Below are 42871 nucleotides of genomic sequence, written 5' to 3'. Positions count from 1 at the left end.
CTTTTCCGCGTTGCGCCCACATTCTTGTGGACCACCGGGGGGGTCCGGGCCCCGCGGGGGGGCTCGTCGGGGTCGACGAGCACCGCGGCCTGATCGGGCGTGGTCATGTCCTACTCGCGGTCTTCCGCCGTCTTGCCGCGACGGCTGAACGCGATGCCGCCGCCGACGAGGACCAGCACGACGACCGCGCCGATGACGATCCACAGCACGGTGTTGCCGGAGCCGCCGCTGCTCGCGGTGTTCTCGGCGCCGACCGGGGTGGCGCCGTAGACGCCCCAGTAGCCGGACTGCTCGAGGATGGCGCCCTTGGGCTGCGGCTGGGTGGTGAAGCCGGCGAACTTGTCGGAGCGGTAGGCCTCGAGCGCGTTCTGGTAGTCGAGCACGATCGTCGGGAACTGGCTGTAGAGCCGGGCCTGGGCCTGCTTGACGTAGTCGGCGCGCTTGGCGTCGTCGGTCTCGGTCAGCTGCTTCTTGTAGAGGTCGTCGTACTGGGCGTCGCAGAAGAACGTGTCGGTGCTGCCGCCCTTGCCGTCCGGGCTGGGGCGGGCGGCGCAGGTGTGCAGCGACAGCGCGTAGTCCGGGTCGGGACTGGTGCCGTAGCCGCCGATGGCCAGGTCGTACTTGCCGGTCTCGGTGCGGTCGGACAGCTCGTCGTCGGAGACGAGGTCCTGCTTGACGGTGATGCCGATGTCCTTGAGCCAGCCGGTGATGTACTGGGCGACGCCCTGGTCGTAGCTGCGGTTGGCGTGCCCGGTCAGGCGCAGTTCCAGCTTGGCGCCGCCGGGGGCGGTCCGGACGCCGTCCGGGCCCTTGGCGTAGCCGGCCTGGTCGAGGGTGGTGTTCGCGGCGGCGAGGTCGAACTTGACCTTTTCGGTGTCGCTCGGGTCCCAGTGGTAGGCGGTGTAGAGCGGGGGCACGATGCCGCCGCCGACCTGGCCGAGGCCCTTGAGCACCTTGTCGACCAGCGCCTGGGTGTCGACGGCCTGGGTGATGGCCTTGCGGACCTTGAGGTCCTTCAGCACCGGGTTGCCGTCCCCGATCGGGTTGTTCGCGTTGTCGGTGACGCCGAAGTTGATCGACAGCTCGTCGTAGCGGCGGCCGGGGGCGGCGTTGGTGGTGATGCCCTGCTGGCCCTGCAGCGCCGCGTACTGGTTGGGGTTGAGCCGGTTGATGACGTCGACTTCGCCCTGCTTGAGCGCGTTGACCGCGGCTTCGGTGTCCTTGAACTGCAGCAGCTGCAGTTCGTCGATCTTGGGGGCGCCGCGCCAGTAGTCCTTGTTGGCCTTGAGCTTGACGTACTCGTTCGGCTTGTACTCGGTGACCTGGAACGGGCCGTCGGAGACGCCGGCGATCTTGAGGTCGTCGGTGGTGGGGGCCTTGAGGTCGGTGACCGGTTCCCAGATGTGCTGGGGCACGATCGGCACGTCGAGCAGGTTCATGTTGACCTGCACGGTCTTCGTCTTGACGACGAGGGTGGTGTCGTCGGGGGCGGTGACCGTCTCGAAGTTGGCCACGTAGTTGCCGTTGGCCGTGCGGGCGTTCTCGTCGCTGAGCATGCGGGTGAAGGTGAACGCCGCGTCCTTGGCGGTCACCGGCTTGCCGTCGCTCCACTTGACGCCGCTGCGGATCTTGAACGTCCAGGTCAGCTTGTCCGCCGACGGGGTCCACGACTCGGCGAGCGCGGGTGACGCCTCGGCCTTCTCCGCGTTCGGGATGGTGAGGAACTCGTAGGTGAACCGGCCGATCTGCGTGGACGCCGACAGCACCGCGGTGAACGGGTTGAGGTGGTCGATGCCGGTGGTCAGCGCGACCCGCAGCACCTTGCCCTGCTGGGCCTGGGCGGGCACGGCGAGCGGGATCGCTGCCAGTGTCGCGGCCGCGACGACCGCGCCCACCCGGGCGAACCGTCCGGTCCTGCGTTGGAACTGCACCAAAAACCACCCCATCATTCGCTGTGAGCCTCCCCAAGGACGAGAAGTAACCACATATCGGGACAACCGCGCAATATGTTGCCGCCTCGGCAGGTGCCCGATCGTTATCGATCGATTTTCGTGACGGAGGGTAATCGGAGCTTTCGCGCCCCGGCCGGTGGGCGCTGGCTAGAGTGCCCGGCATGCGCATCATGGTCTCGGCGGACATGGAGGGCGCCACCGGCGTCACCTGGACCGACGACGTCGTGCCCGGTTCGCCGCAGTGGGACCGCTTCCGGCGGCTGTTCACCGGCGACGTCAACGCCGTGCTGGCCGGCCTGTTCGCCGCCGGGGCCGACGACGTGCTGGTCAACGAGGCCCATTCGTCGCAGCGGAACCTGCTGCTGGAGGACCTGGACCCGCGGGCGCGGATGCTGACCGGGCGGCACAAGCCGCTGTCGATGATGCAGGGCATCGATTCCGGTGTGGACGGTGTGGTCTTCCTCGGCTACCACGCCGGCGCCGGTTTCGACGGCGTCCTTTCCCACACCTACCTCGAGAACCAGATCACCGGGGTCTGGCTGGACGACGTCCCGGCGAGCGAGGGGCGGCTGAACGCGGGCGTGGCCGCTGAGTACGGCGTCCCTGTCCTGCTCGTTTCGGGTGACGACAAAACGTGTGACGACGCCCGTGATTACGCTCCGGAGGCGGAGCTGGTCCAGGTGAAGGAGTGCGTGAGCCGGTACGCGGCGATCTGCCTGCCGCCGGCGCGCACGGCGGAGCTGCTGACCGGCGCGGCGGCCGACGCGATGGCGCGGGCGGGCCGGGAGGAACGGCGGGTCGGCGCGCACCGGATCGAGGTGGAGTTCGACGCGAGCCACCTCGCGCAGGCGGCGGCGGTGATCCCGACGGTGGAGCAGATCGGGACGCGGCGGATCGGCTTCGACGCGGCCGACATGACCGGGGCGATGCAGTGCTTCAAGGTCGTCACGGCGATCGCGGCGGGGGCGGTGCAGGGCATCTATGGCTGACGTGGCTGACGTCGTCGAGCTGTGCGCGGACCTGATCCGGTTCGACACGACCAACCGCGGCGGGAACGACGCCGAGGGCGAGCGCCCGGCCGCGGAGTACGTGGCGGCGTTCCTCGACGGCCTGGGGATCCCGGCGCGGATCATCGAGGCGGCGCCCGGGCGGGCCAGCGTCATCGCGCGCGTACCGGGCACGGACCCGGCGCTGCCGGCGCTGCTGGTGCAGGGGCACCTGGACGTCGTCCCGGCGGACGCCGCGGACTGGTCGGTGCCGCCGTTCGCCGGTGAGGTGCGCGACGGGTACCTGTGGGGCCGCGGCGCGACCGACATGAAGGACTTCGTGGCGATGGTGCTGGCCGCCCTCGCCGGCGGGGCGCGGCCACGGCGTGAGCTGGTGCTCGCGTTCGTCGCCGACGAGGAGGACCGCGGGGACTGGGGTGCGCACTGGCTGGTCGCCCGGCACCCGGAACTGTTCGACGGCTGCGTGGCGGCGATCGGCGAGTCGGGCGGCTACACCTACCACGTGCCCGCCGCCGACGGCCGGGACGTGCACCTGTACCCGGTCGGCACGGCCGAGCGCGGGACGGCGCACCTGCGCCTGACCGCGCGGGGCCGGGCCGGGCACGGCTCGCGCCCGAACGACGAGAACGCCGTCACCCGGCTGGTGGGGGCGCTGCACCGGATCGCCGCGCACCGCTGGCCGGTGTCGCTGACCCCGGCGGTCCGGGCGTTCCTGGAGCGGACCGGCGCGGCGCTGGGCGTCCCGGTCGACCTGTCCTCTTCGGACGGCGTGGACGCCTCGGTCGCAGCGCTGGGCCCGGCGGGCGCGCTGGTGGTCCCGACGATCCGGACCAGCACCACCCCGACGATGCTCGACGCGGGCTACAAGGTGAACGTCATTCCCTCGACGGCGACCGCGCAGATCGACGTGCGGGTGCTGCCGGGCACCGAGGAGTCGTTGTTCGCCGCGCTGGACGAGCTGCTCGGCGAGGGTGTGACGCGCGAGTTCGTCGCGCACCAGCCGCCGGTGGAGGCGCCGGTGGACTCCCCGTGGTTCGACGCGATGGCCGCGGCGCTGCGTGCGGAAGATCCGGAAGCGGTCGTGGTGCCGTACTGCCTGGGCGGCGGGACGGACGCGAAGGCGTTCACCCGGCTGGGGATCGACTGCTACGGGTTCGCGCCGCTGTGGCTGCCGAAGGGGTTCCCGTACCGGGCGATGGCGCACGGGGTGGATGAGCGGGTGCCGGTGGCGGGTCTGCACTTCGGCACCCGGGTGCTGTCCCGGTTCCTCGAGAACTGCTGATCACGGCAGCACGACGAGCTTTCCGGCGGCTTCGTCGTTCTCCATGTACCGGTGGGCGGCGGCGATGGCGTCGAGGGGGAAGACGCGGTCGAGGTGGGGGTGGTAGCCGCCGGCCTCGACGTCGTCGACGATCCGTTGCAGCACGTCGGTGGCGCCTTGGTGGTCGTTGCTGTGGAAGGCCGTCAGTTTGGTGCCGGACGGGATCTTCGCGATCGGTTCGAAGTCCGGGATGAGCCACCCGCTGAGCGAGCCGGCCACGCACACCGTTCCGCCCCGGCGGACCAGGTGCAGGGAGTCCACGGCCGTGCGGGCGCCGACGAGGTCGAGGACCCAGTCCGGGCCCTCGGGCCACAGCTCGGACAGGCCGGTCAGCGGGCCGCCGTCGTCGATGAGCACGTGGCCGGTCAGTGCGGCGGCTTTCTCCGGTCGCCGGGTGGTGGCGGCGACCGCCACGCCGTGGGCGGTCGCGATGGCGGCGGCGGCCAGCCCGACCGAGGACGTGCCGCCGCGGATCAGCAGCCGTCCGGTGCTGCCCGGCCCGATGCTGAGCGCGTCGAGTGCGCCCTGCGCGGTCAGGTACGTCTCGGGGAGCGCGGCGAGGACGTCCCAGGGCAGGGTGGTGGCGACCGGCATCAGCAGCGGGTTCGGCAGCAGGGCGTATTCCGCGTAGCCGCCGTCGAAGGCCCGGCCCATCTCCCCCATCATCGCCGCGACCGTGGTGCCGTCGGGGATCCGCGGGTCGGTGGAGGCGGCGACGGTCCCCACGCATTCGATCCCGAGCACCCGCGGGAACCGCACGTCCGGGGAATGGCCCTGGCGAGTCCGCAGCTCCGACCGGTTCAGGCCGGCGCCGCGCACCTGCACCAGGCTCCAGCCCGCCCGGACCGCCGGGACCGGCAGCTCCCGGATTTCCAGCACTTCCGGGCCACCCGCCCGGACGCAGACCGCGGCTCGCATCGTCTTGGTGTTCATGCGTCCACTGTCACCGGGGCACGGGGTGGCCTGCCACCGGTAGAATGCCAGTTCATGCCCATTGGCCGCCAAACCGCGCCGAACTCCCGGATCTGGCCGTCCGGCGGGGCGCACCTGTGGCCGCCGGGCGAAACCGTCCCGGCGGAGGCCCACACGCGGGGACACCTGGTCTACGCGGCCCGCGGTGTCCTGTCCCTGCGCACCGAGCGGGGCACGTGGATCGTCCCGGCCAACCGGGTCGCCTGGACGCCGGCCGGGTACACCCACCGGCACCGCGCGCACGGCCACACCGACATGCGGATCGTGTTCCTGCCGCCCTCGGTGGCCCGGCTCGTCCCGGACCACCCGGCCGTGTTCACCGCTTCGGACCTCGCCCGCGAGGTGCTGCTCGCCCTGACGGGCCCGCGCGAGTACGACCGCGCCGCGAGCGCCCGCCTTCGCCGGGTCCTCGTCGACGAACTGCGCGCGGCCCCCGAGCAGCCGCTCCAGCTGCCGGAACCGCGGGACGACCGGCTGCGCGCGCTGGCGCGGGTGCTGGACGAGAAGCCGGGGGACACCACGTCACTGGCGGAGCTCGGGGCGCGGGTCGGCGCCAGTGCACGCACGCTCAGCCGGTTGTTCCGCACCGAACTCGGCATGACGTTCTACGCGTGGCGCACCCAGCTGCGCGTCCACCACGCGCTGGTCCTGCTCGCCGACGGCCACGACACCACCCACGTCGCCCACGCCTGCGGGTGGGCGAACCCGAGTCACTTCATCGCGGCCTTCACGGCCGTCGTCGGCAGCACGCCCGGCCGCCACCGGATCACCGCGTGAAGGTGGCCCAGTAGCGGGCGCCCGCGCGAATGGTCTGCAGGCTCACCAGCCGGACGCCGTCCTGGGCGACCGATTCGACTTCCGGGCGGCTGAACGGCCACGGCGGGCTCTGCCAGTTCGCCATGTCCATGTTCTCCTCCGCGACCTCGGACACGATCGCCGTGCCACCCGGGGCGAGGAACGAGGCCAGGGACGTCAAGGCCGCGGGCCGGAAGTCGCGGGGCATCGCCTGGATGTTCATGATCTCCACGACCAGGTCGAACGCGTGGTGCCACTCCCCCGGCGGGTTCAGCAGGTCGGCCACCACGTAGTCCACTGTGGACTCCGGGAAGCGCGCGCGGGCCGCCGCCACCGCGGTCGGGGCGACGTCGAACCCGGTCACCGTCCAGCCGTGGGCCGACAGCAGTTCCGAGTCGTCGCCCAGCGCGCTGCCCACCACCAGGGCCCGGCGGCCCGCGCCGGGCCGCACCCAGGCGGCCAGGTCGGCGTTCGGCTTGCCCCGGGTCCACGGGACCTCCGCTTCGCCGCGCTCGGCGGCGGTGTAGAGCTGGTCGAACCACCCGGTCGGGTCGTTGCGGGCGAGGGAGGCGCGGGCGAGTACCCGGTCGGCGGGGTCCGGTGTCGTCGTCGTCATGGTCGTGACCTTAGTGACGACACCGGACCCCGCGTGACCGGTTTTACCGGGCCACCGGCCCCGGGATCGCGTACAGCCCGTTGCCGGCCCAGTCGACGACGTCCCGGACCGGCGAGGTGGGCGGCGCCGGGCGGAAGCTGGCCGCGTCGTCGACGCTGCCGGTGCCGTCGTAGACCGCCCGCTGCGGGTAGGCGAACACCGGGCGGGTGCGGGTGACGTTACCGGCGGCGTCACGGCCGGTCGCGGTCACCCGCGTGGGTGCGGTGCCGCGTTCGACCCAGGCGACCAGCTCCCGCAGCGGGTCGAACTCGGTGAGCGTCGTGCCGCCGCCGCAGTGGTAGAGCGACGGAACCATGAACAGTCGCGCCCAGTCCTGCGAACGGCCGTGGGTGAGCCGCTGGTAGTAGTCGAGCGTGCCGGTCGGCGGGATGGCTTCGTCGGCCCAGCCGTGCCAGAGCACGAGTTTGCCGCCGCGGTCGCGGAACGCCGACAGGTCGAGGTTCAGCGCGTCGTAGCGGACGCCGACCGGGGTGAGCCGGTCGAACTCGGCTTTGGTGAAGGCGAAGGTGTCGACGGTCGAGGCCGGCGCGCCGATCGGGTAGCCGAGGTAGCGCAGGTAGTTGTCGGCGAGGTTGCGGGCGAAGGGGAAGCCACCGGTCTCGGGGGTGCCGATGATCCAGCCGGCCCAGGACAGCTCGGACCCGGGCTGCTGGCCACCGGGGTAGAGCAGCGTGCCGTGGGCGTCGGTGGGCGGCGAGTACAGCTTGCGAGCCGCCGCGGCCTGGGCCGGGGTGAGGCAGGACGGCGTGTCCGCGCCGGTGCAGGTCAGCTTCGCCGGATCGAAGTGGCAGGCGCGCGGGTCGTCGAGCTGGCCGTCGGTGAGCCCGTCGAGGCGGTCACAGGCGGCCAGGACGGCGGCGTGCAGGGCGGGCAGCTTGGCGGCGGTGAGGATCGGGCTGCCGTCCGCGGCGGTGTTCACCCGCGCCAGCCACGTCTGGTACACCCCGAGCAGCGGGCCCCAGTAGTTCGCGGGAGCGCCGGCGTCGATGCCGTCGAAGTCCGCCGGGTAGCGCTGGGCGAGCAGGAGGGCTTCGCGGCCGCCGTCGGAGCAGCCGGTGAAGTAGGACTTCTTCGGCGGGGCGCCGTAGAACGCCTGGATGATCGCCTTGGAGGCGCGCGAGACGACGTGGGGTGCGCGGAACTCGAAGTCGTTGCGGGCGGCCTGGTCGTTCGCGCCCCAGCTGCCGTCGTCGACGACGGCGGGGGTGTGCCCGACGTGCCCGTCGTCAGTGGCGGCGACCGCGACGTCGCCACCGTGGGGCAGGCCGCAGTCGGCGAAGGCGGGCGGGTTGACCAGGCCGCAGAAGCCGCCGCAGCCGTACTGCAGGTAGCGCCCGGCGTAGGTCTTGGTGGGCAGCCGCAGCTCGAACCGCACGGCGGGTTCGACGTAGCCCTGCACGCCGCAGTATTCGGGGTCGGTCCCGGTGGCCGCGACGACGGCCGCCGAGGCCACGTGGGTGGGTGCGCCCGGGAGGGTGAACCCGCGGACCAGGTCGGCGCAGGCGGTCACCGGCCGGACGGCCGGTCCGGTCGCCGCGGTGGCGGCGCCGGGGGTGAACGTGGTGGTCGCGAGCGTGAGTGTGACGATGACGGTGAAGATCCTGAACGGCCTCATCGGGCCCCCGTTTCCGCATGGTCTTTCCGCGTTGTCCAGTTCTGGCCAGGTTTGCCGGGCGGTCTTGACATCGATGTCACCCGCGCGTTTCCCTTCGTTGGCGCCGCCGGTCCCCGCCTGCGCGGCGCTGCTCAGTCCGCCCTCCAGAGCTTGGAGCAACGATGCCCCGAAGCGCCAGACCGCCGGTCGTTTTCCTGGTGACCGCCGCCGTGGTCGCCGCCGGCCTGGTCGCCATCCCCGCCGCCTCGTCCGCCGCCGAAGACGCCCTTCCCCCCGACTTCTCCTCGTCCTTCGAGGCGGGTGACGTCCAGCCGACGTGGACCGACACGGTCGACACCGACGCGGCGGGCAAGCCGCGCGCCTCCGGCGTGAACGGCGCGAACGGCACCGCCATCCCCGGCGACATCCGCGGCAAGGTGACCGAAACCAGCGCGAGCAGCGAGAACACCGGCGGCGGCGAGGTGGTGTCGAACCTCGTCGACGGGACCACGGACACGAAGTGGCTGTCGTGGGACCCGACCGCGTGGGCGCAGATCACGGTGTCGGAGCCGACGTCGATCACGCACTACGCGCTGTCTTCGGCCAACGACTTCGACAACCGTGACCCCCGGGACTGGACGCTGCAGGGCTCGAACGACGCGAGCACCTGGACCGACGTGGACCAGCAGACCGACCAGGCGTTCACCGCCCGGTTCCAGCAGAAGGACTACCGGCTGGCCGCACCGAGCGCGCCGTACAAGTTCTTCCGGCTGAACATCACCCGCAACAACGGCGGGCCGATCCTGCAGCTGTCGGAGCTGCTGCTGGCCAACGACGAGCCGGCACCGCCGCCGCTGCCGAACATGCGCAGCTTCACCGACTCCGGCCCGACCAGCGGGTACACGAACAAGAACCGCGTCGGCTTCACCGGGCTCAAGGCGTTCCGCTACTCCGGCAGCCAGACCGCGGCCGGGCACGGCTGGTCCTACAACAAGGTCTTCGACGTCGACGTCCCGGTCGTGGCCTCCACCGAGCTGTCGTACAAGGTGCAGCCGCAGTTCATCACCGGTGACCTGAAGTACCAGAGCACGAACGTCGCGATCGACCTGGTCTTCACCGACGGCACCCGGCTGCGCGACCTCGGCGCGACCGACCAGTACGGCTTCCCCCTCACCCCGGAGGGTCAGGGCAAGAGCAAGGTGCTCTACACCAACCAGTGGAACCTGGTGCGCTCGGCGATCGGCACGGTCGCCAAGGGCAAGACGATCGACCGGATCCTGGTCGGCTACGACAACCCGGACGGCCCGGGCTCGCTGCAGGGCTGGCTGGACGACGTGAAGATCTCCGCCACGCCGACCCCGCCGGCCAGCACCCGCCCGACCGACAACGTGCTCACCACCCGGGGCACGATGGCCAACGGCACGTTCTCCCGCGGCAACAACTTCCCGGCCACGGCGCTGCCGCACGGGTTCAACTTCTGGACACCGGTGACCGACGCCGGGTCCGACAGCTGGCTGTACAACTACAGCACCCAGAACAACGCCGACAACCTCCCCGCGCTGCAGGCGTTCAGCGTGAGCCACGAGCCGAGCCCGTGGATGGGTGACCGGCAGAGCTTCCAGGTGATGCCGTCCGCGGCGGCCGGGGTGCCGGACGCCAACCGCGACAAGCGCGCGCTGGCCTTCAAGCACAGCGACGAAACCGCGCGGGCGCACTACTACGGGGTGCAGTTCCAAAACGGGATCAAGACCGAAATCGCCCCGGCCGACCACGCGGCGGTCATGCGGTTCTCGTTCCCGGGTGCGGACTCCAGCCTGATCTTCGACAACGTCAACAACGCCGGCGGGCTGACGCTCGACCCGGCGGCGGGCACGCTGAGCGGCTTCACCGACGCCAAGAGCGGCCTGTCGGCCGGCGCAGGCCGGATGTTCGTCTACGCCACCTTCGACAAGCCGGTCTCCGCGGGCGGCAAGCTCACCGGGCAGGGCCGCGACAACGTCACCGGCTACCTGCGGTTCGCCGCCGGCGCCGACAAGACGGTGACCATGCGGATCGCGACGTCGCTGATCAGCGTGGACCAGGCGAAGAAGAACCTCGGGCAGGAGATCGCGCCGGAGGCGACCTTCGACACCGTCCGCGACGCCGCCCAGCGGACGTGGGACGACCAGCTGAAGGTGATCGAGGTCGAGGGCGCGTCGAAGGACCAGCTCACGACGCTGTACTCGAACCTGTACCGGCTGTTCCTCTACCCGAACTCCGGGTTCGAGAACACCGGCACGGCCGGCAAACCGGCCTACAAGTACGCGAGCTTCGTCTCGCCGAAGGCCGGTGCGGACACCCCGACGCAGACCGGGTCGAAGATCGTCGACGGCCAGACCTACGTCAACAACGGGTTCTGGGACACCTACCGCACGACCTGGCCGGCGTACTCGCTGCTCACCCCGGACATGGCCGGGAAGATGGTCGACGGGTTCGTGCAGCAGTACCGCGACGGCGGCTGGATCTCGCGGTGGTCCTCGCCGGGCTACGCCGACCTGATGACCGGCACCAGTGCCGACGTCGCGTTCGCCGACGCCTACCTCAAGGGCGTGAAGAACTTCGACGTCAAGTCGTTCTACGACGCGGCGCTGAAGGACGCGACGGTGACCCCGCCGAACAACGCCGTCGGCCGCAAGGGCGTCGACCAGGGCATGTTCCTCGGGTACGCGCCGAACAGCGCCGACCACGGGTTCTCGTGGTCGATCGAGGGGTACGTCAACGACTTCGGCATCGCGAACCTGTCGAAGAAGCTCTACGACGAGGCACCGGCGAGCGACCCGCGCAAGCAGGAGTACCAGGCGAACTACGAGTACTTCACCAGCCGGGCCCAGCAGTACGTGAACCTGTTCGACCCGAGCGTCGGGTTCTTCCAGGGCCGCGACGCCGCGGGCAAGTTCAGCCGCTCGCCGCAGGACTACGACCCGCGGGTGTGGGGCATCGACTACACCGAAACCGACGGCTGGGGCATGGCGTTCTCCGTGCCCCAGGACGGGCAGGGCCTGGCGAACCTCTACGGCGGCAAGGCGGGGCTGGCGAAGAAGCTGGACGCCTTCTTCGCCGACCAGGAGACCGCGAACTTCCCGGGCTCCTACGGCGGGGTGATCCACGAGATGCGGGAGGCCAGGGACGTGCGGATGGGCCAGCTCGGCCACTCCAACCAGGCCTCCCACCACACGCTCTACATGTACGACTACGCGGGCCAGCCGTCGAAGACGCAGGAGAAGGTCCGCGAGGCGCTCTCGCGGCTCTACACCGGCAGCGAAATCGGCCAGGGCTACGCGGGCGACGAGGACAACGGCGAGCAGTCGGCGTGGTGGACCTTCAGCGCGCTGGGCTTCTACCCGCTGCAGATGGGCAGCCCGAACTACGCGATCGGGTCGCCGCTGTTCAAGAAGGCGACGATCCACCTGGCGGGTGGCAAGGACCTGGTGATCAACGCCCCGAAGAACAGCGCGAAGAACGTCTACGTCCAGGGCGTGAAGGTCAACGGCAAGGCGTACTCCTCGACGTCGCTGTCCCACGACCTGATCGCTCGCGGCGGGGTCATCGACTTCGACATGGGCCCGAACCCGTCGAAGTGGGGCACCGGCCCGAACGACGCGCCGAAGTCGATCACCCAGGGCGACGCCGTCCCGGCGCCGCTGCACGACGAGACCGGGCCCGGCCGGGGCACGCTGTCCACTTCGGACGGTTCCGACGCCGCGGCGCTGGTCGACAACACCTCCCGCAGCCAGGCCGCCGTGACCGGCGCCGTGCAGTACCAGCTGAACTCGACCGACGAGGCCGTCACGCACTACACGCTGACGTCCCAGACCGGCGCGGGCGACCCGAAGAGCTGGGTGCTGAAGGGCTCCTACGACGGCAAGACCTGGGCGGTGGCCGACCGGCAGACCGACCAGGCGTTCACCTGGCGGCAGCAGACCCGCGCGTTCAAGGTGACCGACCCGGCGCACTACGCCTACTACCGGCTCGAAGTGACCGCGACCAGCACCGGCGCCCCCGCGCAGCTGGCCGAATTCGAGCTGCTGGGCAAGCCGGACGCGGCCTGCACCCGCACGGTGACGGGTGTCCGGTCCGGTCCGCTGTCGATCACCTCGGGCACGGTGTGCCTGCAGGACGCCACGGTGTCCGGCCCCGTCACGGTGGCGCCGGGTGCCTCGCTGGTGGTGCGCGGCGGTTCGGTGAACGGGCCGCTGGCGGCCACCGGCGCCGCCCAGGTGGTGCTCAACCGCACGAAGGTGACCGGCCCGGTGGCGATCACCGGAGTGACCGGACCGGTGTCGATCGAGCTGACCGACATCGGCGGCCCGGTCGCGCTGACCGGCAACCACGGACCGGTGCTGACGTCGAGCACGGTCGGCGGCCCGCTGGCGTGCGCGGTCAACTCACCGGCTCCGACGGACCACGACCTGCCGAACACGGTGCGTGGCCCGGTCGTCGGGCAGTGCACGAAGATGTAGATCTGCGATAAGCCCGTGAAGGCCACCCCGATGCATTCGGGGTGGCCTTCACGCTTTCGGGCGCGGCGGCGGTCGGTGGCCCGCGTGCCAGGCGTCCTGGTAGGTGACCTCGAACCGCAGCCGGCCGTCGGCCTCGGGCTCCTCCGCGCGGACCGCCACCGCCGTGCTCAACAGGTCCTCGCGGCGAGCCGGGCGGACCCGGACCCGCGCGGCTGGGTGCCGCCGGGGTGGCCCCGGCCACCACGATGCCCGGGGTGAGCCGGCTGGCGATCCCGGGTCGGCTGGTCGAGCTGGAGGGCACCGCCGCCGCCTAGACCGGCCACTGCTGCCCGCCCCGCTGCGGGCAGCAGTGTTTCAGCACGCTGCGCCGTTCGGTGGCGGTTACGGTGGGCGCATGTCCGACGCCGTGTTCTTCTCGTCCTTCGAATCCGGTGACCCGCAGCCGGTGGACCCCGGCCTGCACGTCGGCGACGGCCCGGACCGCTCCCCCACGGCCAAGACCGGTGTGGGCTTCACCGGCCTGCGTGCCCTGCGCTACACCGCCCGGCCCCACGCCGTCCTGTTCGAGCTCGACGCGCCCGTCACCGGGCGCACCGAGCTGTCCTATGTGGTGTTCCCGCAGTCCGATGGCGACATCCCCGCCTACCACGCCACCCGGGTCGGCCTCGACGTCGAATTCGCCGACGGCACCTCCGCCGGGTTCGCCCCGGAAGACGACAAGACGCTGTGGGTGGACCAGTGGAACCGCGTCCGCCGCCCGCTGGGGGCGTTCGCCGGGCACCGGATCAGCCGGATCGTCCTGCGCATCGACGCGCCCGGAGAGATCACCGGCTGGCTCGACGACGTCCGCATCGCCGAACGCCCCGAGCCGCCGCGCGACCCCGTCGACTGCGTCCGCACCACCCGCGGCACGCACTCCAGCAGCGACTTTTCCCGCGGCAACACCTTCCCGGCGACAGCCGTTCCGCACGGGTTCAACTTCTGGACCCCCGTCACCGACGCCGGCGCGACCAACTGGCTCTACTCCTACCACCGCCACAACGACGCACAGAACCGTCCCGCGCTGCAGGCGTTCGTACTGTCCCACCAGCCGAGCCCGTGGATGGGCGACCGGCACACCTTCCACGTCATGCCCGGCACCGGCCCGGTCGAGTCCGACCGCCGCAAGCGCGCCCTGGCCTTCACCCACGAAGACGAGACGGACTCGCCGCACCACTACGGCGTCCGGTTCGCCAACGGGATGACCGCCGACCTCGCGCCGACGTCGCACGCGGCGATCATGCGGTTCACGTTCCCCGACAAACACGGCTGGCTGCTGTTCGACAACGTCCGCAACCGCGGCCGCCTCCGCCTGAACCCCGACACCGGCGTGATCACCGGCTACACCCGCGTCCGCAGCCGGCTTTCGGCCGGGGCGCGCCGGATGTTCGTCTACGCCGTGACCGACGCCCCCGCCACCCGCGGGGCCAAGGTCCGCTTCCCGCCGTGGCGGCGGGTCTCAGGCTACTTCGAGTTCGACGGCCCCGACGTCACGCTGCGGATCGCGACGTCGCTGATCAGCCTGGCCCAGGCCAAGCGCAACCTGGAGCTGGAGATCCCCGCCGGGACGACGGTCGAGGAGGTGAAGGCGCAGGCGAGACGGCTGTGGCAGGAGGAGCTCGGCCGCGTCGAGGTCGAAGGCGCCACCGAGGACCAGCGCACGACGCTGTACTCGAACCTCTACCGGCTGTTCCTGTACCCGAACATCGCGCACGAGAACACGCCCCGGGGGATCCGCCACGCCAGCCCGGTCGTGCGCCGGCGGTGGCCGAGCACCCGCCGTCGGACCGGAGCGGAGGTCGTCGACGGCGAAATGTACGTCAACAACGGCTTCTGGGACACCTACCGCACCACCTGGCCCGCGTACGCGCTGCTGACGCCGGAACGCTGCGGCCGGATGATCGACGGCTTCGTCCAGCAGTACCGCGAAGGCGGCTGGATCTCCCGCTGGTCCTCACCCGGCTACGCCGACCTGATGACCGGCACCAGCTCGGACGTCGCCTTCGCCGACGCCTACCTCAAGGGCGTCCGCGATTTCGACGTCGAGGCCGCCTTCGACGCCGCGCTGAAGAACGCCACCGTCACCCCGCCCCGCCGCTCGGTCGGGCGCAAGGGCCTCGAGCAGTCGATCTTCCTCGGCTACACCCCGGTGTCCGTCCACGAAGGACTGTCCTGGGCGCTGGAGGGGTGCATCAACGACTTCGGCCTGGCCAACCTCTCGACCGCACTCTCCCGCGAAAGCGACGGGCCGCGAGCCCGGATGTACGCCGACTACGCCGCCTACTTCCGCGAGCGTGCGAAGCACTACGTCCACCACTTCGACCCGAAGATCGGCTTCTTCCAGGGCCGTCACCGCGACGGCCGCCGCAAGTTCGTCCCCGAAGGCTACGACCCGGCCGCCTGGGGCGGCGACTTCGTCGAGACCAACGCCTGGAACACCGCCTTCACCGCGCCCCACGACGGACCCGGCCTCGCCGCCCTCCACGGCGGCACCGCGGGCCTCGAAGCCAAGCTCGACACCTTCTTCGCCACCCCGGAGACCGGCCGCCGCCCCGGCGCCTACGGCGGCCTCATCCACGAGATGACCGAGGCCCGCGACGTCCGCATGGGCCAGTACGGCCACTCCAACCAGCCCTCCCACCACATCCCCTACGTCTACAACCACGCCGGCGCACCCGCGAAGACCCAAGCCGTCGTACGGGAAGTGCTGCGGCGGCTCTACCTCGGCAGCGACCTCGGCCAGGGCTACCCCGGCGACGAGGACAACGGCGAAATGTCCGCCTGGTACGTCTTCAGCGCCCTCGGCTTCTACCCGCTGGCCGTCGGCAGCCCGCGCTACGCCATCGGCTCGCCGCTGTTCGAGAAGGCGACCGTGCACCTCGGCGAAGGCCGGAAACTGGTCGTCCACGCCCCGGGCAACACCGACGACACCGTCTACGTCCGCGGGCTCACCGTGAACGGCGAGCCGCACGAAAGCACGTCGATCGGCCACGCCACCCTCGCCGGCGGCGCCGAGCTGGTCTTCGACCTGACGACCGAACCCACCGGCTGGGGCGCCCCGCCACCACTCCCCGAGCACCCGGACCCGGTCACCGACCTGACCGGCACCGCGACCAGTTCCGACGGCACCAAGATCGGCGCGCTCTTCGACGACACCACCCGCACCCAGGTCACCTTCCGCAGCGCCACCCCGGCGATCGAATTCAACGTCACCGGCGAACCCCGCGAAGTCACCCTGTACACCCTGACCTCCGGCGACCGCCGCGGCGACCCGAGCGCGTGGGTCCTGGAAGGCTCCGACGACGGCGCCGCCTGGACCACCCTGGACGAACGCGACGGCGAACTGTTCCGCTGGCGCCGCCAGACCCGCCCGTTCGCCCTCGCCACCCCGGCCGCCCACGCCCGCTACCGGCTGCGGATCACCGCCACCCGCGGCCGCCGCGTCACCCTCGCCCAGTGGGAGCTGCTCGCCCGATGAACCACCTCCGCACCGCTGCCCTCGACCGGTTCGCGGCGGCCGACCCCGGCCTGGTCCGGCTGCGCCTGGCCGGCTCCGCCGTGCTCGGCATCATCCTCGCCGTGGCCGCGCTCCTGCCCGCGCACCTGCCCCTCACCGTGATGCTCGTCGGCGCCATCGCCGCGATGATGACCGCGTTCACCGTCAACGACCCCACCCCCGGCGGCCAGGCCGTCACCCTCGCGCTGGCCTTCCTCACCGGCGGCGCGTCGATCACCGTCGCCAGCCTCGGCTCGACCCTGGCCCCGCTCGACAGCGTCCTGTTCGTCCTGCTGATCTTCGTCGCCGTCTACGCCCAGCGCTTCGGCGCCCGCGGCACCGCACTCGGCTCCATCGCCTTCTTCCTGTTCTTCTTCCCGATGTTCCTGCAGGCCCACGTCAGCCAGGTCCCGCAGCTGCTGATCGCGCTCGGCGTCGGCGTCCTCGCCAACGCCGTCGTCCGGTTCGTCCTGCTGCGGCACAATCCCGAAGCCGAGTTCCTCCGGGTCCGCCGAGCCTTCCGCGCCCGCCTCGGCGCCGTCGTCCGCGCCACCGAAGCCCTCCTGGCGGTCAACGGCAGCGAGCGCACCCGCAAACAGCTGCGCTCGGCCATCAGCCGGCTCCACGAATGCGTCCTGCTCATCGAGGACGCCGCCCCCGACGTCGTCGACGCCCGCGCCGCCGACCGCCTGCGCCGCCGCGCCATCGAGGTCGAACTCGCCGTCGGCTGGCTCGCCATCACCGTCCAGCGCACCTGCTCCGACGAACTCACCGCCGAGGTCCGCGACGACCTCATCGCCCGGCTCGCCCGCTTCCGCGCCCTCATGGAACGCGACCCACGCGAGCTGCCCCTGATCAGCGAGACCGGCGAATACAGCCGGATGCTCGTCGAAGGCAGCCGCATCGGCGAGCACGCCGCCCCCGGCGACGGCGTCCGCAAGGCACTGGCCGAGCTGGCACTGGCCGACGACCGCGCCCAGCGCGCCGCCACCCCGGAGTCCACGGCGGACCCGCTCGACTCCACGGAAGACGAGCCGACGCCGAAGTTCGCCTACGACAACCGGACCCGCAGCGCCATCCAGGCCGTCGTCGGCGGCGGGCTCGCCGTGCTCGGCGGCGAACTCGTCTCCCACCAGCGCTGGTACTGGGCCGTCCTCACCGTGTTCGTGGTGTTCATCGGCGCCTCCAGCGCCGGTGCCACCTTCGTCAAGGGCGTCCGGCGCCTCGGCGGCACCCTGATCGGCATCGTCGGCGGTGTCCTGCTCGCGCTCCTGGTCGGCGGCAACACCGCGGCCACCCTCGGCCTGATCCTGGTGTGCGTGTTCGGCATGGTCTACACCGCACGGGTCTCCCAGGTGGTGATGGCCTTCTTCGTCACCAGCATGCTCGGCCTGCTCTACAGCCTGCTCGGCACGTTCAGCCTCCAGGTGCTCTGGATCCGCGTCGCCGAAACCGCCGTCGGCGCCGCCGCCGGCATCCTCGCCGCGGTCGTCATCGTCCCGGTCCGCACCCGCTCGGTCATGCTCGACGACATCGCCGCGGTGCTCGACGACCTCGAAGAGTTCCTCGAACACACCCGCGGCCTCCTCGCCGGCGAGGAGAACGTCAACATCATCGAGCTCTCCCGCGACCTCGACCGCAGCGTCGAACAGGTCCGCACCACCATCGAACCGCTGACCCACCCGGTCAACTTCCGCAGCGCCCGCCGCGACTACGGCTGGCACGTGCTCACCACCCTCGAAACCATCGCCTTCCGAGCACGCCACGTCGCCGCCCGCGCCCAGCCCGGCCAGCTCGCCGGCCCCGACACCGACCGGCTGCGGCTGTTCACCGGACGGCTGCTGGCCAACATCGACGTCCTCCGCAAAGCGCTGAACGCCCCGGGTGGCCCCACACCCGGCACGCTCGTGCGCGACGACGGCACCCCCGTCTCCGACCGCGTCCAAGCCGCCGAGACCCGCGCCGTCCTCTCCAGCCTCAGCCACCTCGACGAGGCCCTCGTCTCCCTCGGCCGCGTCTTCGGCGTCGAAGCCACCGACCCCCGGGTCCCGGCGAAGCCGTGACCGGCCGGAGCGGCGCGGCTTTCCGGCCGCGCCGCCCCTCTCCACCTCCGGTCACCCGGAGCCGATCACGGACAGGTCAGCCACGCGAAGTGGTACGTCGTGGTGATGCTGCCGTCGGTCGAGTCCATCGTGACGTAGCTCGTCGTCTTCTTCGGATCCGACGTCCCGGCCGCGGACCGCAATTCCGTGTTGACGTTCAGGTTGCGTTCCTCACCACACGGCTTGAACGCGATCGCGCCCACCTCAGTCGAATCGGTGAAATGCCAGTCGTCCTCGAACGGCCCGGTCAGCGGGTGTTGCACGTACGCCGTCGGAGAATTGCCCTGGAAATAATAGTTCGCTCTTTCCAGGCCGGTCGCACCACGTTCCAGGTGCGCGAATCCACGGTAGTCGGCCTGCGCGATTCCGTAGGTGAACCCCTGCGGCACGTGCACCCGCAGGCCGATCTGGCAGTTCTTCCGGGCGTCCAGCGGCCCGGCACCGACGCCGACCAACGCCGTGTAGGCGCTGTAGGTCACGGTGAACGCCGTATTGTCCTGCGAGACAGCAACCGCGGACGTGCCGGTCGGACACCCGGTGCCGATGGCGTTGACGACGTCGATGACGATTTTGTCGGGCGGCGGAGGGTTGTTCCACGAATGCGGGGTGACCACTGAGGACAGCGCCATTACGGCAGCAACGACCGCAGACAGCATTGGAATCCTTCCCAATACATTCAAATTGGGTACGGGGGCCGGACCATGGTAGCGGAAGGATCATGGAAGCAAACCCCGCTGAACGGAGCAACGCGGCGTAGCCGTCCCACCACGCGGCATTGCTCACGTTCCGATAATTTTCGGCCGCCACATTCCGGTGACCGTGAAAAAAGGGACAGGGAAAACGATTTCGCGCCCCCGGTCCCCCGGCCGGCGGCGACGATCACCCCCGCGACGTCCGGCTCCGCCCCACCAGCCCGGCGGCGCGGCCCAGCGTTCCCGCCCCCGGCGTGGCCGCACTCCGCCTGCTCATCGGGTGCCGCCCGGCCCCTTCAGCGCGGCCGGTGACACCCACGATCGTGTGGTTCGGTTCGACGCTGATCGCCGCGATCCTCAGGCACCGAACGGCGGCGGACCGCCGATCGGGCTCAGGTGCAGGCCGGCCAGCCGCCAGCGGCCGCCCTCGCGAACGAGCACGTGCGTGCCGCGGAACCGGCCGTTCGCCGGGTTCCCCTGGAACGTGGCCACCTGCTCGTGCACGCCGATCGCGATCGCGGTGCCGCCGAAGTCGCGGACCTCGACATCGGACCAGGTCAGCTTCTCGGTGACCAGCCCGCCGCCGCCGTAGCGCGCCAGCCACTGGTCACGGTCCAGCACGAAGCCCAGCGGCCCGACCAGGCGGAACCCGTCGGCGGCCAGACCGGCCAGCACCTCGGTGTCGCCGCGTTCCTCCGCCGCGGCCCACGTCCGGCCGAACTCGCGGACCTGCTCTTCGGTGCTCATCGCGTTCCCCTTCCGGTCGACGTCTCAACGTTAGAAGCCTAACCATTAGATGTCAAACGCTTAGGGTACTCAGCAACTGAGCTAAAGTCCGACCGTGCCACCACCCACCACCGCCCCCATCGGCGTCGTCCTCGCCCGCACCGCCAAAACCGCCGGCCGCGCCTTCGACCAGGCCCTCGCCGCCGCGGGCGGCTCCCAGCCCATCTGGCAGATCCTCATCTCCCTCAAAACCAGACCCGCCGCCAACCAGCGCGAACTCGCCGACGCCGTCGGCATCCAGGGCGCCACCCTCACCCACCACCTCAACGGCATGGAAACCACCGGACTCGTCACCCGCCGCCGCGACCCCGCCAACCGCCGCGTCCACCTCGTCGAACTCACCGAAGACGGCGAGAAGCTCTTCCACCGCCTCGCCACCGCCGCCATCGCCCACGACCAGCGCATGCGAAAAGACCTCAGCGAGACCGAGATCGCCCAGCTCGCCGACCTGCTCACCCGCCTCGCCCACAACGTCACCGACACCTCGTGAGTGGTAAGTCGGGTTCTAACCCGACTTACCACTCACGAGCGTGACCGGACGCACCCGACCAGCGACGCCGAGGAGGGATAGGCTCCACAGCACTAGCCAAAGTCGTCTCAAGCTGGAGAACCGCAATGACCCAAGCCCCTGTCAACGTGACCGTCACCGGCGCCGCCGGCCAGATCGGCTACGCGCTGCTGTTCCGCATCGCGTCCGGTCAGCTCCTCGGCCAGGACGTCCCGGTGAAGCTGCGGCTCCTCGAGATCCCGCAGGCGGTCAAGGCGGCCGAGGGCACCGCGATGGAACTCGAAGACGGCGCATTCCCGCTCCTGGCCGGCACCGACATCTTCGACGACCCCAAGCAGGCCTTCGAAGGCACCAACATCGCCCTCCTCGTCGGCGCCCGCCCCCGCAGCAAGGGCATGGAGCGCGGCGACCTCCTCGAAGCCAACGGCGGCATCTTCAAGCCCCAGGGCGAAGCCATTAACGCCGGCGCCGCCGACGACATCAAGGTCCTCGTCGTCGGCAACCCCGCCAACACCAACGCCCTCATCGCCCGCTCGCACGCCCCCGACGTCCCGGCCGAGCGCTTCACCGCGATGACCCGCCTCGACCACAACCGCGCCCTCGCGCAGCTCGCCAAGAAGCTCGGCGTCCCGGTGACCGAGCTCAAGAAGGTCGCCATCTGGGGCAACCACTCCGCCACCCAGTACCCCTCGGTCCAGCACGCCGAATTCGGCGGCAAGAGCATCGCCGACGCCGTCGACCAGGCCTGGCTGGAGAACGACTTCATCCCCACCGTCGCCAAGCGCGGCGCGGCGATCATCGAAGCCCGCGGCCTCTCCTCCGCCGCCTCGGCCGCCTCCGCCGCCATCGACCACGTCCACACCTGGGTCAACGGCACCCCCGACGGCGACTGGACCTCCGCCGCCGTCGCCTCCGACGGCTCCTACGGCGTCCCCGAGGGCCTCATCTCGTCCTTCCCGGTCACCGCGAAGAACGGCAAGTACGAGATCGTCCAGGGCCTCGAGATCGACGACTTCTCCCGCGCCCGCATCGACGCCTCCGTCGCGGAACTCGTCGAAGAGCGCGACACCGTGCAGAAGCTCGGCCTCATCTGAGCCGCACCCACGAAAAAGGCGCCGCCGTCACCCCGTGACGGCGGCGCCTTTCCGCGCACCCGAACCGTCAGGCAGCAACGATGCTCGTACGGGTCCGCAACAGAGCCTCGGCGCTCAAACCTCCCCGCAGACCACCGACCTCACCGGTGAGGTCGTCCCCGCTGTCGGTGTAGCCACCGGCCACTCCGGCCCCGTAAGCGGCGGCGGTCGCGGCGATGAACCCCAACGCGTACCCGGCGGCCTTGCCGAAAGCCCGCGCACCGGCGTGCGCGGTCACCTTGGCGGCCGTGGCCGCGGCGGCGGCCGCACAGCTCACCAGCAGCGGCACCACGGGCGTCTCGACCTCCAAGACGACGAGCTTTCCGGACTGTGCCCCGGCGGTCTGTTCGATCCTGTTCATCAACTGTCCCTCGACGTAGTACCGGCTTGATCACGCCCGAGGCTAACTTCGCCCCACCGGCCACACATCCACCGAACTAACGAGACACAAAGCGGATCTCGCCCGCAGCGAACACCGCACGCCCACAGCGAAATCCCCACCTGCCGACGATCACCGGCCCTACCGTCGCCCCATGACCCTTCTCGCCGTACCCGAGCTCCACACCCCCGCCCAGGCCCCCAACGACTCGGTCTACGACCAGCTTCTGCGCGACCGCATCGTCTTCCTCGGCTCCGAAGTCAACGACGACGTCGCGAACCGGATCATCGCCCAGCTGCTCCTGCTGGCCGCCGACGACCCCGCGAAGGACATCACCTTCTACATCAACTCACCCGGCGGCTCGGTGACCGCCGGCATGGCCGTCTACGACACCATGCAGCACGTCAAACCCGACGTCTCCACGTGGGGCCTCGGCTTCGTCGCCTCCATGGGCCAGTTCCTGCTCTCCTCCGGCACCCCCGGGAAGCGCCACCTGCTCCCGAACACGCGGATCGTCATGCACCAGCCCTCGGCCGGCATCAGCGGCGCCGCCACCGACATCGCCATCCAGGCCGAAGTCTTCGGCAAGATGAAACGCCGCATCGCCGAAATCACCGCGCGCCAGACCGGCCAGAGCGTCGACCGGATCACGGCCGACGCGGACCGCGACCGCTGGTTCGACGCCGACGAAGCCCTCTCGTACGGCTTCGTCGACCACATCGTCGCCGGCGCCTGATCGAAGCCCGGGCCTTCGATGCCTTTCTTTGTACGAAAGGTGCCTGGGGCAAGTTTTTAGAAAACTGCCCCGAAGTATAGGTCGTTATACACTTGATGAGTTCGAGCGATCTGCCGGGCTCAGCTGCTGGCTCAGACTCCGTCGAGGCCGCGGCGGATCAGCAGGGGCTCGATCTCGGGGTCGCGGCCGCGGAAGGCGCGGAACGCGTCCATGGGATCGATGCTCCCTCCCCTGCCGAGCAGGGTGCGGCGGAAGTGGTCGCCGTTTTCGCGGGTGAGGCCGCCGTTCTCGCGGAACCACTGCACGGTGTCGGCGTCGAGGACTTCGCTCCAGATGTAGGAGTAGTACCCGGCGCTGTAGCCGCCGCTGAAGATGTGGGCGAAGTACGTCGTGCGGTAGCGCGGCGGGATCGCGGCGACCGCGACGCCGGCCTTCACGAGCGCCTCGGCCTCGAACGGCTGGACCTCCCCCACGTGGTCGTCGACGCCGAGGCCGTGCCAGGCCTGGTCGAGCAGGGACGCCGCGAGGTATTCGGTGGTGGAAAAGCCTTCGCCGTACTGCTGGGCGGCGAACAGCTTCTCGACCTGTTCCTGCGGCAGCGCCTCCCCCGTCTCGTGGTGCTTGGCGTAGTGGGCCAGGACTTCCGGCCACAGCATCCACATCTCGTTGACCTGGGAGGGGTACTCGACGAAGTCACGCGGGACGTTGGTGCCGGAGAACGTCGGGTAGCGGACCGACGAGACGAGCGCGTGGAGGGCGTGGCCGAACTCGTGGAACGCGGTGACGACCTCGTCGAAGGTGAGCAGGGTCGGCTCCCCCGCCGGCGGCTTGTTCACGTTGAGCACGTTGACCACGACCGTCTTGCGGCCGAGCAGCTCGGACTGGTCGACGAAGGTGTTCATCCAGGCGCCGCCGCGCTTGGCGTCGCGGGTGTACAGGTCGAGCAGGTACAGGCCGAGCGGGGTGCCGTCGGTGTCGAAGACCTCGAAGGTCCGGACCTCCGGGTGGTACTTCGGCAGGTCGTCCCGTTCGGTGAACGTCAGGCCGTACAGCTGGGTCGCGGCGAAGAAGACGCCGTCGAGGTACACGCGGCCGGCCTCGAAGTAGGGGCGCAGTGCCTCGGTGTCGACGTCGAAGCGCTCGCGGCGGACCTGGGCGGCGTAGTACGGCCAGTCCGACGGCCGCAGCTGCGCGCCCGGCACGTCGGCCTCCAGCAGCTGCTGGAGTTCCGCGGCTTCGGCGCGGGCGTTCGCGACCGCGGCGGGGGCCAGCCGCTCCAGCAGCCCGGCGGCGGCTTCGGCCGTCTTCGCCGTCTCGTCCGCGATGACGTACGCGGCGTGGCTGGGGTAGCCGAGCAGGGCGGCCCGTTCCGCGCGCAGCCGCACGATGTCGGCGACGACGGCGTTGTTGTCGCAGGAGTTGCCGCGGTTGCCCCGTGCCATCGACGCGGTGTGGATGCGCTCGCGGACGGCACGGTTCCGCAGCGTCTCCAGCGGCGAAGCCTGACTGGTCGGCAGGCTCAGCGGGAGCACGTACTTGCCGTCCTCGCCCCGGGCGGAAGCCGCTTCGGCCGCGGTGGCGATCGCGCCTTCGCCGAAGCCGGCCAGCTCGGCGCGGTCGGTGATGACGACGGCGAGGTCGTTGGTGTCCTTGAGCAGGTTCTGCTGGAACGTCGTCTGCAGGGTGGACAGCTGCGCGTTGAGCTCCCGCAGCCGGGCCTGCTCCGCCTCGCCGAGCCCGGCGCCCGCCCGGCTGAAGTCGAGGTGCCGCCGTTCCAGCAGCCGCCGCGACTCCTCGTCCAGGCCGAGTTCGCCGCGCTGCGCGTGGAGGGCGTCGATCCGGGCGAACAGCTGCGGGTTCAGGTGGACCGCGTCGTGGTGGGCGGCCAGCCTCGGCGCGAACTCCGCCTGGATCGCCTGGATCTCGTCGGTGCTGTTGGAGCCGGACAGGTTGTAGAACACGCTCGCCACGCGGCCCAGCAGCTCGCCGGCGCGCTCGAGGGCCACGATGGTGTTCTCGAACGTCGGCTCGGCGTCCTGCGCCGCGATCTGCTCGATCTCCGCGGCGTGCTCGGCCAGCCCGGCCTCGAAGGCGGGCCGGTAGTGCTCGTCGGAGATCCGGTCGAAGGGCGGCAGGGCGTAGGGCAGCTCGCTGGGTGCGGCGAACGGATTGTCCGGCGAAATCATCGGGCAGGCTCCTGGTCGGGGAAAACACTCGGTCCCGCCACCCTACGGGGTCCCCCGGTGTGCATGTCAGCGCTTTCCGGAGGTGGCCGGGGTCACGCGCCCGTGGTACCGCCCACGACGGCGTCGCTGCTCCCGGCGGCCTTCTTGCCCCGCTTCGGCTTCGGTTCCGGTGGCACGATGCCGCGCAGGTCGCCGGCGTTGTCGTTGACCCGCATGACGAAGGGCCGCGTCTCGGTGTAGCGCACGACCGAAAGGGACGCCGGGTCGACGACGATCCGCTGGAACGCGTCGAGGTGCTGGCCGAGCGCGTCGGCCAGGATGGACTTGATGACGTCGCCGTGGCTGCACAGCAGCCAGACGGCGTGGTCGCCGTGCTCGGCGGTGATCCGCCGGTCGTGGGCGCGGACGGCGGCCACCGACCGCGCCTGCATCGCCGCGAGCCCCTCGCCGCCGGGGAAGACCGCCGCCGAGGCGTGCGCCTGCACCACGCGCCAGAGCGGTTCCTTCGCCAGGTGCTTGAGCTCCTTGCCGGTCCAGTCGCCGTAGTCCACTTCGGACAGCCCGGGCTCGACGACCTTTTCGAGCCCGCGGGCGGCGGCCAGCGGGCCGACCGTCTGCTTGCACCGCAGCATCGGCGAGACGACCAGCCCGGCCAGCGGCACCCCGTCGAGGCGGTCGACCAGCTTGTCCGCCTGGGCGCGGCCGGTGTCGTCGAGGTTGACCTTCGGGGCCCGCCCGGCCAGGACGCCGGAGCCGTTGGCCGTCGACTTGCCGTGCCTCAGCAGAATGACCGTACTCACGGGCCCCACCCTACGTGGGGACCGATCAAGCGGTCCCCACGCGGGCGGCGTCAGTGGCCGACCGGCCCGGCGTTGGGGTCGAGCGCGCCGGTGAAGATCAGCACGAACAGCAGCACGCCGAGGGCCAGCCGGTACACCACGAACGGCACGAAGCTGCGCTTCTTGATGTAGGCCATCAGCCAGGCGATCACGATGTAGCCGACGCCGAAGGCGACCAGCGTGGCCAGCAGCGTCGGGCCCCACTGAGCGGGCACGTCGCCCGAGCCGATGTCCTTGAGCTTGTACACCCCCGAGCCGAACACCGCCGGCAGCGCCAGCAGGAACGAGTACTCGGCCGCTTCGGCGCGGGTGTAGCCGAGCAGCAGGCCCGCGCTGGTGGTGCCGCCGGAGCGGGACACACCCGGGATCAGGGCCAGCGCCTGCGCGAAGCCGAAGCCCAGGCCGTGCGGCACGGTCAGGTCGTCGAGCGTGCGCTCCTGCTTCCCGATCCGGTCGGCGACCAGCAGGATCAGGCCGAACACGATGAGCACGCTCGCGGTGATCCGCAGGTCGCGGAACGCGCTGTCGATCTGGTCCTGCAGCAGCAGCCCGAGCACCACGATCGGCAGCGAGCCGATGATGATCAGCCAGCCCAGCCGGGCGTCCGGGTCGCGGCGCCACTCCGGCTTGTACAGCGAGAAGAACCAGGCGCGCAGGATCTTCCCGATCTTCGGGCCGAAGTAGATGATCACCGCCAGCTCGGTGCCGATCTGGGTGACCGCGGTGAACGCCGCGCCCGGGTCGTCCCAGCCGGCCAGCGCCGCGACGATCCGCAGGTGCGCGCTCGAGGAGACCGGGAGGAACTCGGTCAGGCCCTGGACCAGGCCCAGCACCAGTGCTTCGAACCAGCCCACGTCAGCCCACCCCCGCCAGCTCGAGTGCCTCGACGGCGGTGCGCAGGGCCCGGGCGGGCTCCGGCGTGTACGGCGACACCGACAGGGTCGTCACGCCGGCTTCGGCGTATTCCTTCATCTTCTCCGCGATCCGTTCCTTCGGACCCAGCAGCGACGTCGCGTCGAGGAACTCCGGCGGCACCGCCGCCATCGCCCCCACCCGGTCGCCGGCCAGGTACTTCTCCTGCACTTCGGCGGCCTCGGCCGCGAATCCCATCCGGCACGCCAGCCGGTTGTAGAAGTTCTTCTCCTTGCTCCCCATCCCGCCCAGGTAGAGGGCCGCGTAGCCGCGGACGGCGTCCGCACAGGTCCGCCAGTCGTCGCCGGGCACGAGCGGCACGGACGGGACGACGTCGAAGCCGTCCAGCGTGCGGCCGGCCCGCTCGGCCCCGGCGCGGACGTGGGCCAGCTGCTCCCCCGCGTGGGACGGCGAGAAGAACACCGGCAGCCAGCCGTCGGCGATCTCCCCGGCCAGCTCCAGGTTCTTCGGGCCGATCGCGGCCAGGTAGAGCGGGATGTGCTTGCGGGCCGGGCGGACGGTCAGCCGCAGCGCCTTCCCGGGGCCGTCCGGCAGCGGCAGCGTGAAGTGCTCGCCCTCGAACTTCAGCCGCTCACGGCGCAGCGCCGAGCGCACGATCCCGGCGTACTCCCGGGTGCGGTTCACCGGCGAGGTGAAGCGGACGCCGTGCCAGCCCTCGGACACCTGCGGGCCGGACACGCCGAGACCGAGCCGGAACCGGCCGCCGGACAGCGTGTCGAGCGTTGCGGCGGTCATCGCGGTCATCGCCGGGGTGCGGGCCGGGATCTGCAGCACGGCGGCCCCGACGTCGATCCGCGACGTCTGCGCCGCGATCCACGAGAGGACGGTGACCGCGTCCGAGCCGTAGGCCTCCGCGGCCCACACGACCGCGTAGCCGAGTTCGTCCGCCTGTTTCGCCAGGGCCAGGTTCGCGGGGTCGTTCCCCGCTCCCCAGTAGCCGAGATTCAGTCCGAGTCGCACGGGGCCAGACCCTAACGGGGGGCCAAGATCGCGACACGACTCACCTTGGTCTCCTCGGGAGGGAGCCGCCCACTAGGCTCGGCGGTCGTGGAAAAGCGACTGCTCGGCCGCTCGGGACTGCGCGTCTCCCGGATGGCGCTCGGCACCATGACCTGGGGTGGCGACACGGACGCGGAGGAGGCGGCCAGCCAGCTGGTCGCCTTCGTCGACGCCGGCGGCACCCTGGTCGACACGGCCGACATCTACGGCGAGGGCGAGAGCGAGCGGGTCCTCGGCTCCCTGCTGGGCGACCTCGTGCCCCGCGACGACGTCGTCCTCGCGACGAAGGCGGTCGCCCGGCGCACCGACGGCCCGTTCGGCGGCGGCGCCTCCCGCGGCGCCCTGCTCACCGCGCTCGACGGCTCGCTCAAACGGCTCGGCACGGACCACATCGACCTCTGGCAGCTGCACGCCTGGGACGACTGCGTGCCCCTCGCCGAAACGCTTTCCGCCCTCGAATACGCCGTGACCAGCGGAAAGGTCCGCTACGTCGGCGTCTCCAACTACGCGGGCTGGCAGCTGGCCACGGCCGCCGCCGGTGCGCCGGCGCTCGCGCCGATCGTCTCCACCCAGGTCGAGTACTCGCTGCTGGAACGCGGAGTCGACCGCGAGGTCGTGCCCGCGGCCGGGCACCACGGCGTCGGGCTGCTGCCCTGGGCCCCCCTCGGCCGGGGCGTGCTGACCGGCAAGTACCGCACCGGGACGCCGGCCGACTCTCGCGGCGCGAACAGCGCGTACGCCGGTTACGTCGAGCACCACCGCACCGACCGCGCCGCCCGGATCGTGCAGGCCGTCGCGACCGCGGCCGACGGGCTGGGCACGTCGCCGCTCGCGGTCGCGCTGGCCTGGGTCCGCGACCGGCCCGGCGTCGTCGCCCCGGTGGTCGGTGCCCGCGACACCGGCCAGCTCACCGGGTCGCTGGCGGCGGAGGGGATCACCCTCCCGCCCGCCATCCGATCCGCCCTCGACGACGTCAGCGCGATCGAGGTCGGCTACCCCGAACGCTGGCCGCGATGAGCGTCAGGTGTCTGTTCGGTGACACGCACGTGACGGCACGAGGATCAAGGAGCATGCTGGTGAAGACCGTCCGCCGGACATCTGGAGGCAGCAACGTGCGTCGGCTCGCCGCCGTGTCGTGGATCGTGCTCCCGCTCGCCGGTGTCCTGGTGCTCTCGGGCTGCTCGTCGGCCAAGTCGACCTCCGACGACCTGCAGATCGTGGCGAACCCGGTGGCGGCGCGCCCGGCCGTCTCCCCCGCGGTGACCGTGAAACCCGCCGGTCAGGTGCTCGGTACCGGAGCGGTGTCGGCCGTCGCCGTGGACGCGAAGACCTCGACCCTCGTCGTGGCGGTTTCCGAGCCGCCGTCACTGCGCCTCTACGACCTGAATGCGCTCGCTTCACCCCCGGTGAATATGCCGTTATACAGCAAGGCGGAGAAGCTGTCCGTCGCGCCGGGGCGGGTGGAGATCGCGGAGCCGGGGGCGGGCGTGGTCCAGCAGCTGACGTTGCCGGACCGGAAGCTGACCGAGACGAAGACGGGCGGGCAGCCGGCGTCGAGCATCGCGTACGGGGCGGATCGGCTGGTGGCGATGGGGGCGGCGAAGGACATCCAGGTGCTGCCGGCGGCGGGTCCGGCGCGGACGATCGGCGGCCAGCTCTACAGCGCTGACGACGTCGTCGACACCGGGGACGGCGTGGTGGTGCTGGACCGGCTGCGGACGGCGGTGTTCTCGGTGGACGTCGCCGCGGGGAAGGTCGACGAAGGTCTGCGTGCCGGGGACGGTGCCGCGAACGCCGTGGCCGATTCGTACGGGCGGGTGCTGGTGACGGACGCGCGGGCGGGGGCGCTGCTGGCGTTCTCGGCCGGTCCGCTGATCCTGCGGCAGCGGTACCCGGTGCCGGGCGGGGCGTACGGGCTCGCTTACGACGCGGCGCGGAGCCTGGCGTGGGTGACGCTGACCGGGCGCAACGAAGTGGCCGGGTTCGACGTCCGCGGCGGCGAGCCCGTGGAGAAGTACCGGTTCCCCACCGTGCGCCAGCCGGATTCGGTGGGGGTGGACGAGAAGAGCGGCCGGGTGATCGTCGGCTCGGCGGCCGGAGAAGGGACCCAGGTGATCCAGCCATGACAGCGGTCAGCGAGGCGGTGGTCGAAGGGGATTGGGAGTATCGCCGTCTGCACCTCCCGCCGGGCGTGTCCCGGCGTGCGGCGGCGACCCAGCTCTCCATCCACGCGGAGTTCGCGGGCTGGGAACTGCGCACCGTCCGGCTTTACGCCGACGGCACGCGCCGGATCTGGTTGCGCCGCAAGAAGACGGCCCAGAGCCTTCCCGGCGCGCTGCCGACTTAGCCCCGGCGGCTCCGTCACCTTTTCCCGGCGTCGAGGACCTCCGTGGGGAGGCCCAGGTTCTCGACGATCCGTTCCACCGCATCGCCCAGCCGTACGAAGTCCTCGCCCAGGGGTTCGACGACCAGCCGGCGGACCGTCGCGACGTGCCCGGGCGCCGAAGCCGCCAGGTGTGCGCGGCCGGCGTCGGTCAGCGTCGCCGTCGTGAACCGCCGTCCTTGGCCGGTGCGGACTTCCCGGGTCACCCACCCCCGGGCTTCGAGGCGCGCCACCGCGTGCGAAATCCGCGGTAGTGACCCGTTGGCCATCTCCGCGATCTCGCTCATCCGCAGGCTCTCCCCCGGCACCACCGACAGCCGGGCCAGGATCATGTAGCCCAGCAGCGTCAGGTCGGCGTCCCGCAGCAGCTGGCTCTCCAGCGCGCCCGGCAACGTGAGCAGGACCTTCGCCAGGTTGATCCACGCCCGGTGTTCGTCATCGCCGAGCCAGCGAACGGGCTCCTCTGCACTCACGGCCTTGACTTTAACACGCAACCCAACCTACCGTCTGGGTTTAACAAGCAACCCAGGAGGACCGATGACCACCATCTCCCGGCCGACCGCGACCACGGCCCTGCGCCTCGGCTTCGCACTGCTGGCGGCCGCCGCGATCAACACCGTCATCGCCCTCGGGGCGCTGGCCCTCGACGACGGCGGGATCGGCATGGGCCTGTCCCCCGCCTCCTACCTGCCCGCCACCGCCGCCGGACTGCTCCTGGGCACCCTGGGCTGGTTCGTCATCGCCCGCCGGGCCCCGAAGGCGCTGCGAGTCGTCGTCCCGGCGGCCCTCGTCCTCACCTGGATCCCCGACCTGCTGCTGTTCGGCGCGGGCGCCACCGCCGCCAACGTCTTCGGGCTGATGCTCATGCACCTGGTCGTCACCACGGCGGTCGTCACCGCGCTCCGGCCGACCCTCGCGCCGGTCGCCGGCCACGTCCAGCCGGTCCGGACGGCCGACTGACCAGCCGAACACCCGGTTCAGCCATTCGCCCCAGGCCTTTTCCTCGGCCGCGGAGTCCGTTCCCGGTCCGAAGACGTGGTGGGACGCGACCATCGGCCCGCGGAAGCCGCGGATGAACCGGAGCATCGCGTCCGCGGTCCGCACGCCGACGGTCTGGTCGTTCACGGCGTAGACGACGCCTTCCCGGCCGTCCGGTCCGATCCGGGCCCGGTCGCCCTCGGCGGGCCGCGGGGGCAGGCCGAGGGCCGTGCCCAGCCGGGCCCACGCCTCGGCCCAGTCCGTCACCGGCGGGCCGAACGCGGTGACCGGCGCCGCCGTGCGGCCAGGGAAGTGCGTCACGTACTCGACGAGGGTGCGGAAGAACAGCTCCCCACCCGTGGTCATCGCCTCGAATTCGTCGTCCCAGTCGTCGCCGGGCAGGAAGCCGCTGGTGACGCACCGGATCACCGTGCTGCCGCCGTCGCGGCCCTCGACGAGGAACTCGTAGGCGATCCGCCGCCCGTCCGGGGCGGTTTCACTGCCGTAGACGAGCTTTTCGAGCGGCTCCCACTCGCGGATCCGGTACTCCGGCTCGTAGCCGCCGAAGGCGCCGCGGACCGTGCCGCCGGTGCCGCCGTCGACCTCGTTGCGGCCCATGAACCACGAGTCGATGCCGGGGCCCGTCGCGATGGCGGCCCAGACCTGCTCGGGCGTCGCCCCGACCTCGGCGACGTCGGTCAGCTCGAACTCGTACCCCACGTCAAGACTCCTCCGGAACGCTCGGGTGCACGGCAACGACCACGCGGTGCGGACGGCCCTTCTCGGCCGTCTCGTCGTGGTACTTGCCCACCAGCGCGGTGACCGCGGCCGTGAGCTCCTCGGCGAACGCGGCCCGGTCGGCGGCGGAGGCGAACCGCACCTCGCCGTCGAGCGCGAACGTCGCAACGCGCTGTTGGGCCTTCGCCGCGCCGGTGATCAGCAGGCCGACGTCACGCACCAGCCGTCCGGCGACGGCGAGGAGCCACCGCGCCGAGAGCCGGTCGGGCGAGCGGGCCGGGTCCGGCTGCACAGCGGCCAGCGCCGACGGCGAGATGACGTACGACGCCGCCGTCGCCCGCATCATGCGCTCAGTGACGTTGCCCTTGCGGCGTTCCTCGACCAGCTCGACCAGGCCGTGCTTCTCCAGCGCCCGCAGGTGGTAGTTGACCTTCTGGCGCGGCAGGCCGACGCGCGCGGCGAGCATCGTCGCCGAAGCCGGCTCGGCCAGTTCGGCCAGCAGCCGGGCCCGGACCGGGTCCAGCGACACCTCGGCCGCCGCCGCGTCCTCGATCACCGCCACGGGAAACATGGGCCCAGCATTCAACCGAACAGAGAAGTTGTCAAGAACTCGCTTCTTGTCGGCCCAGCCGCTCGGCCAGCAGATCCTGGAAGTGCGGGCACGTCATCAGGTCATCGTGCGGGCAGTCGCCCTCCAGGAGCTCGAGCGCGGCCTGCGCCCGGGCGATCCGGGTCCGCAGCCGCTCGCGCTGCCGGGCCGCCATCGCCGCCCGGTCCGCCGCGGACCGCGCGGTCAGCATCGTCCGGATGTCCGCGAGCTCGAACCCGGCTTCCTTCGCGACCAGGATGGCGGCCACCCGGTCCAGATCCGCCTCGGTGTAGCGACGCCGTGGCCCCACCCGGGCCGGGGCCAGCAGCCCTTCCGCCTCCCAGTAGCGCAGCACGTGAGCGGGCAGCCCGAACCGGGCCGCCACTTCGCCGATTGACTTCATTCCGGCATTAAGTCGCAGGATGGCCCCCATGTCCACGTTGCTCACGCTCCTCGACGCCCTCGACGACCGCCCGCAGGCCGGCGAACTGCGAGAACGCACGTACCAAGCACTCGGCGACGCCGTGGTCGACGTCGGCTGCGGCAGCGGACGCGCCGTCGGCGAACTGGCCGCACGCGGGATACGGGCCCTCGGTGTCGACGCCGATCCCGCGATGGTCGAGGTCGCCGCCGGGCGCTGGCCCGCCGGGGAGTTCCGCGTCGCCGACGCCACCGCCCTGCCCCTCGACGACGGCTCGGTCACCGGCTACCGCGCCGACAAGGTCCTGCACGTCGTTTCCGAGCCCGGGCTCGCGATCGCCGAGGGCCGCCGCGTGCTGGCGCCGGGCGGCCGCGCGGTGCTCACCGGCCAGGACTGGGACACCGTCGTGATCGACTCCGACGATCCCGTGCGCACCCGGTCGATCGTCCACACGCGCGCCGACGGCATGCCGCACCCGCGGATCGCGCGGCGCTACCGGAACCTCTTGCTGGACAACGGGTTCACCGACGTCACCGTCGAGGTCCACACGCTCGTGTGGACCGACGCCGGGGCCTTGCCGGTGCTCGCCAACCTCGGTGGCGACGGCGCCTGGCTGGCCGAGCAGGACATCCGGGCCCGCGAAGACCGGCTGTTCGTCGCGGTGCCGATGTTCCTCGCCGCCGGCACCCGCGCCGGGTGAGTTCAGCTCCGCAGGCTCGCGTTGACCAGCGCGACGATCCGCGGCAGCACCTGGGCGGCGGCCTCCAGCGGCACGACGTGCCCGACACCGGGCAGCACCACGGCGGTGCCGTCGTCGAGGCCGCCCACCCACTGTTCGACGTCGGACGCGCGGACGATCCGATCCCGCTCCCCCACGATCGCCGTCACCGGCAGGCCGCCGACCTGCGCCAAGGCCGCGTCGCGGGCGTAGGCGTCCATGGCCGGGCGGAACAGCGAAACGGTGTGGGGCCAGTTGCCGCGGATCATCTTCACGGTGAGCTCGACCAGGTCGGGGTCCGGGTCGTCGCCGAAGAGCCACCAGCGCAGGCCCGCGCTGACCGCCCGGCTGGTGCGCTCGCGCACGACGCCGAACAGCTTCGAGCCGAGCACCGCTTCGAGGTCGCGGACCAGTTTCCCCAGCGCGTTCGGCCAGGCCGCCGACACCTCGGCGGCCAGCGTCCCCGACGACGTCGCCAGCAGCACCAGCCCGGCCACCCGCGCGGCGAACAGCTCCGGGTGCCGCTGGGACAGCGACATGATCGCCAGGCCGCCCATGTCGTGCCCCACCAGCACCACCCGGCCGGCCGGCGCTTCGCGCTCCAGCAGCTCGGCGAGGTCGTCGCCGAGCTGCGCCATCGTCGCGGTCCCGCGCCGCGCCCGCCCCGACCCGCCGTGGCCGCGCTGGTCGTAGGTCAGCACGGCCACCGGCCCGTCGGCCGCGTCCGGCACCAGCGGCGCGATCCGGCCCCAGCTGCGCTGGTCGAGCGCGTAGCCGTGGACGAACACCACGGCCACCGGTGCGGTCGGGTCGCCCCTGCGGACGACCTGCAGGGACGTGCCGTCGGCGAGCGCGAACCCGGTCATCAGGACGTGCGCAGGAACCGGTCCAGCACGCGGGTGCCGAACTTCAGCGCCTCGATCGGGACGCGCTCGTCGACGCCGTGGAACAGCGCCGAGAAATCGAGGTCCGCCGGCAGTTTCAGCGGCGCGAAGCCGAAGTTGCGGATGCCGAGCTGCTGGAACGACTTCGCGTCGGTGCCGCCGGACAGCATGTACGGCAGCGTCTTCGCGCCCGGGTCCTCGGCCAGGACCGCGGCGCTCATGGCGTCCACGAGCGCGCCGTCGAACGTCGTTTCGACCGGCGGGAGCTCCATCCACTCCTTCTCGATGTCCGGGCCGAGCAGCTCCTCGAGCTCGCGGTCGAAGGCCTCCAGACGGCCCGGCAGGATGCGGCAGTCGACCGCGGCCTCGGCGACCGACGGGATGACGTTCGACTTGTACCCGGCGGTGAGCATGGTCGGGTTGGCGGTGTCGCGCAGCGTCGCGCCGATCATCCGGGAGATGTTGCCCAGCTTGGCGACCGAGCCCTCCAGATCGTCCTCGGGGAAGTCCCAGCCGGTGATCTCGGTGACGCCGGCGAGGAACTCCTTCACCGAGTCGCTCAGCACGAGCGGGAACCGGTGGTTGCCGAGCTTCGCCACCGCCTCCGCCAGCTTCGTGACGGCGTTGTCGCGGTGGATCATCGACCCGTGCCCGGCGGTGCCGCGCACGCGCAGCTTCATCCACCGGATGCCCTTCTCCGCCGTCTCGATGAGGTAGGCGCGGACGTCGTCCTTGAGCGTGATGGAGAAGCCGCCGACCTCGCTGATCGCCTCGGTGACACCCTCGAACAGCTCCGGCCGGTTCTCGACGAGCCACTGGGCGCCGTAGTGACCGCCGGCCTCCTCGTCGGCCAGGAAGGCGAAGACCAGATCGCGCGGCGGCACGACGTTGTTCATCTTGTAGTGCCGGGCCAGCGCGAGCGCCATCCCGCACATGTCCTTCATGTCGACCGCGCCGCGGCCCCAGACGTAGCCGTCCTGGATCGCACCCGAGAACGGATGGACCGACCACTCCGAGGCGTCGGCGGGCACCGCGTCGAGGTGTCCGTGGATCAGCAGCCCGCCCCGCTCGCGATCGGCGCCCTCGAGCCGGACGATCACGTTGTGCCGGTTCTTGCCGCCCGACTCGACGTAGGTGATCTCGTAGCCGGCGTCGGTCAGCTTCTCCGCGACGTACTCGGCCGCCGCCCGCTCGCCGACCAGCGTCTCGGGGTCGCCGGTGTTGGTCGTGTCGATGCGGATGAGTTCGCTGGTCAGCGTGACGGCCTCGGCCGCGGCGGCTTCGATCAGGTTCAGTTCGGTCACCGGCCATTCCTATCACCCGGATGGCCGGGTGCGCCGTGCACGCACCTGGTGAGATCGTGGCGGGTCTTCGGCGGAGACCATCGCAGCGGGTCGCCCACGCAACCTGTCCCCAGGACGCGTCAGGGGTGCACCAGCCGGCCCTCCCGGCACGGCGACGCCGGCGAACCGGCCAGTCCAGCCGACCTGGTAGCCGTGTCCGGAGGTGCGACGCGGCTCGCCATCCGCGCTGTGGGAACCCGTCCACCCGTGGCGAGGCGTTTTGACTGGTCAGGGCCGGTGAAGGCCGGTTGCAACCGATCGCGATATGGCCCAGATCCGGCCCAGCCGATCCACTATGGACGCACCGCACGGCCAGGGAATGGTCAACTGACACCGGGAAGCCACCCGCCGTGGACGCAGCACCAAACGACCCGTTTCTTGCCTAAGGCTTTCGTTTCGGTGCGGTTCTGGATCGAAACAGACTCGACTCGATAATCGCCCACCGTATAGGGCGTTATACAATCAAGAGGAGTCATCGCCGAGGGTAGCGATCCAGTTCCGCGACCCGGTGTCCGGCGTCGAAGACGTGGCTGGGGACGTCTTCGACCACCAGCCGCAGCTGGGGGTTGTTGCGGTCTCCGACGAACAACGGACCGTCGCGTGTCAGCGCCGGGATGCCCAGCCCCGCCTGCCGGTTCTTTCGGCGTCACATCGCGCGGTCACCGGGGGCATCGAGCGGCAGCACAGTCCGCGAGCGCGTCGGAGATCGCGCAGTCGGCGCCGCCACGCTCGAGCTTGATCACGTATGCGATCCGCTCGCGTCCTGCGATGGCCACGCAGTCGTCGAAAGTGCTGTCGATCGCCATGATCCGGAACGTCTCCAGGACACCAGCCGAACCCCAACCCGGCCAAGCCACCCAAGACCAGCGGGGCGACCGAAGCGACACCCGCAAGCGACCAAAAGTGTCCTCGCCAACGCTCGAGGCGTTCGTGCCGGGCCTGCGCCGGATCGACCGTGTCCAGCTGGTCCGCCGCCACTCGGTCGCACTCCCCGACAAGGACGTGCTCCGCCTGCACCGGAGCGGTGCGCTACCGAACCCGGACTTCGCGCCGACGAGTCAGTCCCGCCCGGCTTCGACGGAGACCTCCGAGGGCGCTTGCCGACCGTGGACGCGGAACAGGATGGCATGCTCGACGCCCAAGGCTCGGCCGAACCACGAATTCTCTCGCCTCTGTGCATTTTGTCGGCAGTGAGCACGGGAAGTGTTAATTGCATTTCCATCACTGAATAGAGCGTTATACAGTTAGCAACGATTATCGCCTGACGGCGATCCGGATACGCGATCATCAATCGGGCCAGGCAACCCTACGTACAGCTCTCATCATCACGAGCAGTCCGCACTCGCCCACTTCCCCACGCCAGCAGCGTCACCAGGCGAAACCCGGACACTCCCCTGCCGTGTCCCAGGGTCGGCCAGCCGTCAACCCAAGTTGACTCTCCCGGACGGTCTGCGGGTCGACGACCGTCGATGCCCTGTAGGCGGCCAGGTAGCCGAAGCCGAGCTGGGCCTTCGTGCCGAGGGCCTTGGACCCCGATGACCGTCTTGCCGTCGTCCGCGCGGAACGACAACGGCGGGGTGTCGTTGCCGGTGGTCCCGACGACCAGGGTGCCGCGGTTCCGGATGCCGGCCGGGCACGAGTGCGGCGATCGCGCCGACCTTCTGCGCCCGGCGCAGCACCCAGCCGGCCGGCCGGCGGCCATGCCCACTGCCGGCCCGGCCGGCCGTCGGCGATCTCGTGTCCGGACACCGGGTTACGAGACATCCCTCAGCGTGCCGGAACCGCCACCTCGACAAGGTGCTCCAGCAGCGTCACCAGCACCTCTTTGCTGGAATCCCGCTGGCGGACGTCGCACAACCGGACGGGCACACCATCGTCGAGCCCGAGTGCGTCGCGTACTTCCCACTCGTCGTAGCTTTCGCCGCCTTCGAAGCAGTTGACGCCCACCACGAAGGGAATCCCCCTGCGTTCGAAGAAGTCGACCGCCGGAAAACACCCCTCGAGCCGCCGTGTGTCGGCCAGTACCACCGCTCCCAGCGCGCCGGCGGAGAGCTCCTTCCACATGAACCAGAACCTGTCCTGGCCCGGCGTGCCGAACAGGTAGAGCACGAGCGCCGGGTTGATCGTGATGCGGCCGAAGTCGAGCGCGACCGTGGTGGTCGTCTTGCCTTCGACGCCGCTCAGGTCGTCGACCCCGGCGCTGAGCTGGGTGAGCTGTTCCTCGGTGCGCAGCGGCTCGATCTCGCTCACCGCGCCCACCATGGTCGTCTTGCCGACTCCGAAACCACCGGACACGAGGATCTTCGCGGCGTGCACTTGCCCGGCGCCCGGGCGAGCGCCACCTTCAAAGTCTTCGGACACCATCAAGCACCGCCTGGAGTAGTTCTGGGTTCGGGGGAGCCGGTCGCGCCGGGGACTGCACGACGAGGGCACCGGCGTCGATGAGATCGCCGACGAGCACCTTCACCGCGGCGAGCAGCAGGTCGAGCCGGGCCGATACCTCGACCAGCGAAAGCGGACGCGCCACGCACATCTGCAGGATCTCGTTGTGCTCCCACTGCAGCCCGTTCCGGTTCGCACGCGGATGCACCGCTCGCACGAGCGTCAGCATGTCCAGGTCGCCCTGGTTGATGCGGACACGTCCTCTGGTCACGGCGAACGGCCGCACGGTCGGCCCGTCGTCGTCCTCGTACCAGGATGTGCCGCCGCCGATCATCGCGGTTGCGAAAGTATCCGCAGTTCTGCCGCGACATCACGGGGTGCGGCACTCAGGTAGCGTCCGACCTGGTGAACGATGACGTTCATCTCGTAGACCACCATGCCCATGTCCGCGTCCAGTGAAGCCAGCAGCGCGAGCCCCGCGCCGTCACCGGCTTCGGTGATCACGAGGAACCCCTCGTCGAGCTCGACGACGGTCTGGTGCACCTGGCCCATCGTGAACTGGCGGCCGACGCCGCGCGCGAGGCTCTGGAAGGCCGACGCCATCGCGGAGAGGTGTTCACCATCTTCTTTCGACAACGCGCTGGACCGGCCCAGCAGCAGGCCGTCGGCCGTCAGCACGACCGCCCGCTGCGCATCGGCCAGCCGCCGGACGAAGTCGTCAAGCAGCCAGTCGAGACTGGTGGCGCTGGATTCGGCCATGGGTTCTCTTCACCTTCCACTCTGTCTCCGGTCACCGGCTCGTGCCGGAGCCCGTGTCCCGGCCTTGCCGGGTGCCGCGCCGCATCGCGGACATCAGCGCCTGGGCTTGTTCCGGACTTCGCGCGCCGCGTCGCGGAGCGGGCTGCTCGCCGCTCGCACCGGCTGTCCGCTCCTGCGCCAGCTCCGCGGCCAGCTGGGGCGCCAGGTTCGCCTGCCGTTCCCGGCGCGGTAGCGGGCGCTTGCCCGGGCTTCGATCCGGTCGCGCCACGGGAGCCGCGCCCGGTGGCTTGCCGTTCGCGCGCATCACCGGTGTCTCACGTGGAGATGCCGGAACCCGGCGAGCGGGCTCTTCCCTCGGCCAGTCGTGCTGCTGCGGCGGCGACGCGCTCCCGGTCGAACGTGGTACCGGCTCGACGGGTACGTCGTTCCCGCCGTGCCGGGCTTCGCGCTGTCGCAGGCGTTCGCGCGGGCGGCGGCTCGCGGGAACGGCCACCGCGTCCTCCTCGCCCGCGACCAGGGAACTGGGGACCAGGACGATCGCTGTGACCCCGCCGTAGGGGGACTCGGTGAGCGTCACGCCGATCCCGTGCCGCCGGGAGAGCTGCCCGATCACGAACAGGCCCAGGGTCCGCCGCTCGGTCAGCGCCATGAACTCGAAGTCGGGCGGATTGCGGAGATTTTCGTTGTACAGCGCCCTGTCCTTGGCGGGGATGCCCAAGCCCTGATCCAGGATCTCGATGGCGACGCCTTTGCCGACGACGTTGCCCAGCACGGTCACGTGCGAATCCGGCGGCGAGAACGTCGTGGCGTTGTCGACCAGCTCCGCGATCAGGTGCGTGAGGTCCGCGACCGCGGCCGCCACGATCGACTGCCGGGGTAGCCGGTTCGTGTCCACCCGTGCGAAGTCCTCGGTCTCGGAAACCGCGCTGCGCACGATCTCCCGCAGTGTCACGGGATTCCGCCAGCGACGGCCCGGCTGACCGCCGCCGAGGATCACCAGGTTCTCTGCGTTGCGCCGCGCACGGGTCGCGAGGTGGTCGAGCTGGAACAGCAGCTCCAGCTGTTCGGGATCCTGCTGCCCCGCCTCGGCCTGGTCCAGTACCTGCAGTTGGCGCCGCACGACGAGCTGGCTCCGGTGCGCGATATCGAGGAACACCGCGTTGACGCCGTCTCTCGTCTTGGCCTCCGAGGCCGCCGCCTCGACCGCGACGCGCTGCGCCTTGTGGAAAGCGCCCGCCACCTCGCCGATCTCGTCCCCGCCGGAGTCGAGTGTGCCGACCTCGGCGTCGATGTCGACGGCCTGCCCGGCGTGCAACCGGCTGACGATGTCGGGCAGCCGGCGCTCGGCCAGGTCCAGTGTCTTCGTCCGGAGGTCGCGCAGGCGGCGCACGAGCGCGTTCGCGAGCCGCACGGCGGCGAGGAACGCGGCGGCGGTGACGACCAGGACGATGAGCCCGCCGACGAGGTACCGCGACAAGGTGCTCGCGGCCGTCGACGCGGCCGTCGACTGTGCCTCGTGGAACTGCGCACGCCACAGGTCGAGCAAGGAGGACGCCACCTGGTCGGCCGCTGCCTGCCAGTCCTGCTGGCCCACCGGCAGCGGTTGCCCGACGATGAGAGCACTTTCCACGGAGGTGAGGGTCTGCCAGGCCGGCGTCTGCACGAGTGTGTCGATCCGGGTTCGCACCGCGGGCGCGACCCGGTTGCGCAGCGCGGAGAGCTGCACGCGGTACGAACCGACCAGCTGCGCGTACTGCAGCAGCTGGTCACCACTCAGCTTTCCCCGGTACAGCACCCCGGCGGCGAGGGCGTTGCCGCGGGCCATCGCGTCGGCGACCTGGAAGACGTCCGACGCGTTCGCGCCGTCCGCGGCGGCACGCGCGTCCGGCGCCGTCGCCACGGTACCGTCCAAGCCCTTCACCGCGACCCCGGTGAATCGTGAGTAGAAGTCGTCCACCCCGGCCGGGGTGGCGGTACGGAGGTCCACCTGCTGCCGGATGGGGGGCAGCTCCGCGAGCAAAGCGACGAAGGTGGCGTTCGCATCCCCGACCGCATCCGGGTTCAGCTTCGCCAGTGTCGGTCCGATCGGACCGACCGCAGCGAGCGCGGCGTCGGTCTCCTTGCGCGTGGTCCCGACGCGCGCCACGGCGGCCGGGTCACCGGCGAGAGCGAGCTGGCTGTCCCGGCGCTCGTTCTCCAGCGCGCGGACGAAGCCGGTGCCCGGGTCGATCGCCAGCAACTCGTTCGCCGCCCAGTTCCGCGCCTCGACCCCCGTCCAGACCAGATAGGAGGAGAAGCCCACCCCGACGATCAGTAGCAGGACACTCGGGACGAGCACGATCGTCAGCACTCTCGTGCGGATACTCGTCTTCCTGGGCGACACCAGTCGCGTCAACACTTTTCACCGCCTGCCGCCGGCGACGACCGTTGTCCGTCGTCATAGGGGAAGCAACTTAATCAGATAACTCAACTGCCTGTATAGTAAATGACGCTGTGAAGTGCGATGCTCACGCTTCGCGCAGGCCCTCGCGCGCCGCGCCTCGCGGTAGGTTTATTACCCACGCCGGAGTGACAGCGGGTGCTCCACCGCCGCCGAGCTTGCCCGGCAGGCGTGATCAAGCAGGTGCCGGCGGCGGCACTGCTCTGTCCACAGTAGACTATTGAGTAACGTCACCGCAGGTCGCACAGTGGTCCATCAGCCAGATGCGTGCACTCGCAAGCGAAAGCACGCGCTCCGGCTCATCCGCCGGTCGTAACGACCGCCACCAACTCGGCCAGCATCCTCGCCGACGTCCTATCGTGCCGCGAGGCGCTTGCTTCCAGCAGCCGTAGCAGCTCATGTAACGACGTGCCGGCCGTTGACCGTCGACGCAGAAGTCGGGTTCCGCAAGCCGGCCGCGACCTGGCAGGCAATCGGATCCGTTGAGCGGACGTGCAGGGCGACACTGACTTCCCCGACCTGCCCCCGATGCCCGCGAACTCCGGAATGGACGTTGAGAAGCAATGGCGCATCGACCCGAACCGACCGCGGCTCCCGCGTGAAGACACAAGTCCTCAGCTGTGCCGTACTCGTGTCGGCAAGTTTCCTCACTGGGTGCGGCCCTTCGACACCCGAACGCGTACTGGCCCAGCCAGCAGCCCTCGCGCAGACCGGCGCACCGCTACCACTGGACCAGGTCGACAAACCCCTGGACCTGGCCAAGTTCGACGCCGACCCGTGCAGCCTGCTGACAAAAGGCCAGATAGCTGCCAGCGTGGCCGACCCACCCGGCGAAGTGAGCGCGTTCAGGAAGATCACCGCGCCCATCTACGGCTGCTCTTGGGTCGCGCCTCTCGGCGCGAACGCCACCGCCTCGAAACCGGCCAAGAGCCCGCGCACCCTCACCGAGCTGCCGGAGTCAGCGGCGCGGAAAGCCGACCTGTTCGAGCCGTGGACCGAAACCTCAATCGAAGGCCTGCCCGCCATCGTCTACCACCAACGTGGCAGCACCGACGACTGCTCGGTAGCCGTCCAGGTCACCGACCAGCAGATGCTCACCTTCGAGATCATCGGCAAGGACCTGCCCAACAACTACTGGGCCAACGACCGATGCGGCGGCGTCGCCAAAATGGCCGAAGTCGTCATCGGCAACCTCCGCCGAAACTAGACAGCCACTGGATACCACAGGTTCGGCCGCACTGAACCGACGTCTGGTGCGCATGCATTCACATGACGAAGACCGGACGTGCTCGGATCTGGAAAATCAAAGTCCGTCCCCGCGTCAGTTACCTGATTACAGACAACTCGGCATGTGCTGCATTGCCGAATCGCTTACGGGTTTCTTCCAAGTGCTCCGATACCGACTTGCCGTCAGGCGCACCATCCCAGTACGTCCAGTTGAGCGTGTCGGCAAAATCTCGGAGAGGTCGTTGAATCTGTTCGGATGCGATGACAGCAAGCTGTTGCGGGTCGTGACGTTGGTGACGCAGGTGAGGGCCTGAGACCAGGGGACGGGTCTTTCGGCGGCAGGATGAGAAGTGCGACCAACACAT

Annotated in this window: 35 protein-coding genes and 3 pseudogenes; 15 read left to right on the top strand and 23 right to left on the bottom strand. The window is 70.7% G+C overall.

Going from position 1 to position 42871, the window contains the following annotated elements; genetic code table 11:
• Positions 1-110: 110 nt before the first annotated feature.
• The gene (locus AB0F15_RS35660) at positions 111-1946 is read right to left on the bottom strand and encodes an ABC transporter substrate-binding protein (protein ID WP_360280373.1); all 1836 of its coding nucleotides are present in this window, start codon (positions 1944-1946) and stop codon (positions 111-113) included.
• Positions 1947-2113: 167 nt separating this feature from the next.
• Here AB0F15_RS35660 and AB0F15_RS35655 point away from each other — a divergent pair, with 167 nt between their 5' ends.
• Together AB0F15_RS35655 and AB0F15_RS35650 are read left to right on the top strand one after the other, a co-directional pair.
• The gene (locus AB0F15_RS35655; protein WP_360280370.1) at positions 2114-2941 is read left to right on the top strand and encodes a M55 family metallopeptidase; all 828 of its coding nucleotides are present in this window, start codon (positions 2114-2116) and stop codon (positions 2939-2941) included.
• Positions 2934-4241, top strand: coding sequence for a M20/M25/M40 family metallo-hydrolase (locus tag AB0F15_RS35650; protein ID WP_360280367.1), 1308 nt, complete (start codon positions 2934-2936; stop codon positions 4239-4241). The genes AB0F15_RS35655 and AB0F15_RS35650 overlap by 8 nt, the downstream gene beginning before the upstream one ends.
• Here the strand turns inward: AB0F15_RS35650 and AB0F15_RS35645 are convergent, their stop codons facing one another.
• Positions 4242-5213 carry a zinc-binding dehydrogenase gene (locus AB0F15_RS35645; RefSeq protein WP_360280364.1) on the bottom strand — a complete coding sequence of 324 codons (972 nt, stop codon included), beginning with the start codon at positions 5211-5213 and terminating at the stop codon, positions 4242-4244.
• A gap of 54 nt (positions 5214-5267) precedes the next feature.
• On the opposite strand from AB0F15_RS35645, the gene AB0F15_RS35640 reads away from it, so the two are divergent.
• Positions 5268-6029, top strand: coding sequence for a helix-turn-helix transcriptional regulator (locus tag AB0F15_RS35640; RefSeq protein ID WP_360280361.1), 762 nt, complete (start codon positions 5268-5270; stop codon positions 6027-6029).
• On the opposite strand, the gene AB0F15_RS35635 is transcribed toward AB0F15_RS35640, so the two are convergent.
• On the bottom strand, positions 6019-6663 hold the full coding sequence (locus AB0F15_RS35635; protein ID WP_360280358.1) for a methyltransferase domain-containing protein: 645 nt from the start codon (positions 6661-6663) through the stop codon (positions 6019-6021). The two genes, AB0F15_RS35640 and AB0F15_RS35635, sit on opposite strands and share 11 nt — an antisense overlap.
• Before the next feature lie 43 nt (positions 6664-6706).
• Positions 6707-8338, bottom strand: coding sequence for a tannase/feruloyl esterase family alpha/beta hydrolase (locus AB0F15_RS35630; protein WP_360280355.1), 1632 nt, complete (start codon positions 8336-8338; stop codon positions 6707-6709).
• Between the two features lie 161 nt (positions 8339-8499).
• On the opposite strand from AB0F15_RS35630, the gene AB0F15_RS35625 reads away from it, so the two are divergent.
• Positions 8500-12816 (top strand): GH92 family glycosyl hydrolase, encoded by a 4317-nt coding sequence (locus tag AB0F15_RS35625; RefSeq protein ID WP_360280352.1) that lies wholly within the window; start codon positions 8500-8502, stop codon positions 12814-12816.
• An 81-nt stretch (positions 12817-12897) separates the two neighbouring features.
• On the opposite strand, the pseudogene AB0F15_RS35620 reads toward AB0F15_RS35625, so the two are convergent.
• Positions 12898-13020, bottom strand: a pseudogene (locus AB0F15_RS35620) (DNA-binding transcriptional regulator); the annotation flags it as partial.
• Positions 13021-13022: 2 nt separating this feature from the next.
• On the opposite strand from AB0F15_RS35620, the pseudogene AB0F15_RS35615 reads away from it, so the two are divergent.
• From AB0F15_RS35615 to AB0F15_RS35605, 3 genes and pseudogenes are all read left to right on the top strand, one after another.
• A pseudogene (locus AB0F15_RS35615) lies at positions 13023-13130 on the top strand (RidA family protein); the annotation flags it as partial.
• 80 nt (positions 13131-13210) lie between these two features.
• Entirely contained in the window at positions 13211-16333 is a 3123-nt protein-coding gene (locus AB0F15_RS35610) for a GH92 family glycosyl hydrolase (RefSeq protein ID WP_360280350.1), read from the top strand.
• Positions 16330-18414, top strand: coding sequence for an FUSC family protein (locus AB0F15_RS35605; protein WP_360280347.1), 2085 nt, complete (start codon positions 16330-16332; stop codon positions 18412-18414). The genes AB0F15_RS35610 and AB0F15_RS35605 overlap by 4 nt, the downstream gene beginning before the upstream one ends.
• A gap of 65 nt (positions 18415-18479) precedes the next feature.
• Here the strand turns inward: AB0F15_RS35605 and AB0F15_RS35600 are convergent, their stop codons facing one another.
• Both AB0F15_RS35600 and AB0F15_RS35595 read right to left on the bottom strand, forming a co-directional pair.
• Complete coding sequence (locus tag AB0F15_RS35600) at positions 18480-19109, bottom strand: DUF4360 domain-containing protein (protein ID WP_360280344.1); 630 nt, start codon at positions 19107-19109, stop codon at positions 18480-18482.
• Between the two features lie 393 nt (positions 19110-19502).
• Positions 19503-19892, bottom strand: coding sequence for a nuclear transport factor 2 family protein (locus tag AB0F15_RS35595; RefSeq protein ID WP_360280341.1), 390 nt, complete (start codon positions 19890-19892; stop codon positions 19503-19505).
• Between the two features lie 94 nt (positions 19893-19986).
• On the opposite strand from AB0F15_RS35595, the gene AB0F15_RS35590 reads away from it, so the two are divergent.
• Positions 19987-20421: a MarR family winged helix-turn-helix transcriptional regulator gene (locus AB0F15_RS35590; protein ID WP_360280338.1), complete on the top strand. Its 435-nt coding sequence runs from the start codon at positions 19987-19989 to the stop codon at positions 20419-20421.
• Between the two features lie 125 nt (positions 20422-20546).
• On the top strand, positions 20547-21533 hold the full coding sequence (locus AB0F15_RS35585) for a malate dehydrogenase (RefSeq protein WP_360280335.1): 987 nt from the start codon (positions 20547-20549) through the stop codon (positions 21531-21533).
• A gap of 67 nt (positions 21534-21600) precedes the next feature.
• Here AB0F15_RS35585 and AB0F15_RS35580 read toward each other — a convergent pair whose 3' ends face one another.
• On the bottom strand, positions 21601-21933 hold the full coding sequence (locus AB0F15_RS35580) for a hypothetical protein (protein WP_360280332.1): 333 nt from the start codon (positions 21931-21933) through the stop codon (positions 21601-21603).
• Between the two features lie 172 nt (positions 21934-22105).
• Here AB0F15_RS35580 and AB0F15_RS35575 point away from each other — a divergent pair, with 172 nt between their 5' ends.
• Positions 22106-22687: an ATP-dependent Clp protease proteolytic subunit gene (locus tag AB0F15_RS35575; RefSeq protein ID WP_360280329.1), complete on the top strand. Its 582-nt coding sequence runs from the start codon at positions 22106-22108 to the stop codon at positions 22685-22687.
• 131 nt (positions 22688-22818) lie between these two features.
• Here the strand turns inward: AB0F15_RS35575 and AB0F15_RS35570 are convergent, their stop codons facing one another.
• From AB0F15_RS35570 to AB0F15_RS35555, 4 genes are all read right to left on the bottom strand, one after another.
• Entirely contained in the window at positions 22819-24873 is a 2055-nt protein-coding gene (locus AB0F15_RS35570; protein WP_360280327.1) for a M3 family metallopeptidase, read from the bottom strand.
• Between the two features lie 92 nt (positions 24874-24965).
• Positions 24966-25673, bottom strand: a complete 708-nt coding sequence (locus tag AB0F15_RS35565) for a histidine phosphatase family protein (RefSeq protein WP_360280325.1) — start codon at positions 25671-25673, stop codon at positions 24966-24968.
• A gap of 50 nt (positions 25674-25723) precedes the next feature.
• Positions 25724-26566, bottom strand: a complete 843-nt coding sequence (locus AB0F15_RS35560; RefSeq protein ID WP_360280322.1) for an undecaprenyl-diphosphate phosphatase — start codon at positions 26564-26566, stop codon at positions 25724-25726.
• A gap of 1 nt (position 26567) precedes the next feature.
• Positions 26568-27605 carry an LLM class F420-dependent oxidoreductase gene (locus tag AB0F15_RS35555; RefSeq protein WP_360280319.1) on the bottom strand — a complete coding sequence of 346 codons (1038 nt, stop codon included), beginning with the start codon at positions 27603-27605 and terminating at the stop codon, positions 26568-26570.
• A gap of 87 nt (positions 27606-27692) precedes the next feature.
• Between AB0F15_RS35555 and AB0F15_RS35550 the strand changes: the two genes are divergently transcribed.
• The 3 genes from AB0F15_RS35550 (at position 27693) to AB0F15_RS35540 (ending at position 29991) form a co-directional block, all read left to right on the top strand.
• On the top strand, positions 27693-28661 hold the full coding sequence (locus AB0F15_RS35550; RefSeq protein ID WP_360280316.1) for an aldo/keto reductase: 969 nt from the start codon (positions 27693-27695) through the stop codon (positions 28659-28661).
• Between the two features lie 95 nt (positions 28662-28756).
• The gene (locus AB0F15_RS35545) at positions 28757-29770 is read left to right on the top strand and encodes a hypothetical protein (protein ID WP_360280376.1); all 1014 of its coding nucleotides are present in this window, start codon (positions 28757-28759) and stop codon (positions 29768-29770) included.
• Positions 29767-29991, top strand: a complete 225-nt coding sequence (locus tag AB0F15_RS35540; RefSeq protein WP_360280313.1) for a DUF5703 family protein — start codon at positions 29767-29769, stop codon at positions 29989-29991. The genes AB0F15_RS35545 and AB0F15_RS35540 overlap by 4 nt, the downstream gene beginning before the upstream one ends.
• Before the next feature lie 14 nt (positions 29992-30005).
• Here the strand turns inward: AB0F15_RS35540 and AB0F15_RS35535 are convergent, their stop codons facing one another.
• From AB0F15_RS35535 to AB0F15_RS35520, 4 genes and pseudogenes are all read right to left on the bottom strand, one after another.
• Positions 30006-30500 (bottom strand): MarR family transcriptional regulator, encoded by a 495-nt coding sequence (locus AB0F15_RS35535; RefSeq protein ID WP_360280310.1) that lies wholly within the window; start codon positions 30498-30500, stop codon positions 30006-30008.
• A 490-nt stretch (positions 30501-30990) separates the two neighbouring features.
• Positions 30991-31725: pseudogene (locus tag AB0F15_RS35530) on the bottom strand (SRPBCC domain-containing protein); the annotation flags it as partial.
• 1 nt (position 31726) lies between these two features.
• Positions 31727-32314 (bottom strand): helix-turn-helix domain-containing protein, encoded by a 588-nt coding sequence (locus AB0F15_RS35525; RefSeq protein WP_360280308.1) that lies wholly within the window; start codon positions 32312-32314, stop codon positions 31727-31729.
• A 31-nt stretch (positions 32315-32345) separates the two neighbouring features.
• The gene (locus AB0F15_RS35520) at positions 32346-32735 is read right to left on the bottom strand and encodes a MerR family transcriptional regulator (RefSeq protein ID WP_360280305.1); all 390 of its coding nucleotides are present in this window, start codon (positions 32733-32735) and stop codon (positions 32346-32348) included.
• A 28-nt stretch (positions 32736-32763) separates the two neighbouring features.
• On the opposite strand from AB0F15_RS35520, the gene AB0F15_RS35515 reads away from it, so the two are divergent.
• Entirely contained in the window at positions 32764-33453 is a 690-nt protein-coding gene (locus tag AB0F15_RS35515; RefSeq protein ID WP_360280303.1) for a methyltransferase domain-containing protein, read from the top strand.
• Positions 33454-33455: 2 nt separating this feature from the next.
• Here AB0F15_RS35515 and AB0F15_RS35510 read toward each other — a convergent pair whose 3' ends face one another.
• From AB0F15_RS35510 to AB0F15_RS35480, 7 genes are all read right to left on the bottom strand, one after another.
• A complete protein-coding gene (locus tag AB0F15_RS35510; protein WP_360280300.1) occupies positions 33456-34337 on the bottom strand; it encodes an alpha/beta hydrolase in 882 nt (293 codons plus the stop codon).
• Complete coding sequence (locus AB0F15_RS35505; protein ID WP_360280297.1) at positions 34337-35659, bottom strand: M20/M25/M40 family metallo-hydrolase; 1323 nt, start codon at positions 35657-35659, stop codon at positions 34337-34339. The genes AB0F15_RS35510 and AB0F15_RS35505 overlap by 1 nt, the downstream gene beginning before the upstream one ends.
• A gap of 698 nt (positions 35660-36357) precedes the next feature.
• Entirely contained in the window at positions 36358-36504 is a 147-nt protein-coding gene (locus AB0F15_RS35500; protein ID WP_360280294.1) for a hypothetical protein, read from the bottom strand.
• 961 nt (positions 36505-37465) lie between these two features.
• On the bottom strand, positions 37466-38062 hold the full coding sequence (locus AB0F15_RS35495; protein WP_360280291.1) for an ATP/GTP-binding protein: 597 nt from the start codon (positions 38060-38062) through the stop codon (positions 37466-37468).
• Positions 38043-38414, bottom strand: coding sequence for a DUF742 domain-containing protein (locus AB0F15_RS35490; RefSeq protein ID WP_360280289.1), 372 nt, complete (start codon positions 38412-38414; stop codon positions 38043-38045). Before AB0F15_RS35490 ends, AB0F15_RS35495 begins: the two co-directional genes overlap by 20 nt.
• On the bottom strand, positions 38411-38839 hold the full coding sequence (locus tag AB0F15_RS35485; protein ID WP_360280286.1) for a roadblock/LC7 domain-containing protein: 429 nt from the start codon (positions 38837-38839) through the stop codon (positions 38411-38413). Before AB0F15_RS35485 ends, AB0F15_RS35490 begins: the two co-directional genes overlap by 4 nt.
• Positions 38840-38870: 31 nt before the next feature.
• Complete coding sequence (locus tag AB0F15_RS35480; protein ID WP_360280284.1) at positions 38871-41189, bottom strand: nitrate- and nitrite sensing domain-containing protein; 2319 nt, start codon at positions 41187-41189, stop codon at positions 38871-38873.
• 721 nt (positions 41190-41910) lie between these two features.
• Here AB0F15_RS35480 and AB0F15_RS35475 point away from each other — a divergent pair.
• On the top strand, positions 41911-42486 hold the full coding sequence (locus AB0F15_RS35475; RefSeq protein WP_360280281.1) for a DUF3558 domain-containing protein: 576 nt from the start codon (positions 41911-41913) through the stop codon (positions 42484-42486).
• The last annotated feature ends 385 nt before the right edge of the window (positions 42487-42871 follow it).

Source organism: Amycolatopsis sp. NPDC026612 (genome assembly GCF_040638285.1).
GTDB lineage: Bacteria > Actinomycetota > Actinomycetes > Mycobacteriales > Pseudonocardiaceae > Amycolatopsis.
This window is presented reverse-complemented; position numbering and strand designations above follow the sequence as displayed.

What these genes read in the sequence shown, in the direction of transcription:
- AB0F15_RS35595 (WP_360280341.1), bottom strand. Translation starts at nt 19,892, where the DNA reads ATGAGCACCGAAGAGCAGGTCCGCGAGTTCGGCCGGACGTGGGCCGCG.
- AB0F15_RS35630 (WP_360280355.1), bottom strand. Translation starts at nt 8,338, where the DNA reads ATGAGGCCGTTCAGGATCTTCACCGTCATCGTCACACTCACGCTCGCG.
- AB0F15_RS35490 (WP_360280289.1), bottom strand. Translation starts at nt 38,414, where the DNA reads ATGATCGGCGGCGGCACATCCTGGTACGAGGACGACGACGGGCCGACC.
- AB0F15_RS35515 (WP_360280303.1), top strand. Translation starts at nt 32,764, where the DNA reads ATGTCCACGTTGCTCACGCTCCTCGACGCCCTCGACGACCGCCCGCAG.
- AB0F15_RS35605 (WP_360280347.1), top strand. Translation starts at nt 16,330, where the DNA reads ATGAACCACCTCCGCACCGCTGCCCTCGACCGGTTCGCGGCGGCCGAC.
- AB0F15_RS35585 (WP_360280335.1), top strand. Translation starts at nt 20,547, where the DNA reads ATGACCCAAGCCCCTGTCAACGTGACCGTCACCGGCGCCGCCGGCCAG.
- AB0F15_RS35655 (WP_360280370.1), top strand. Translation starts at nt 2,114, where the DNA reads ATGCGCATCATGGTCTCGGCGGACATGGAGGGCGCCACCGGCGTCACC.
- AB0F15_RS35510 (WP_360280300.1), bottom strand. Translation starts at nt 34,337, where the DNA reads ATGACCGGGTTCGCGCTCGCCGACGGCACGTCCCTGCAGGTCGTCCGC.
- AB0F15_RS35495 (WP_360280291.1), bottom strand. Translation starts at nt 38,062, where the DNA reads ATGGTGTCCGAAGACTTTGAAGGTGGCGCTCGCCCGGGCGCCGGGCAA.
- AB0F15_RS35540 (WP_360280313.1), top strand. Translation starts at nt 29,767, where the DNA reads ATGACAGCGGTCAGCGAGGCGGTGGTCGAAGGGGATTGGGAGTATCGC.
- AB0F15_RS35525 (WP_360280308.1), bottom strand. Translation starts at nt 32,314, where the DNA reads ATGTTTCCCGTGGCGGTGATCGAGGACGCGGCGGCGGCCGAGGTGTCG.
- AB0F15_RS35650 (WP_360280367.1), top strand. Translation starts at nt 2,934, where the DNA reads ATGGCTGACGTGGCTGACGTCGTCGAGCTGTGCGCGGACCTGATCCGG.
- AB0F15_RS35635 (WP_360280358.1), bottom strand. Translation starts at nt 6,663, where the DNA reads ATGACGACGACGACACCGGACCCCGCCGACCGGGTACTCGCCCGCGCC.
- AB0F15_RS35660 (WP_360280373.1), bottom strand. Translation starts at nt 1,946, where the DNA reads ATGGGGTGGTTTTTGGTGCAGTTCCAACGCAGGACCGGACGGTTCGCC.
- AB0F15_RS35600 (WP_360280344.1), bottom strand. Translation starts at nt 19,109, where the DNA reads ATGCTGTCTGCGGTCGTTGCTGCCGTAATGGCGCTGTCCTCAGTGGTC.
- AB0F15_RS35580 (WP_360280332.1), bottom strand. Translation starts at nt 21,933, where the DNA reads ATGAACAGGATCGAACAGACCGCCGGGGCACAGTCCGGAAAGCTCGTC.
- AB0F15_RS35500 (WP_360280294.1), bottom strand. Translation starts at nt 36,504, where the DNA reads ATGGCGATCGACAGCACTTTCGACGACTGCGTGGCCATCGCAGGACGC.
- AB0F15_RS35575 (WP_360280329.1), top strand. Translation starts at nt 22,106, where the DNA reads ATGACCCTTCTCGCCGTACCCGAGCTCCACACCCCCGCCCAGGCCCCC.
- AB0F15_RS35625 (WP_360280352.1), top strand. Translation starts at nt 8,500, where the DNA reads ATGCCCCGAAGCGCCAGACCGCCGGTCGTTTTCCTGGTGACCGCCGCC.
- AB0F15_RS35640 (WP_360280361.1), top strand. Translation starts at nt 5,268, where the DNA reads ATGCCCATTGGCCGCCAAACCGCGCCGAACTCCCGGATCTGGCCGTCC.
- AB0F15_RS35570 (WP_360280327.1), bottom strand. Translation starts at nt 24,873, where the DNA reads ATGATTTCGCCGGACAATCCGTTCGCCGCACCCAGCGAGCTGCCCTAC.
- AB0F15_RS35485 (WP_360280286.1), bottom strand. Translation starts at nt 38,839, where the DNA reads ATGGCCGAATCCAGCGCCACCAGTCTCGACTGGCTGCTTGACGACTTC.
- AB0F15_RS35520 (WP_360280305.1), bottom strand. Translation starts at nt 32,735, where the DNA reads ATGAAGTCAATCGGCGAAGTGGCGGCCCGGTTCGGGCTGCCCGCTCAC.
- AB0F15_RS35645 (WP_360280364.1), bottom strand. Translation starts at nt 5,213, where the DNA reads ATGAACACCAAGACGATGCGAGCCGCGGTCTGCGTCCGGGCGGGTGGC.
- AB0F15_RS35610 (WP_360280350.1), top strand. Translation starts at nt 13,211, where the DNA reads ATGTCCGACGCCGTGTTCTTCTCGTCCTTCGAATCCGGTGACCCGCAG.